At 64.6% G+C, this 53570-nt stretch carries 67 protein-coding genes and 4 tRNA genes (1 of these 71 running past the window's edge); 57 read left to right on the top strand and 14 right to left on the bottom strand.

The window, feature by feature from the left end; all coding sequences use genetic code 11:
- From lon to tig, 4 genes are all read right to left on the bottom strand, one after another.
- Positions 1-1778, bottom strand: partial view of an endopeptidase La gene (lon, locus tag WDC87_RS10550; RefSeq protein WP_072168264.1) — the 5' portion only. 673 nt of this gene lie to the left of the window's left edge; 1778 of the gene's 2451 nt are visible here — the first part of the coding sequence; its start codon is at positions 1776-1778; its stop codon lies beyond the left edge, outside the window.
- Positions 1779-1921: 143 nt separating this feature from the next.
- Positions 1922-3211, bottom strand: coding sequence for an ATP-dependent Clp protease ATP-binding subunit ClpX (clpX, locus tag WDC87_RS10545; protein WP_004154600.1), 1290 nt, complete (start codon positions 3209-3211; stop codon positions 1922-1924).
- Positions 3212-3337: 126 nt separating this feature from the next.
- Positions 3338-3964, bottom strand: coding sequence for an ATP-dependent Clp endopeptidase proteolytic subunit ClpP (gene clpP / locus WDC87_RS10540; RefSeq protein WP_004146318.1), 627 nt, complete (start codon positions 3962-3964; stop codon positions 3338-3340).
- A gap of 76 nt (positions 3965-4040) precedes the next feature.
- Positions 4041-5336 (bottom strand): trigger factor, encoded by a 1296-nt coding sequence (gene tig / locus WDC87_RS10535; RefSeq protein ID WP_069138945.1) that lies wholly within the window; start codon positions 5334-5336, stop codon positions 4041-4043.
- A gap of 562 nt (positions 5337-5898) precedes the next feature.
- Here tig and WDC87_RS10530 point away from each other — a divergent pair.
- The 21 genes from WDC87_RS10530 to WDC87_RS10430 all read left to right on the top strand — a co-directional run bounded on the left by WDC87_RS10530 (position 5899) and on the right by WDC87_RS10430 (position 18119).
- Positions 5899-8334, top strand: coding sequence for a DNA-directed RNA polymerase (locus tag WDC87_RS10530; RefSeq protein WP_005412423.1), 2436 nt, complete (start codon positions 5899-5901; stop codon positions 8332-8334).
- Between the two features lie 44 nt (positions 8335-8378).
- Entirely contained in the window at positions 8379-8522 is a 144-nt protein-coding gene (locus WDC87_RS10525; RefSeq protein ID WP_005412422.1) for a hypothetical protein, read from the top strand.
- Positions 8515-8799 (top strand): hypothetical protein, encoded by a 285-nt coding sequence (locus WDC87_RS10520; RefSeq protein WP_005412421.1) that lies wholly within the window; start codon positions 8515-8517, stop codon positions 8797-8799. Before WDC87_RS10525 ends, WDC87_RS10520 begins: the two co-directional genes overlap by 8 nt.
- A complete protein-coding gene (locus tag WDC87_RS10515) occupies positions 8799-8957 on the top strand; it encodes a hypothetical protein (RefSeq protein ID WP_154267700.1) in 159 nt (52 codons plus the stop codon). Before WDC87_RS10520 ends, WDC87_RS10515 begins: the two co-directional genes overlap by 1 nt.
- A complete protein-coding gene (locus WDC87_RS10510; protein ID WP_004154595.1) occupies positions 8957-9622 on the top strand; it encodes a hypothetical protein in 666 nt (221 codons plus the stop codon). Before WDC87_RS10515 ends, WDC87_RS10510 begins: the two co-directional genes overlap by 1 nt.
- Positions 9606-10043 (top strand): RusA family crossover junction endodeoxyribonuclease, encoded by a 438-nt coding sequence (locus WDC87_RS10505; RefSeq protein ID WP_157178715.1) that lies wholly within the window; start codon positions 9606-9608, stop codon positions 10041-10043. The genes WDC87_RS10510 and WDC87_RS10505 overlap by 17 nt, the downstream gene beginning before the upstream one ends.
- On the top strand, positions 10044-10406 hold the full coding sequence (locus WDC87_RS10500; protein WP_004154593.1) for an N-acetylmuramoyl-L-alanine amidase: 363 nt from the start codon (positions 10044-10046) through the stop codon (positions 10404-10406).
- A gap of 11 nt (positions 10407-10417) precedes the next feature.
- Positions 10418-10804 carry a helix-turn-helix domain-containing protein gene (locus WDC87_RS10495; protein WP_004154592.1) on the top strand — a complete coding sequence of 129 codons (387 nt, stop codon included), beginning with the start codon at positions 10418-10420 and terminating at the stop codon, positions 10802-10804.
- A complete protein-coding gene (locus WDC87_RS10490; RefSeq protein WP_004154591.1) occupies positions 10801-10980 on the top strand; it encodes a hypothetical protein in 180 nt (59 codons plus the stop codon). Before WDC87_RS10495 ends, WDC87_RS10490 begins: the two co-directional genes overlap by 4 nt.
- A 151-nt stretch (positions 10981-11131) precedes the next feature.
- The gene (locus WDC87_RS10485) at positions 11132-12598 is read left to right on the top strand and encodes a toprim domain-containing protein (RefSeq protein WP_005412418.1); all 1467 of its coding nucleotides are present in this window, start codon (positions 11132-11134) and stop codon (positions 12596-12598) included.
- 165 nt (positions 12599-12763) lie between these two features.
- On the top strand, positions 12764-13012 hold the full coding sequence (locus tag WDC87_RS10480) for a hypothetical protein (RefSeq protein ID WP_005412417.1): 249 nt from the start codon (positions 12764-12766) through the stop codon (positions 13010-13012).
- Between the two features lie 10 nt (positions 13013-13022).
- On the top strand, positions 13023-13673 hold the full coding sequence (locus WDC87_RS10475; protein WP_005412416.1) for a hypothetical protein: 651 nt from the start codon (positions 13023-13025) through the stop codon (positions 13671-13673).
- A 12-nt stretch (positions 13674-13685) separates the two neighbouring features.
- Positions 13686-15560: a DNA polymerase gene (locus WDC87_RS10470; protein WP_049417451.1), complete on the top strand. Its 1875-nt coding sequence runs from the start codon at positions 13686-13688 to the stop codon at positions 15558-15560.
- A complete protein-coding gene (locus tag WDC87_RS10465; protein ID WP_050483582.1) occupies positions 15542-15880 on the top strand; it encodes a hypothetical protein in 339 nt (112 codons plus the stop codon). Before WDC87_RS10470 ends, WDC87_RS10465 begins: the two co-directional genes overlap by 19 nt.
- Entirely contained in the window at positions 15877-16242 is a 366-nt protein-coding gene (locus WDC87_RS10460) for a hypothetical protein (RefSeq protein ID WP_005412414.1), read from the top strand. Before WDC87_RS10465 ends, WDC87_RS10460 begins: the two co-directional genes overlap by 4 nt.
- A 28-nt stretch (positions 16243-16270) precedes the next feature.
- Entirely contained in the window at positions 16271-16396 is a 126-nt protein-coding gene (locus tag WDC87_RS10455) for a hypothetical protein (protein WP_005412413.1), read from the top strand.
- Positions 16393-16641, top strand: coding sequence for a hypothetical protein (locus tag WDC87_RS10450; protein WP_005412412.1), 249 nt, complete (start codon positions 16393-16395; stop codon positions 16639-16641). The genes WDC87_RS10455 and WDC87_RS10450 overlap by 4 nt, the downstream gene beginning before the upstream one ends.
- On the top strand, positions 16638-16949 hold the full coding sequence (locus WDC87_RS10445; protein WP_005412411.1) for a hypothetical protein: 312 nt from the start codon (positions 16638-16640) through the stop codon (positions 16947-16949). Before WDC87_RS10450 ends, WDC87_RS10445 begins: the two co-directional genes overlap by 4 nt.
- Positions 16946-17095 carry a hypothetical protein gene (locus WDC87_RS10440; RefSeq protein WP_005412410.1) on the top strand — a complete coding sequence of 50 codons (150 nt, stop codon included), beginning with the start codon at positions 16946-16948 and terminating at the stop codon, positions 17093-17095. Before WDC87_RS10445 ends, WDC87_RS10440 begins: the two co-directional genes overlap by 4 nt.
- Entirely contained in the window at positions 17092-17925 is an 834-nt protein-coding gene (locus tag WDC87_RS10435; protein ID WP_004154583.1) for a hypothetical protein, read from the top strand. Before WDC87_RS10440 ends, WDC87_RS10435 begins: the two co-directional genes overlap by 4 nt.
- Positions 17913-18119, top strand: coding sequence for a hypothetical protein (locus tag WDC87_RS10430; protein ID WP_005412408.1), 207 nt, complete (start codon positions 17913-17915; stop codon positions 18117-18119). The genes WDC87_RS10435 and WDC87_RS10430 overlap by 13 nt, the downstream gene beginning before the upstream one ends.
- 25 nt (positions 18120-18144) lie before the next feature.
- Here the strand turns inward: WDC87_RS10430 and WDC87_RS10425 are convergent, their stop codons facing one another.
- Positions 18145-18453 carry a hypothetical protein gene (locus WDC87_RS10425; protein WP_032961816.1) on the bottom strand — a complete coding sequence of 103 codons (309 nt, stop codon included), beginning with the start codon at positions 18451-18453 and terminating at the stop codon, positions 18145-18147.
- A gap of 68 nt (positions 18454-18521) precedes the next feature.
- Between WDC87_RS10425 and WDC87_RS10420 the strand changes: the two genes are divergently transcribed.
- The 23 genes from WDC87_RS10420 to WDC87_RS10310 all read left to right on the top strand — a co-directional run bounded on the left by WDC87_RS10420 (position 18522) and on the right by WDC87_RS10310 (position 41585).
- On the top strand, positions 18522-19058 hold the full coding sequence (locus WDC87_RS10420) for an adenylate kinase (RefSeq protein WP_004154581.1): 537 nt from the start codon (positions 18522-18524) through the stop codon (positions 19056-19058).
- Positions 19059-19122: 64 nt separating this feature from the next.
- Complete coding sequence (locus WDC87_RS10415) at positions 19123-19302, top strand: hypothetical protein (RefSeq protein WP_005412407.1); 180 nt, start codon at positions 19123-19125, stop codon at positions 19300-19302.
- A gap of 20 nt (positions 19303-19322) precedes the next feature.
- Entirely contained in the window at positions 19323-19475 is a 153-nt protein-coding gene (locus tag WDC87_RS10410) for a hypothetical protein (RefSeq protein WP_005412406.1), read from the top strand.
- On the top strand, positions 19468-21024 hold the full coding sequence (locus WDC87_RS10405) for a portal protein (protein ID WP_005412405.1): 1557 nt from the start codon (positions 19468-19470) through the stop codon (positions 21022-21024). The genes WDC87_RS10410 and WDC87_RS10405 overlap by 8 nt, the downstream gene beginning before the upstream one ends.
- A gap of 16 nt (positions 21025-21040) precedes the next feature.
- The gene (locus WDC87_RS10400; RefSeq protein WP_004154577.1) at positions 21041-21184 is read left to right on the top strand and encodes a hypothetical protein; all 144 of its coding nucleotides are present in this window, start codon (positions 21041-21043) and stop codon (positions 21182-21184) included.
- Positions 21184-21969 carry a capsid assembly protein, putative gene (locus WDC87_RS10395; protein WP_005412404.1) on the top strand — a complete coding sequence of 262 codons (786 nt, stop codon included), beginning with the start codon at positions 21184-21186 and terminating at the stop codon, positions 21967-21969. Before WDC87_RS10400 ends, WDC87_RS10395 begins: the two co-directional genes overlap by 1 nt.
- Before the next feature lie 26 nt (positions 21970-21995).
- On the top strand, positions 21996-22949 hold the full coding sequence (locus WDC87_RS10390; protein ID WP_005412403.1) for a phage capsid protein: 954 nt from the start codon (positions 21996-21998) through the stop codon (positions 22947-22949).
- Positions 22950-23048: 99 nt separating this feature from the next.
- A complete protein-coding gene (locus WDC87_RS10385; protein WP_005412402.1) occupies positions 23049-23639 on the top strand; it encodes a hypothetical protein in 591 nt (196 codons plus the stop codon).
- A complete protein-coding gene (locus WDC87_RS10380; protein WP_005412401.1) occupies positions 23639-25771 on the top strand; it encodes a hypothetical protein in 2133 nt (710 codons plus the stop codon). The genes WDC87_RS10385 and WDC87_RS10380 overlap by 1 nt, the downstream gene beginning before the upstream one ends.
- Positions 25768-26241 (top strand): hypothetical protein, encoded by a 474-nt coding sequence (locus WDC87_RS10375; protein ID WP_005412400.1) that lies wholly within the window; start codon positions 25768-25770, stop codon positions 26239-26241. The genes WDC87_RS10380 and WDC87_RS10375 overlap by 4 nt, the downstream gene beginning before the upstream one ends.
- 32 nt (positions 26242-26273) lie before the next feature.
- Entirely contained in the window at positions 26274-26672 is a 399-nt protein-coding gene (locus WDC87_RS10370) for a hypothetical protein (protein WP_032961812.1), read from the top strand.
- Positions 26673-26675: 3 nt separating this feature from the next.
- Positions 26676-28850, top strand: coding sequence for a hypothetical protein (locus tag WDC87_RS10365; RefSeq protein WP_032961810.1), 2175 nt, complete (start codon positions 26676-26678; stop codon positions 28848-28850).
- A 6-nt stretch (positions 28851-28856) separates the two neighbouring features.
- Positions 28857-32021, top strand: coding sequence for a hypothetical protein (locus WDC87_RS10360; protein ID WP_005412397.1), 3165 nt, complete (start codon positions 28857-28859; stop codon positions 32019-32021).
- A gap of 39 nt (positions 32022-32060) precedes the next feature.
- Positions 32061-34598: a phage tail fiber protein gene (locus WDC87_RS10355; RefSeq protein WP_005412396.1), complete on the top strand. Its 2538-nt coding sequence runs from the start codon at positions 32061-32063 to the stop codon at positions 34596-34598.
- 25 nt (positions 34599-34623) lie between these two features.
- On the top strand, positions 34624-37428 hold the full coding sequence (locus WDC87_RS10350) for a tail fiber domain-containing protein (protein ID WP_005412395.1): 2805 nt from the start codon (positions 34624-34626) through the stop codon (positions 37426-37428).
- Entirely contained in the window at positions 37428-37913 is a 486-nt protein-coding gene (locus tag WDC87_RS10345; protein WP_126411773.1) for a hypothetical protein, read from the top strand. Before WDC87_RS10350 ends, WDC87_RS10345 begins: the two co-directional genes overlap by 1 nt.
- A 26-nt stretch (positions 37914-37939) precedes the next feature.
- Positions 37940-38209, top strand: coding sequence for a hypothetical protein (locus tag WDC87_RS10340; protein ID WP_005412393.1), 270 nt, complete (start codon positions 37940-37942; stop codon positions 38207-38209).
- Positions 38210-38226: 17 nt separating this feature from the next.
- Positions 38227-38451 carry a hypothetical protein gene (locus WDC87_RS10335; RefSeq protein ID WP_005412392.1) on the top strand — a complete coding sequence of 75 codons (225 nt, stop codon included), beginning with the start codon at positions 38227-38229 and terminating at the stop codon, positions 38449-38451.
- An 8-nt stretch (positions 38452-38459) separates the two neighbouring features.
- Complete coding sequence (terL, locus tag WDC87_RS10330; protein WP_032961836.1) at positions 38460-40124, top strand: phage terminase large subunit; 1665 nt, start codon at positions 38460-38462, stop codon at positions 40122-40124.
- Between the two features lie 8 nt (positions 40125-40132).
- Positions 40133-40324 (top strand): LPXTG cell wall anchor domain-containing protein, encoded by a 192-nt coding sequence (locus tag WDC87_RS10325; RefSeq protein WP_005412390.1) that lies wholly within the window; start codon positions 40133-40135, stop codon positions 40322-40324.
- A complete protein-coding gene (locus WDC87_RS10320) occupies positions 40321-40818 on the top strand; it encodes a hypothetical protein (protein ID WP_065426719.1) in 498 nt (165 codons plus the stop codon). Before WDC87_RS10325 ends, WDC87_RS10320 begins: the two co-directional genes overlap by 4 nt.
- Positions 40819-40827: 9 nt before the next feature.
- Entirely contained in the window at positions 40828-41136 is a 309-nt protein-coding gene (locus WDC87_RS10315; protein WP_005412388.1) for a hypothetical protein, read from the top strand.
- Positions 41133-41585, top strand: a complete 453-nt coding sequence (locus WDC87_RS10310; protein ID WP_005412387.1) for a hypothetical protein — start codon at positions 41133-41135, stop codon at positions 41583-41585. Before WDC87_RS10315 ends, WDC87_RS10310 begins: the two co-directional genes overlap by 4 nt.
- A gap of 21 nt (positions 41586-41606) precedes the next feature.
- Here WDC87_RS10310 and WDC87_RS10305 read toward each other — a convergent pair whose 3' ends face one another.
- From WDC87_RS10305 to WDC87_RS10295, 3 genes are all read right to left on the bottom strand, one after another.
- Complete coding sequence (locus WDC87_RS10305) at positions 41607-41993, bottom strand: response regulator (protein ID WP_005409127.1); 387 nt, start codon at positions 41991-41993, stop codon at positions 41607-41609.
- Positions 41994-42096: 103 nt separating this feature from the next.
- Entirely contained in the window at positions 42097-42429 is a 333-nt protein-coding gene (locus WDC87_RS10300; protein ID WP_032961798.1) for a hypothetical protein, read from the bottom strand.
- A gap of 215 nt (positions 42430-42644) precedes the next feature.
- Entirely contained in the window at positions 42645-42974 is a 330-nt protein-coding gene (locus tag WDC87_RS10295; RefSeq protein ID WP_032961796.1) for a hypothetical protein, read from the bottom strand.
- A 1075-nt stretch (positions 42975-44049) separates the two neighbouring features.
- On the opposite strand from WDC87_RS10295, the gene WDC87_RS10290 reads away from it, so the two are divergent.
- The 11 genes from WDC87_RS10290 (at position 44050) to WDC87_RS10240 (ending at position 49857) form a co-directional block, all read left to right on the top strand.
- On the top strand, positions 44050-44211 hold the full coding sequence (locus WDC87_RS10290; protein ID WP_154267699.1) for a hypothetical protein: 162 nt from the start codon (positions 44050-44052) through the stop codon (positions 44209-44211).
- A 68-nt stretch (positions 44212-44279) separates the two neighbouring features.
- Positions 44280-44450 (top strand): hypothetical protein, encoded by a 171-nt coding sequence (locus WDC87_RS10285; protein WP_004154558.1) that lies wholly within the window; start codon positions 44280-44282, stop codon positions 44448-44450.
- A 64-nt stretch (positions 44451-44514) separates the two neighbouring features.
- On the top strand, positions 44515-45114 hold the full coding sequence (locus tag WDC87_RS10280) for a hypothetical protein (protein ID WP_076739530.1): 600 nt from the start codon (positions 44515-44517) through the stop codon (positions 45112-45114).
- 52 nt (positions 45115-45166) lie between these two features.
- A complete protein-coding gene (locus WDC87_RS10275) occupies positions 45167-45490 on the top strand; it encodes a hypothetical protein (protein ID WP_005412384.1) in 324 nt (107 codons plus the stop codon).
- Positions 45490-45930: a hypothetical protein gene (locus WDC87_RS10270; RefSeq protein ID WP_005412383.1), complete on the top strand. Its 441-nt coding sequence runs from the start codon at positions 45490-45492 to the stop codon at positions 45928-45930. The genes WDC87_RS10275 and WDC87_RS10270 overlap by 1 nt, the downstream gene beginning before the upstream one ends.
- Entirely contained in the window at positions 45927-46109 is a 183-nt protein-coding gene (locus WDC87_RS10265) for a hypothetical protein (protein WP_032961794.1), read from the top strand. Before WDC87_RS10270 ends, WDC87_RS10265 begins: the two co-directional genes overlap by 4 nt.
- Positions 46106-46366 carry a hypothetical protein gene (locus WDC87_RS10260; protein ID WP_032961791.1) on the top strand — a complete coding sequence of 87 codons (261 nt, stop codon included), beginning with the start codon at positions 46106-46108 and terminating at the stop codon, positions 46364-46366. Before WDC87_RS10265 ends, WDC87_RS10260 begins: the two co-directional genes overlap by 4 nt.
- Positions 46367-46429: 63 nt before the next feature.
- On the top strand, positions 46430-47050 hold the full coding sequence (locus WDC87_RS10255; RefSeq protein ID WP_032961789.1) for an antirestriction protein ArdA: 621 nt from the start codon (positions 46430-46432) through the stop codon (positions 47048-47050).
- A 241-nt stretch (positions 47051-47291) separates the two neighbouring features.
- The gene (locus WDC87_RS10250) at positions 47292-47432 is read left to right on the top strand and encodes a hypothetical protein (RefSeq protein ID WP_005412379.1); all 141 of its coding nucleotides are present in this window, start codon (positions 47292-47294) and stop codon (positions 47430-47432) included.
- Between the two features lie 739 nt (positions 47433-48171).
- Positions 48172-48546, top strand: coding sequence for a hypothetical protein (locus WDC87_RS10245; RefSeq protein ID WP_005412378.1), 375 nt, complete (start codon positions 48172-48174; stop codon positions 48544-48546).
- A gap of 66 nt (positions 48547-48612) precedes the next feature.
- On the top strand, positions 48613-49857 hold the full coding sequence (locus WDC87_RS10240) for a site-specific integrase (protein ID WP_049417433.1): 1245 nt from the start codon (positions 48613-48615) through the stop codon (positions 49855-49857).
- A 59-nt stretch (positions 49858-49916) separates the two neighbouring features.
- On the opposite strand, the gene WDC87_RS10235 is transcribed toward WDC87_RS10240, so the two are convergent.
- The 6 genes from WDC87_RS10235 to WDC87_RS10210 all read right to left on the bottom strand — a co-directional run bounded on the left by WDC87_RS10235 (position 49917) and on the right by WDC87_RS10210 (position 51828).
- Positions 49917-50003, bottom strand: a tRNA-Leu gene (locus tag WDC87_RS10235).
- 136 nt (positions 50004-50139) lie between these two features.
- Positions 50140-50508, bottom strand: a complete 369-nt coding sequence (locus WDC87_RS10230; protein WP_072168265.1) for a hypothetical protein — start codon at positions 50506-50508, stop codon at positions 50140-50142.
- A 421-nt stretch (positions 50509-50929) separates the two neighbouring features.
- Positions 50930-51005: transfer RNA gene (locus WDC87_RS10225), tRNA-Lys, on the bottom strand.
- A gap of 198 nt (positions 51006-51203) precedes the next feature.
- Positions 51204-51279 (bottom strand) — tRNA-Lys (locus WDC87_RS10220).
- A gap of 79 nt (positions 51280-51358) precedes the next feature.
- Positions 51359-51435, bottom strand: a tRNA-His gene (locus WDC87_RS10215).
- Positions 51436-51603: 168 nt separating this feature from the next.
- On the bottom strand, positions 51604-51828 hold the full coding sequence (locus tag WDC87_RS10210) for a hypothetical protein (RefSeq protein ID WP_072168266.1): 225 nt from the start codon (positions 51826-51828) through the stop codon (positions 51604-51606).
- 434 nt (positions 51829-52262) lie between these two features.
- Here WDC87_RS10210 and WDC87_RS10205 point away from each other — a divergent pair, with 434 nt between their 5' ends.
- Together WDC87_RS10205 and WDC87_RS10200 are read left to right on the top strand one after the other, a co-directional pair.
- Entirely contained in the window at positions 52263-53183 is a 921-nt protein-coding gene (locus WDC87_RS10205; RefSeq protein WP_031748294.1) for a hypothetical protein, read from the top strand.
- A gap of 74 nt (positions 53184-53257) precedes the next feature.
- Positions 53258-53570: hypothetical protein (locus WDC87_RS10200; protein ID WP_336331298.1), on the top strand; the 313-nt coding region annotated here is incomplete at its 3' end.

Raw genomic sequence — 53570 nt, 5'->3', positions numbered from 1 at the left:
CCCAGGTACTTGTCCAGGTTCTTGCTGGACACATTGACCAGCGCCTTGGGCTTCTTCGCACCCTTCTTCGCCTTCACCGGCTGCGGGCCGGCCAGCGCGATCTCCTTCACCACCTTGCGGCAGATCTTGGCGATCTCGCGTTCCAGGTTGCGCACGCCCGATTCGCGCGTGTAGTAGCGCACGATGTCCTGGATGGCGTCACTGCCGATTTCCAGCTCTTCCGGCTGCAGGCCGTTGGCCTTGACCTGCTTCGGCACCAGGTAGCGGGTCGCGATGTTGAGCTTCTCATCCTCGGTGTAGCCGGGGATGCGGATCACTTCCATGCGGTCCAGCAGCGGGCCGGGAATGTTGAGCGAGTTCGAGGTGGCCACGAACATCACTTCGGACAGGTCCAGGTCCACTTCCAGGTAGTGGTCGTTGAATGCGTTGTTCTGCTCCGGATCGAGCACTTCCAGCAGCGCCGAAGACGGATCGCCACGGAAGTCCATCGACATCTTGTCGATCTCGTCGAGCACGAACAGCGGGTTCTTGCTGCCGACCTTGTTGAGGTTCTGCACGATGCGGCCCGGCATGGAACCGACGTAGGTACGGCGGTGGCCACGGATTTCGGCCTCGTCGCGCACGCCGCCCAGCGACATGCGCACGAACTTGCGGTTGGTGGCCTTGGCAATCGACTGGCCCAGCGAGGTCTTGCCCACGCCCGGCGGCCCGACCAGGCACAGGATCGGGCCCTTCATCTGCTTCACGCGCGACTGCACCGCCAGGTATTCAAGAATGCGCTCCTTGACCTTCTCCAGGCCGTAGTGGTCGGCATCGAGCGTATCCTGCGCGACCTTCAGGTCCTTGCGCACCTTGCTGCGCTTCTTCCACGGCACGCCCAGCAGCCACTCCAGGTAGTTGCGCACGACGGCGGCTTCGGCCGACATCGGCGACATCTGCTTGAGCTTGTTCAGTTCATTGCGCGCCTTGGCTTCAACCGCCTTCGGCATGCCGGCCTCGGCAATCTTGCGGGCCAGTTCTTCCAGCTCGCCCGGCGCGTCGTCCAGGTCACCCAGTTCCTTCTGGATGGCCTTCATCTGTTCGTTGAGGTAATACTCGCGCTGGCTCTTCTCCATCTGCGACTTCACGCGGCCGCGGATGCGCTTCTCCATCTGCTGCACGTCGATCTCGCCGTCGACCAGCCCGACCAGCATCTCCAGGCGGTCACCGACGGCCAGCGTTTCCAGCAGACGCTGCTTATCGGCCAGGCGCACGCTGATGTGCGCAGCGATGGTGTCGGCCAGGCGCGCCGGCTCATCGATGCCCGACAGCGTCTGCAGCAGCTCCGGCGGCAGCTTGCGGTTGGTCTTCACGTACTGCTCGAACAGCGACATCAGCGAGCGGGCAATCGCCTCGACCTCGCGCGCCTCGCGCTCGTCGGTGGCGTCGATCTCCACGGCCTGGCCATGCAGCGAGCCGTCGCGCTCGTCGACGTGGGTGACCTGCACGCGCGACAGGCCTTCAACCAGCACCTTGATGGTGCCGTCGGGCAGCTTCAGCAGCTGCAGCACCTGCGCCAGCGTACCGACCTGGTAGAGGTCGGCCGCATGCGGGTCGTCGGTTTCGGCCGACTTCTGCGCCAGCAGCAGGATGCGCTTGTCCGCCTCCATTGCCTGTTCGAGCGCGTGCATGGACTTGTCACGGCCGACGAACAGCGGGATGACCATGTGCGGGAACACCACTACGTCGCGCAGCGGCAGGACCGGCAGGTCGAGGGTTTCACTTGGGGAACGGGCCATGGGGGCTCCAGGGAAGGGGGAAAACCGCCTCCGGGAGGGCATCTTCCGGAGACAAAAAAAGCCGATGGCCCCGTTATGGGGCCATCGGCTTTCAGATGCAAGGCATTCCTTGAAAATCCTTTCCAATCAACAACCTGGAAGGATCACTCGGCGCCTGCGGCCTTCTGTTCAGGGGCCGCCGGGGTCTGGTAGATCAGGTACGGCTCGGACTTGTGCTCGATCACCGATTCGTCCACGACCACCTTGCTGACGTTCTCCTGCGACGGCAGGTCGTACATGGTGTCCAGCAGGACGGATTCGACGATGGTGCGCAGGCCACGGGCGCCGGTCTTGCGCTTGAGCGCCTTCCTGGCGATGGCCGACAACGCGTCCGGACGGAACTCCAGCTCCACGTTTTCCATCTCGAACAGCTTCTTGAACTGCTTGGTGATGGCGTTCTTCGGCTCGGTCAGGATCTTGATCAGGGCCGGCTCGTCCAGCTCCTCCAGGGTCGCGACCACCGGCAGGCGGCCGACGAACTCGGGAATCAGGCCGAACTTGATCAGGTCTTCCGGCTCGACTTCCGCCAGCACCTTGCCCACTTCCTGCTTGCGCTCGCTGCTCTTCACCTTGGCACCGAAGCCGATGCTGCCGACGTCGGTGGAACGCGCCTGGATCACCTTGTCCAGCCCGGCGAACGCGCCGCCGCAGATGAACAGGATGTTCTTGGTGTCCACCTGCAGGAATTCCTGCTGCGGGTGCTTGCGGCCGCCCTGCGGCGGAACGCTGGCCACGGTGCCTTCGATCAGCTTCAGCAGGGCCTGCTGCACGCCTTCGCCGGACACATCGCGGGTAATCGACGGGTTCTCGCTCTTGCGCGAGATCTTGTCGATTTCATCGATGTAGACGATGCCCTGCTGCGCCTTCTCGACGTCGTAGTCGCACTTCTGCAGCAGCTTCTGGATGATGTTCTCCACGTCCTCGCCCACGTAACCGGCTTCGGTCAGCGTGGTGGCGTCGGCCATGGTGAACGGCACGTTGAGCAGGCGGGCCAGGGTCTCGGCCAGCAGCGTCTTGCCCGAACCGGTCGGGCCGACCAGCAGGATGTTCGACTTCGCCAGTTCGACGTCGTCGTTCTTCTGCCGGCTCTCGATGCGCTTGTAGTGGTTGTACACGGCCACTGCCAGCGTGCGCTTGGCACGGTTCTGGCCGATCACGTACTGGTCGAGGACCTCGAGGATCTCGCGCGGCTTGGGCAGCGAACTGCGCGCCGACTGCGCCTTTTCCTCAAGTTCCTCACGGATGATGTCGTTGCACAGCTCCACGCACTCATCGCAGATGAACACGCTCGGACCCGCAATCAGCTTGCGCACTTCATGCTGGCTCTTGCCGCAGAAAGAGCAGTAGAGGATCTTGCCGGTGTCCGTGGAACGACCTTGGCGGTCTTCGCTCATGCTTCGCTTACCCAGTTACCCCACCCGCTGAACGGGGGTTCGATTCGAGAATAGCACAGGGCCGAGGGGACACCAGTCCCACCCGACCCTGCAGGAACGAGGCCTCCCTGGCCCCGTGAAGGCCGGTCAACCGGCCTGGATCGACTCATCCGGACGACGCTCCAGGACCTGGTCGACCAGACCGTAGGCCTGCGCCTCGAAGGCGCTCTTGAAGTTGTCGCGCTCGGTGTCACGGGCGATCGTCTCCAGCGACTGGCCGGTGTGCTTGGCCAGCACCTCGTTCAGGCGCGAACGCAGGGTCAGGATCTCGCGCGCGTGGATGTCGATGTCGGTGGCCTGGCCCTGGTAGCCACCCAGCGGCTGATGGATCATCACGCGCGAGTTCGGCAGCGCATAGCGCTTGCCGGCTTCGCCCGCGGCCAGCAGCAGGGCGCCCATCGAGGCGGCCTGGCCGATGCAGGTGGTGCTCACATTCGGCTTGATGTACTGCATGGTGTCGTAGATCGCCATGCCGGCGGTGACCACGCCACCCGGCGAGTTGATGTAGATGTTGATGTCCTTTTCCGGGTTTTCCGATTCCAGGAACAGCAACTGCGCCACCACCACGTTGGCCATGTGATCGTCGATCGGGCCCACGAGGAAGATCAGGCGCTCCTTCAACAGGCGCGAATAGATGTCGTAGGCACGCTCGCCGCGGCTGGTCTGCTCGACCACCATCGGAACCAGGTTCAGGGCTTTGGTTCGGTTGTCCATTACGTGAGGTACCTATCTTGGGGGGCAACAACCCCGCGCCGGCAAAGGCGCGGGGCATCCGGTGATCCGCCCGGGCTTACTGGCGGATCGCGTCCTGGAACGACAGCTTCTCTTCGGTGTGCTGGGCACGCTCGGCGATCCAGTCGATCACCTGCTCTTCCATCACACGGTTCTGCAGGCCAGACATCAACTGGGGGTCGTTGCGGTACATCTCAATGACCTGCTCCGGCTCTTCGTAGGTCGAAGCGATCAGACGCATCGTTTCATTCAGGCGCTTGGCTTCCAGGCGCAGGTCGTTGATGCGGGCCACTTCACCGACCAGCAGGCCGACCAGCACGCGCTTGGCGGCAGCGTCCTTGAAGCCTTCGTGGGCATCGGCCGGGATCTCGCCGACGTTCTGGCCGTTGCGGCGCAGCTGCTCGACCTGCTGGGCCAGCATGGCGCGGGCTTCGTTCTCGACCAGGCGCGGCGGCATTTCCACCGACGAGTAGGCCGCGATCAGCTGCTCGCCCACTTCACGGCGCAGGCGGTTCATCAACGCACCCTTCAGCTCGCGCTCCAGGTTGGCGCGGATGTCGCTGCGGAACTGCTCCACATCGCCGCCCTTCACGCCGAAGCTCTTGATGAAGGCTTCGTCGACCGCCGGCACGACCGGCTCGGAGACCTCGGTGACCTTGACGGTGACCTGCACGGTCTTGCCGGCCAGCACCGGCACGCGCCAGTCAGCCGGGAACTCGACGTCGAGGGTCTTCTCTTCGCCCTTGGCCAGGCCGACCAGGCCCTTCTCGATGGTGTCGAACATCATGCCCTGGCCGAGCACGATCGAACCCTTCTCGGTGCCCTCGGCCGGCAGGCGCTCTTCCCCGGCCTGCGACCAGGTTTCCACCGCGACCAGGTCACCGTCCTGCGCGCCACGGCTGACCGGGGCCCAGGTACGACGCTGGTTCTGCAGGTTCTCGATCATCTGGTCGATGTCGGCGTCGGTGATCTCGGCGGTATGGCGCACGACGGTCAGCTTGCTGACGTCGATGTCGCCGAAGTCCGGCACCACTTCCACGGTGGCCACGAAGGAGAACTCACCCTCGTCGCCCTTGTCGATGCGCGGGCTGCCGACGATGCGCAGGTCGTGCTCGCGCACGGCCGCATCGAAGGTTTCGCGCAGCAGGCCGTCCAGCGCCTCGCCACGGACCTGCGCGCCGAAGCGCTGCTCGATCACCTTGGCCGGCACCTTGCCCGGGCGGAAGCCCTTGATGCGGGTGGTACGGGCGATTTCGCCGAGGCGGCCGGCGATGTGGCTCTGCAGACGCTCTTCCGGCAGCGAGAAGCTCAGGCGGCGTTCCAGGTTGCCGGTGGATTCGATCGAAGCTTGCATGTTGACTCCTGCCACCGGTGGCCCAGGCCCCCGGCTCGATGATTGGGATGAAACGGTTGTAAGGACGCGACGTCTGGGACGCGCCTGCTTGCCGCAGCCCTTTAGTTTCGCCCAATTCGGCGTGCACTGCCAGCGCGTGCCGGTCAAGGGGGCGCAGATGGCCCGATCAGGGCGGGGACAGGCCGGCACTGGTGCGAAAGGGGGGACTCGAACCCCCACGCCTTGCGGCACTGGAACCTAAATCCCGAAGCCCCTGCCGATTAGTGCTGACCACTCAACTACTTACAGCGTTCCAGTCTATCAGGTGACGCTTCGGGTGACATATAGGTGACGCCGGGTGCCGCGACAGGTGACACCAGGTGACGCCGAATAAAGTGGTCATCTTCGGCGGACCTCCTCCTAGGACAACCATTCAGAACTACTCATTGCTGTTCACCACCGAGGACTACTACAGTTCCACATAGGTCCACCCAGGACCAACAACCGAACCACTCAGGACCGTACCGGGCAGCCCCCGGTGCGGTCCTCCCGTTTTGACTTTTGCATCCCCCGAGGGCAAACGATGACGACTTGGCAAGAGAACGACCTGCACGCCGCCCAGCTCGAACTGGAGAAGGAAAGCACCAGCCTGGGCATTGCCCGCTACGAGAAGATCAGGGAGCAGCGCCAGGAGGCCGAGACCGGCCCCGGCCGCAAGCTGGTCATGGAGAGCATCGACGCCACCGCCGCCGCGATCATGGCGTTCGTGGCCGAAGCCGACACCGGCAAGCCGGGCAAGCGCCACGCCGCCCTCAAATTCATCCGCCACCTGAACCCCCACGCCCTCGCCTATCTGACCAGCTTCACCTGCGTCAACGCGCTGGTCGCCGATCACCGCAAGGCGGTGTCCGTGGCGATCACCCTGGGCCACGAGGTCGCCAACGAGATCAACTTCTCCCTGCTCCGCGAGAAGCACCCCGGCCTGTACCGGGTCGTCCAGGAGCAGCTCAAGAAGTCCACCTCGGCCCGGCACTCCACCGCCGTCATGCGGCACGTCATCGCCGACGCCGAGTTCGCCCCCGAGGACGACAAGCGCCTCTACCTGTCCGACAAGGACGCGCTGCTGGTGGGCATGAAGCTCATCGAGCTGTTCGTCGAGGCGACCGGGCTGGTCGAGCTGGTCACCGTCGCCGAGCGCGGCAAGCGCCACCTGCTCATCGCCGGGAATCAGAAGGTGCTCGACTGGCTGACCAAGGCCCACGACAGCGCCGCCCTGTACCAGCCGGTGCTGATGCCGATGGTCGTCCCGCCCCGTCCGTGGACCACGCCCCGCGACGGCGGCTACCTGACCGACATCGGCGGCCGGGCTGACCTCGTGCGTACCCGCAACCGCGCCTACAAGCGCGAGCTGGCGCTGGTCGATATGCCCAACGTCTACCAGGCCCTCAACGCCATCCAGGCAACCGCCTGGAAGGTGAACGTGCCCGTCCTAGAGGTCATGCGCGAGCTGTGGAACGCAGGCGGCGGTGTCGCCGGGCTGCCGGAGCGTGAACTGATGGACCTGCCGAGCCGCCCTGCCCTGCTGGAGACCGACCCGGACTACTTCAAGGAGCACCACGCCGACGAGTTCAAGGAATGGAAGCGCGACCGCGCCAAGGTCTACGAGGCCAACGCGCGCAGCGTGTCCACCCGCCTCGCCGCCGCGCAGAAGATCGCCTTGGCGGAGAAGTTCGCCGAGTACCCCGCGATCTACTTCCCTCACAACCTCGACTTCCGCGGCCGGTGCTACCCCCTGCCCCCGACGCTGACCCCGCAGGGTGATGATGCGGCCAAGGGCCTGCTGACGTTCGCCCAAGGCGTGCCGCTCGGCGAGGACGGTGCCTACTGGCTCGCCATCCACGTCGCCAACTGCTTCGGCGTGGACAAGGTGTCGTTCGAGGAGCGCGTGGCCTGGGTGCGCGAGCACGAGGAGCAGATTCTCGACAGCGCCCTCGATCCGCTGGACGGCCAACGCTTCTGGATGGACGCCGACAGCCCGTTCTGCGCGCTGGCAGCGTGCTTCGAGTGGCTCGGCTACAGCCTCAACGGCCGCGATCACGTCTCCCACCTGCCCATCGCGCTCGACGGCTCCTGTAACGGCCTCCAGAACTTCTCGGCCATGCTCCGCGACTCCGTGGGCGGTGCAGCCACCAACCTGATCCCGCAGCCGAAGCCCGCCGACATCTATTCGCGCGTGAAAGACGTGGCCCAGGAGAAGCTGCGCGCCCGTGCCGAGAGCGGCGACCCGCTGGCGATCAAGCTGGACGGCCAGCTCACCCGCGACATCGTGAAGCAGCCGGTGATGACGCTGCCCTACGGCGTCACGAAGTCGGGCATGCGCGCCCAGGTGCTCTCCAAGTTCAAGAAGCTGGGCATGGAGGACGATTGGGAGACCGCCGAGTACCTGGCGACCCTGCTGTGGGAGTGCATCGGCGAGGTCGTGATCGCAGCCCGCGCGGCGATGGACTGGCTGCGTGACGCCTCCAAGGTCGCCTCGTCGGCCGACCTGCCGGTGAGCTGGACGACCCCCGCTGGCTTCCCGGTCCTCCAGGAGTACCGCGAGGAGGAAGGCGTCCGCATCCGGCCGCACGTCGGAGGCCGCGAGGTGAATTTAGTGGTCAACATCGGCGGTACTAAGCTCGACCGTCGCAGGCAGACCCTCGGGATCAGTCCGAACTTCGTCCACTCCTGCGACGCCAGCCACATGATGCTGACCACCTGCCTCGCGGCAGAGAACGGCATCGAGTCGTTCGCCATGATCCACGACTCCTACGGTACGCACGCGGGCCAGGCAGCAATCCTCGCCGCCGCACTCCGGCAGGCGTTCGTCGATCAATACAGCGGCGACGTACTGGCCGACTTCCGACAGCAACTCGTCGAGCAGCTCCCGCCAGAAGCGGCAGAGAAACTCCCACCCCTCCCGCCGCATGGCGACCTGGACCTCAGCCTGGTGCTGGAGTCGCGCTATTTCTTTGCCTAGTCCATCCCCCTTTGGCAATTGATACCCCAAGCGAGAACATCAACATGAGCATCAACTACCAGCACGCACTGAACACCTACGTTGCCCAGGACCACTTCGGTGTGGTCCTCGGCATCTACAACCCGGCCGAACACGGCACGGTCGAGGAGTTCAAGCACCGCATGACGGAGCTGCACGCAGGTGCGTGATCGCGTCATCGACGGACTGCACTCACGTTCTGCCGAGAGCGCCGCACGCGGCGCTTTCGTAGTGATCGACAGCGTGCAGTCCCTCGGCCACCCGGCCGATCAGGTGATCGGCTTGGCGTGCGCCTTCAAGAACTTCTGCGAAGTGCTCGGCCTCGATCCGATGGAAGTGCTGCGGGTCGTCTCGCGCATGGAGCAGGACTGCCGCTACCGGCAGGTCAACACCCTCAACGCCGTGCGCCGCTACGCGGAGCGCGAGCTGAAACCGCACTACCCGTGATGCGTGACCCGATCACCGACGCCTTCATCGACGAGGCGCTCATCGGCTTCGACATCGACGAAGCCTTCGGCATTTCCGCCGACACCCCGTTGACCGCCGCCGCTGACCTGTGGCGCGCGGGCATCTATCTCCCGACCAACTACGAGACCGACAACTGATGGCAACCAAGAAGCGCGAACGATTCGTCTCCCCCAAGGGCACCGCCGTGTGGCCGCGCCTGAACGAACCGGACACCAAGTTCAAGCCGGAAGGCGAATACACCGTGAGCCTGGCGTTCGACCCGAACGACAAGGACTTCAAGGCGCTGGCGAAGAAGCTGGAAACCCGGCGCGACGAGCTGTTCCAGGAGTTCCTGAGCGAGAACCCGAAGAAGAAGAAGGGTGCCGAAGTGGCCCCGGTGTTCACCGAAGAAACCGACGAGAACGGCGATGACACCGGCCGCGTGCTGGTGAAGTTCAAGATGAAGGCCAGCGGCGTCAGCAAGCGCACCGGCAAGAAGTTCACCATGCGCCCGGACATCTTCGACGCCCGCGGCAAGAAGATCGACAACCCGCCGCAGATCGGCGGCGGCAGCGAACTCAAGGTCTCCTACGAGATCGGCGGCTCGTTCGTCGAATCGGCCAAGAAGTTCTACCTGACCTGCTACATGGTCGCCGTCCAGGTGATCGAGCTGGTCGAGTTCGGCCAGCGCAACGCCAAGGACTACGGCTTCGGCGAGGAGGACGGCTACGAGGCCGCCGACAGCGCGCCGTTCAGCGACAGCGATGACGACTCGGACGACGACAGCGACTCCGACGACGAGGGCGATGACGGCGACTACTGATCCGCTGTCGGTCATCGTGAACACCGCGAGGGGGGCCAAGCATTTGGCCTCCCTCACGTTCCCGTTTGACCCGGTGCCCGCCTCGCGCCCGAAGGTTTCGCGCTGGGGCGTCTACTACGGCAAGACCTACAAGACCTGGAAGGAAGCCGCAGAGAAGCATCTGCCAGCCGGTGATCTGGACCTGTCGCCGACCGATCCGGTTTTAGTGGTCATCATCGCGGTATGCAAACGCGCCAAGACCTCGAAGGCCGCGTTTCCCAAGGGCGACGTGGACAACCTCGCCAAGGGGCCGATGGACGTTGTGACCAAAGCCACCGGCTATTGGGCCGACGACAAGCAAGTCATGTGGCTGCTCTCCGGTAAGCGCTGGGCGCAGCCGGACGAAGAACCACGCACCGAAGTCCACCTCTACAAACTCTAAGTGCGCCTCAAACCTCTGGAATCGGTAGAGGCGCTGTTCGTCCTCGCCAGCATGACCCGCCCCGAGCAGGTCACGACCGGCGAAGAACTCGCACGCCTGCACCGCTCGCAGGGCTACTCGAAGATCGCCGTCCACTTCGTCATCGAACGTGACGGCTCGATCTACGACGGTCGCCCGCTGAATCAGCCCGGCGCTCTCGCCGGTAAGCACAACCAATCCGCATACCAAGTCTGCCTCCTGGGCGGCGTCAACGACGCCATGCAGCCCGAGGACAACTTCACCGAAGCCCAACACGCCGCGCTGCGACGCCTGCTCGCCGCCTACGGCAAGCCCGTCGTGTGGGCACCTGACTTCCCTCGATAGGAGAACCCAACGTGAAACCGCTGCCCCCGCAAACCCAGGTCGTCCTGGATCACCTGCGTCGCCACTCGCACCTGACCTCGTGGCAGGCCGAAGGCGTCTACCGCATCCGCCGCCTCGCCTCGCGCGTCGATGAGCTGCGCGCTGCTGGCTTCGAGATCGAAACGCAGACCTGCGAGGACGCCTCGGGGCAGCGGTACACGCGCTATCGCCTGTCGCGCCGTCAGCGCCGCAGCAAGGCTCCGCTCCTGGAAGCGCGCCGCGCTCCGAAGCAGTACCGCGTCGATGCGCTGCTCCAGCTGTATCGCAACTACTGCACCGACGAGCTGGGCCTCGACGCCAACGATGCGACCGAAGAAGTCGCCGCATTCACCAAGTTCCTGCTGGAGAAGAACGCATGACCAACACCGCTACCACCGTCATTCCGTCCGCGATGCGCCTGGCTTTCGAGCGCGCATGGGCGCGCGCCGACAAGCCGTTCCGCGGCCTGGGCCGCACCGTCAAGGGTGCGCTGAATCGTCGCCTCGGCATTTCCTACCGCAAGCGCATGTGGTCCGTGGAGCGTGCAAAGCGCTGACTCCGAATACCTCCACAAAGAGCCGTGCCCGAACTGCGGCAGCAAGGACAACCTTGCGCGCTACAGCGACGGGCACGGCTACTGCTTCGGCTGCGGTCACTACGAGCCAGCCGAAGGCGAGGAGGTCTCTCAACCCACCAGCAGGAAAACCATGAGCGACTTTGCGAAGGGTGAACCGCAAGCCCTGGCGAAGCGCGGTATCACTGAGGAAGCATGCCGTAAGTACGGCTACTGGATCGGCAAGGACAAGCACGGCAAGACCGTGCAGATCGCCAACTACAAGCGCGATGGCGGCATCGTCGCGCAGAAGCTCCGCTACCCCGACAAGAAGTTCTCATTCATCGGCGACTCGAAGGCGTGCGGGCTGTTCGGCCAGCACCTCTACGAACCGGGGCGACGCCTCGTCATCACCGAAGGCGAGATCGACGCGCTCTCCGTGGCGCAGGCACTCGGCCTCCGCTGGCCGGTGGTGTCCGTTCCGAACGGAGCGCAAGGCGCGGCCAAGTCCATCAAGCGCGAGCTGGAGTGGGTCAACGGCTTCGACGAGGTTGTGCTCATGTTCGACATGGACGAACCGGGCCAAGCCGCCGCGCAGGAAGTGGCGCTGCTGCTGACTCCCGGCAAGGCCAAGATCGCACAGCTCCCGGCGAAAGACCCGAACGAGCTGCTCCAGCGTGGCGATGCCGAGGCGATCACCCGCGCCATCTACGAAGCGCAGACCAAGCGCCCCGATGGAGTGGTGACGTTCGGCTCCCTCAAGGAGAAGGCACTCAAGCCGGTCTCGATGGGCATGCCTTGGCACGACCCGCGCCTCACCGCGCTGACCTACGGCAAGCGGTACGGCGAGGTCTACACCTTCGGCGCGGGCACCGGCATCGGCAAGACCGACTGGCTGATGGAGGAAGCAGCCTTCATCGCGCAGGAAACCGGCGACCGCGTTGGCCTGTTCTTCCTGGAGCAGCAGCCGGTCGAGACGGCGAAGCGCATGGCAGGCAAGGTTGCTGGCCGCCGCTTCCACGTCCCCGATGGGAGCTGGACGCAGGAGGAGCTGGAAGCCGCGTTCGAGATTCTCGACAAGGGCCAGGTGTTCATCTACGACCACTTCGGCTCGTCCGAGTGGGACGTGATCGAAGCCAAGATGGCCCACATGGTCGTCGCCGAGGGCGTCAAGCACATCGTCCTCGACAACCTCACGTCGTTTGCGGCCGGTGCCGAGGACGAGCGGAAGATGCTGGAGGACACGATGGCGAAGATCGCGCAGTTCGCGCAGCGCCACCTCATCTGCATCTACCTGGTCTCGCACCTCGCCACGCCGGAAGGCAAGCCACACGAGGAAGGCGGGCGCGTGATGCTCCGCCACTTCAAGGGCAGCCGCGCGATTGGCTTCTGGACGCACTTCGCGTTCGGCCTGGAGCGCAACACGCAGGCCGAGAACGAGGCCGAGCGCAACTGCACGACCTTCCGCGTCCTAAAGGATCGCTTCACCGGCCAGTCGAACGGCCAGGTTCTCTACTACAGCTACGACCACGCATCCGGCCGCCTGCTCAATGCAGATGCTCCGGGCGAATACGGCGACTTCGCCGACGAGTCATCCGATGTATCCACCTCCGACTACTGACGGCCGCTCGGTCGTCGGCTTCATCCCAGCTGATGCGCCGCTCTCCTTCGCTGAGAGCCTCGTTCTCCCCTACCAACTCCCGCGCTCCGACCAAGCCTGCCGTGTCATGTACGGCAAGCCTGGGCGGCGCGTGGTCATCCACATCAAAGCCGAGGAACTACCCCAATGAAAGAGATCGTCGCCATCGCAATCGACCTGCTGACCGCTCCGTTCCGCAAGGACACCGTGACCGACGTGGTGAAGGTGCTGGAGGGCCAGGTGGACAAGCTGTTCAAGATCAGCGCCGACCGCATCGCCACCGCATCGACGCTGCGCGACAAGGCCGATGTCCTGCACTCGCAGGCCGACGAGCACGAGGAAGAAGCCGAGCGCGCCCTGCGCGTCGCCGAGCGCTTCACCAACCTGATCCGCTAAGGGACCAACCATGACTGCCGAGCAACACGCTCGGTCCCTGTTCGACGTGTTGCCGGCCGAAGTCCGCCACCTGGTGATCCTGGGTGGCGGAAGCCTGCGCGCGTTCTACGACGGGACCGAAATCAAGGACATCGACTGCTTCTTCGTGTCACTGGCGAGCTACACCTACGTGGCCGCGTACCTGAGCGGCCGTAACGACTGGACCAGCGAGGCCGCTCCGAACGGCATCCGCAACTTCCGCTCGCCCGAGGGTCACCTCGTGAGCCTGATCGGCTTCGAGTTCGGTACGCCGCACGAGCACTGCGCCCGGTTCGATCTGCGGTGCTGCGCCCACGTCGCCATCTACGAACCCAGCACCGACGAGGTGGTGGTCGTATCCCTCGAAGGCGCGGTTGCCGACGCATCGGAGAAGCTGCTGTTCGTGCTGAACAACAACGGCACCGAGCGCACCATCCGCCGCATCACGCACTACGTCGAGGATTACGGCTACACGCTGCATCCCGACCAGCCCGAGCAGGACGAACTGTTCGAGGACGACGACTTCCCCGGCCACGCGCCGCAGGGCGTCCACACGCCGCCGAAGGCCCCCGAGCCGGAGTACATCCTCCGCGCCCGCCGCCGCGTCCGCGCAATCCCCGTAACCAACCACGGCTACCCGTAAGGAGGACCGCCGTTGATCCTCGTATTCGACTGCGAGACCAATGGCCTCCTCGACGAACTTGACACGATCCACTGCATTTCCCTCCAAGAGGTAGATGAGACCGGCGCACCGCGCGGTCCCATCCTGTCCGCCAACGATCACGGCACGGGCGAAATGACAGTCCGTCAGGCCGTCGAGAGGCTCAAGAAGGCCAAGCGCGTTGTCGGCCACAACATCGCCGGATTCGACATTCCGGCTATCGCCAAGGTGTTCCCGGACTTCAAGGTCCAGGCGTACTTCGACACGTTGCTGATGTCCACGCTGGTCTACCCGGACCTCAAGGACCGCGACTTCAAGGCCCGCAAGAAGCAGGGAGCGAACCCGGTGTTGCCGGGCAAGCTGATCGGCCGCCACGCCCTCGAAGCGTGGGGCTACCGCCTCGGTCGCTGGAAAGGCGACTACGCGGCGCAGATGGCCGCACGCGGCCTCGATCCCTGGGCACAGTGGTCTCAGGAAATGGACGACTACTGCGACCAGGACGTTGCGGTCACGCAAGCGCTGTTCGCGTTGCTGATGAGCAAGGGCCTCCCTACCGAGGCCATCGAGCTGGAGCAGGCCGTCGCGCCGATCCTCTCGCGTCAGCAGCGCTACGGCTACCTGTTCGATCAGGAGAAGGCGCGTGAGCTGGAGTGCATCCTCGTGTCCCGGCGCACTGCGCTGGAGGCCGAGCTGCGCAAGGTCATTCCGCCGTGGAAGGTGGTGAAGCGCAAGTTCGTACCGAAGCGCGACGACAAGCGCCGCGGTTACGTCAAGGGCGTGGAGGTCACGACCTACAAGGACGTGGTGTTCAACCCGGCAAGCCGCCAGCACATTGCTGACCGCTTGACTGCAATGTACGGCTGGCAGCCCCAGGAGTTCACCGAGAAGGGCCAGCCGAAGATCGACGAAGAAGTCCTGGGCGCGCTCAAGTTCCCGATCATCCCGCTCCTGCTGGAGCACTTCATCGTCAACAAGCGCCTCGGCCAGCTCGCCGAAGGCGACGAGGCGTGGCTCAAGGCCATCAAGAAGGACGGCCGCATCCACGGCAGCGTGAATCAGAACGCAGCGGTGACCGGCCGCATGACGCACTCGAAGCCGAACATCGCTCAGGTGCCGAAGGTCCAGCACTCGAAGGAGAAGGGAATCCTCAAGGGCCAGGAAGGCGGCTACGGATTCGAGTGCCGCTCGTTGTTCTGCGTCCCAACAGGGAAGCTCCAGGTCGGCGCGGACGCCTCGGGATTGGAGCTGCGCTGCCTGGCGCACTTCATGGCAAAGCACGACGGCGGCGAGTACGCCAAGGTCATCCTCGAAGGCGACATCCACTCCGTCAACCAATCGGCGGCAGGACTGCCAACCCGCGACAACGCCAAGACCTTCATCTACGCCTTCCTCTATGGGGCAGGCGACGCGAAGCTCGGCTCCATCGTTGGCAAGGGTCGCCAGGCCGGGGCGAAGCTCCGCTCGAAGTTCCTGGCCGGGCTGCCTGCGCTGGAGAAGCTGGTACGCGGGGTCAAGAAGCGCGCGGCCGAGAAGGGATACCTGATCGGTCTCGACGGCCGGAAGCTGCACATCCGCAGCGACCACGCCGCGCTCAATACCCTGCTCCAGTCGGCCGGTGCGCTGGTGATGAAGAAAGCCCTGGTGATCCTCGACGCCGACCTGCAAGCCGCAGGGTTGGTGCCGGGCGTCCACTACGAGTTCCTCGCCAACGTCCATGACGAGTGGCAAATCGAAGTGGACGAGGACAAGGCCGAGTTCGTGGGCAAGACCGCCCAGGCTGCCATCCGCAAGGCTGGCGATTACTTCGGCTTCCGCTGTCCGCTCGATGGCGAGTTCAAGATCGGAAGGAATTGGGCCGAGACGCACTGACCCGCGGCAAGCGGGACATTGCACTCGCCCTGGTGCGCCAAGCGAAACGCCGGGCAGCTAGGAAGGGACTGCCGTTCGACCTCACGTCGGACGACATCGTGGTCCCCGACTTCTGCCCGGCACTGGGCATCCCGCTGTACCGCGCTGTCGGGCGCAAGGCCCAAGGCCCCAACTCACCCACGCTCGACCGCATCGAACCTGACCTCGGCTACGTCCGGGGCAACGTGCGCGTGATCTCCGCACGCGCGAATCAGATCAAGTCCGACGCGACTCCCTCGGAGCTTCTGCGAGTCGCCTGTTACGTCCAAGAGAACCGATGAACCCAACCAACATCCTGCGCGCCCTCGCGGCGCTGCTGGTCGTTGCCGCGCTCGCGGCAGGCGGCTTCGCAGCCTGGAAGTACACCGCAATGGCCCAGCGCGTGACGGAGCTGGAGGAGTCGGCAAAGGAACTGGCCGACCTCAAGCAGACCGTCGAGACCCTCAACCGCGAAGCCGTGCGCCGCTCTGCCTTCGATGCAGCGCTGCGGAACGCCCGCGCCACCACCAACCGCTCTGTGGAGATTGCAGCAAATGCTGACCCGGAAACTGGCGATTACCTGTCTCGCCGCATTCCTGACGAGCTGCGCCGCGCACACCTCGAAAGTCGTGCCGGAGCAGTTCCTCCAGCCGACCGTCATTGAGGGCACGCACTCCTCACTCGACGCCGTGATGGCTGACCCGACCACCACCACCTACGACCTCTACCGCTTCGGCGGCAACGCCGAGGACGGCCTCCAGCGTTGCAACGCCGACAAGGCGAGCGCCCTGGAAGTCCTCAAGGAATCGAACCGATGAACGAGAACCGGCTTCGCGTGCATTTCATTGGCGGCCCCGCTGACGGCGATGTCCGCGTGATCGATCCGTGTACCACCTACCGCGTGGCTGTGCTCGAACACCAGCCCGAGGTTCATGCCTACAACGCCAAGTGCCCGTGCTGCACCGAGCGCATGCTGCGCCCCGTGGAGTGGAGCACCGCGACCTACTTCATCCGCCGCGTTAGCGAGAAGTGCTGGGTCGCCGTACACGAGAGCATGGTATGAAGCGCGCTCTCCTGATCCTGGCGCTGTGTGCTGGCCTCGCTGCGTGCGATATGAAGCCCTGGCCGCCGAGTGCGGACTATGGCTCGTGCCTGAAAGGGCACAGCGAGAACTCCTACATCATCATGTGGCAGTCGATGTGTACGGGGAACTCCTGCACGCAGATTCCGTACACCATCCCGACCACCGACTTCGTGTGCGACGAGCACGAGTACCCGCTCGGCGACGGCCCGGAGTACCAGGCCGGAATGAAGCGCTACGCCGCCGAGCTACAGGCGTGGTATGAGCGCTACCCGGAGAAGCGGCCATGACTTCCTACGTCACCTATCGGCCACCGCAGGCGGCCGGTTCCTGGGTCATTGGCGGCAACTTCTTCGTGCAGGTCCGGGAGCGTCCGAACTGGCTGCACCGCTGGTTCGCGCTGGCGTTCCTGGGATGGCAGTGGGTGGACGCATGAACAAGCGCGGCCCCCTGCTACTGATCGACGCCGATGTGCTGCGCTACCAGCTCGCGTTCTCGAACACCGCGAACATCGACTGGAACGGCGACGGCAACAAGGTCGAAGCGATCCAGCCCGAGCGCGCGAAGGCGAAGCTGGAGGACTACATCGACGAGATCGTCGAGAAGTTCGGCGCGCGTGATTACCTGCTGGCCCTGTCCTGCAAGAAGCACAACTTCCGCAAGGACATCGACCCAACCTACAAGCTCAACCGTGCCAGCAAGGACAAGCCTGCCCTGTGGTACGTGCTCGACGAGTTCGTCTACGACGAGTTCGGCGACAAGATCGTGGAGATCGAGAACCTGGAAGGTGACGACGTGCTGGGGCTGCTGGCCTCGCACCCGAATCCGAAGCGCGCGCCAGGCAGCCGCATCGTCGTGTCCATCGACAAGGACATGCAGACGATCCCCGGCATCCGTCTCTACAACCCCAACCGTCCCGACGTGGGCGTCCGGCCGATCTCGGCTCACGACGCTGACCTGTTCTGGATGAAGCAGGTGCTCACGGGCGACCAGGTGGATAACTACCCCGGCTTCCCCGGCATCGGCCACAAGGGCGCGGACGAGCTGCTCATGCCCATCCACGAGGCGTACCGCGATGCGTCCGTCGAGGAGCACCTCGGCGCGCTGTGGAACACCGTCGTCACCACCTACACCACCCGCATCCCCCGCGGCGGCACCGAGCCGCTGTCGAAGCACGATGCGATCCGCCAAGCACGCCTCGCGCGAATCCTGCGCTACGGCGACTACAACCCCAAGACCAAGGAAGTGAAGCTGTGGAAACCCTGATCCTGTTCATCACCATCGTCGCCGTGCTGGCCGTGCTGTTCGCCTTCGTCGCCTACGGCGCTGCCTGGCTGTGGTGGCGCAGCCTCAACACCCTCGAACGCACCCTGTACCGCTCGGCTGGCAGCGTCAAGCTGTGGCCGGCCGCTGTCGGCGTTGCTGGCGCGGCTTGGCTGATCGCCCGGTGTTTCGCCTGACGACAACCAAGCCACCTGATCCTGCTTACCGCAACTCGTCCACGTAGAACTGCTTCCAGTGTGCAATCTCTGACGGATTCCGACTTACGGGTTCTCGGCTATTGAAAACCCAAAGCTGGATCGCCTTCGGCGTAGTCAACGTTTCATACGTGCAGCTGAACTCAGTGAGCTTATCTGTGATGAGCTGCTTGGCCGCATCGTAGCGCTCTCGCTGAATTCCTTGTGCTTGCCCTGATGCCACGAGCGCATCCATCGCCTCCTGTAGGCCATAGAGCTTCTGTGCAAGCTCAGAGATTTCCGCTCCGTTTGTGTTACTCGGCGTAGAACTCGCCATACCTGTCTCCTTCCATAACGAACACGAATTGTACCCGGCTAAGGCCGGGTTTCTCTTTTGGAGTCCCCATGAAGATCATCGGAATCACCGGCCGCGCCCGCAGCGGCAAAGACACCCTGGCCGAGTTCCTGGTCAGCGACCACGGCTTCGTGAAGCTGTCCTTCGCGGCCCCGATCCGCGCCTTCGTGGCGGACATCACCGGCCTGCCGGTGTCCGCGATGGAGGACGGCCCGCTCAAGGAGGAGCCGCTCGACTGGCTCAACGGGCAGACCCCGCGCCGCCTGATGCAGACCGTGGGCACCGAGTGGGGCCGTGAAATGATCGACCGCGACCTGTGGGTCAAGGTGGTCGCGCAGAAGATCCGTCAGGCCCGCCGCGACGGCGCTGCTGGCGTCGTGGTGTCGGACGTTCGCTTCGACAACGAGGCGCAGTTCATCCGTGAGTGGGGCGGCCAGGTGGTCCAGGTGCTCCGCGACAGCGCGGCCCCGGTCTCGGCGCATGCCTCCGAGGCAGGCGTCCACGGCGACCTGATCGACACCGTGATCGACAACAACGGCCCGATCCACCGCCTGCGGATGGTCGCGGAATCGCTGGCCCGACTCTAAGGGTTTAGTGGTCATCATCGGGGGAAACGACAGTTTCCCCACCTATTCATAACCCAGGAGTTCTATGCAAATCCCTCTGCACTCCTACGACCTGATCGACCTCCTGGACGAACTGCACCCCGAAGTGATCTACGACCCCGCCAAGCCGAAGGAGGAGTTCCTGCTCCGGCAGGGCGAGCGCCGCCTGATCCTCCGGCTAAAGGCGCTGCGGAAGGTCGAGCAGATGGAGCACCGCGCCCGCTAATCATGTGCAGCAAGCCCAACATGCCGGACCAGCAGGAGAAAGACCCGATCCTGCTGACCCGCCAGGACACCCAGCCGACCGGCCACGCGGCCGATCAGCGGCGTAAGTCCAAGGTCCGACTGGACCTGAACAACGCAACGCAGTACCAAGGACTGACCATTCCGAATGGCTGACGCCAAGCAGACCTCGGCCGAGAAGCAGACGGCCGCGAAGCGCTACGGCGATCTCAAGTCCAACCGCAAAGAAGCCGAGACGCGCGCCAAGCGCTGCGCCAAGGTTACCCTGCCCCGCCTGTGGGTGGACGAGGGCGCGAAATCGCGTACCCCCGGTTCCGCCTACATCGACACCGGCCCGAAGTGCGTCAACGCCCTGGCCTCGAAGATCGTGCTGGCCTGGCTCCCGCCGAACGCCTCGGTGTTCAAGCTCGCGCCTGACCAGGCAGTCGCCGAGAACATCGCCGAGCAGGCTGGCGTGGAGACCTCCGAACTGGAGGCCGCGCTGGTGGACGTGGAGCGGGTCATCGTCAACGACCTGGAGACCAGCGGCGTCCGCCCGGTCCTCAGCGAGGCGGCCAAGCACGCCATCGTCCTCGGCAATTTCCTGCTCTACGACCCCGACGAGGGCAAGCCTAAGCTGTATCCGCTGACCTCCTACGTGACCGACCGCGACGGCCTGGGCAACGTGCTGGAGATCATCACGCTCGACAAGATCGCCCCGGCCATGCTGCCGGACTCGATCCGCGCGGCGGTGATGCAGAAGCTCGCCCAGGAACGCGACGAAAAGACCAAGAACGACGACGTGAACCTCTACACCTGGGTGCGTCGCTCGGAAGATGGCAAGGAGTGGGAAGTGGTCCAGGAGGTCGAGGGCGTCGAAGTCCCCGAGACCGTGGGCACCTACCCCATCGACGCCTGCCCGTGGATTCCCCTGTGCGCGCCGCCGTCCCTCGTGGACGACTACGGCGAGGGCTTGGTCTACGACTACGTGGGCGCGTTCGAGTCGCTGGAGGCGCTGCGCAAGGCGATCCGTAAGGGTGCCGCCGCGCTGGCGAAGATCATCATGTTCCTCAAGCCGACCTCGACGATCCGCGAGCGCCAGCTCACCGAGGCCGAGTCCGGCGCGGTGCTGCGTGGCGAGGCCAGCGACGTGACCACGCTCCAGCTCCAGAAAGCCTACGACCTGAACTTCGTGCGTCAGGAGGCCGAAGGGCTGGCGAACTCGCTGGAGCTGATCTTCGGCGTGAAGTCCGCCGTGCAGCGCCCCGGCGAGCGCGTGACCGCCTACGAAATCCGGGTGCTCACCCAGGAACTCGACGACGCCCTCAGCGGCTTCATGGCGATGTCGGGCGAGCAGCTCTTGCTGCCGCTGATCCGCCGCCGCCTGCACAAGCTCCAGAAGCAGGGTCGCCTGCCCGAGCTGCCGCAGGAACTCATCAAGCCGCGCATCACCGTTGGCATCGCCGCCCTCGGCCGCGGCCACGACCTGAACAAGCTGATCGAGTTCGGTCAGGCAGTGGATGCGCTTGTCGGCGCAGAGGAGAAGGCGCGCCGCCTCAACAGTGGCGAGGCGATCTCCCGACTGGCCGCCGCTTCCGACATTTCCACCAAGGGCCTGATCCGCTCCGACGACGAGCTTGCTGCCGAGCAGCAGGACGCCTCGGCGCAGGAGGCGATGGTCCGTGCCGCTCCGAATATCGCCTCAGCGATGACCCAAACCCCGTAACCCCGAGAAGGACGCAATGTCGAACGAAACCACCGAGAAGCCCGCCAAGCCGACCAAGGAAGCCCCGAAGGCTCCGAGCGTCGAGCGTAAGGGCAAGGCCGAGATCACCCGCAAGACGAACGGCCTGGTCATCGTCAACTACAAGCCCGAGGACAAGTAATGTCGCAGCCGGGCAAGTCCGAAGTGACCGTCAGCCTTGACGGCATCAACGGCCAGCCGACCCCAGGTCAGCAGCCGCCGCAGAACTCCCAGGACACCCAGCAGCCCGCACCGGGCGCGCAGGGTGGCACCGATGGCGAGCGCCTGTTCGGCGGCAAGTACAAGACCGTGGAGGAGCTGGAAGCCGCCTACGCACAACTGAGCACGCCAGCCGACGACAAGGGTGGCAAGGGCGGCCCCGCGACCATCGACGACGCCACCGCGGATGACGCGCGTGACGCCTTGGCGCGGGCTGGCCTGAACCTGGACGACTTCGCCACCGAGTTCAACTCGAACGGCTCGCTGTCCGAGGAGAGCTACAAGAAGCTCCAGGACGCGGGCTATCCGAAGGAGCTGGTGGACGTGTACGTCGATGGCCTGCGCGCTCGCGTGCAGACCTACGAGAACGCCGTCTACTCGCCCGCAGGTGGCAAGGCCGGTTACGACGGCCTGGTCCAGTGGGCTAAGACCAACCTGAGCGCCGAGCAGAAGCGGGCGTTCAACGAAGCGGTGCAGTCCGGCGACGCCGGCCGCGCAGCGCTGGCAGTCCAGGGCCTCGTCGCCCTCCGTGGCGGCAACGGCCGCCTTCTGAATGGCAAGACCGCATCGAACGCCGATGCAGGCCCCAAGCCGTTCCAGTCGCAGGCGCAGGTCGTCGAAGCGATGCGCGATGTGCGCTACCACCGTGATCCGGCTTACCGCGCGGAAGTCTCCGCCCGCCTGGCCGTGTCGCCGCTGTTCAAGTAATCCACTCAACCTCAAGCAAGGACTAAATGTCGGACGCAATCCCCTCCCGCCTGGGTCAAGCCCAGGCCAACGGCGACGCCTGGGCGCTGTTCAAGCAGAACTACACTGCTGAAACCATCACCAGCTTCGTCGAGAACTACAAGCTGGACGGCCGCGTGTCGGTGCGCAACATCGAGAGCGGCAAGTCCGCCTCGTTCCCGAACGTCGGCACCATCGGCTCCGAGTACCATGTGCCGGGCACCGAGATCAAGGGCCTGGTGGTCGAGCACAACGAGACCATCATCACCCTCGATCCGATGCTGATCTCGCACGCCTTCATCGCCAACATCGACGAGGCGATGAACCACTACGACGTGCGTTCCGAGTACACCCGTCAGCAGGGTGCGGAGCTGGCGCTCAAGCGCATGCAGAACGAGCTGCGCTGCGCGATCCTGGCCGCTCGTACCACCGAAGGCAAGGTCGAAGGCCAGCCGGGTGGTGCCATCATCAAGGCCGCCACGATGGCCTCCGATCCGACCGTGCTGGCCGATGCGTTCCGCAACGCCCGCATGCTGTTCGACGAGAAGCTGCTGCCGGACAACCCGCAGGAGTTCACTGGCGCACTGGCCCCGGCTCAGTGGTATCTGCTGACCGAGAACAAGGACTTGATCGACCGCGACATCAACGCGGAATCGAACGGCTCCTACGGCCAGGCGATCATTTCCTCGGTCGCCCGCATCCCGCTGGTGAAGATCAACGCGATGCCGCGTGTCGATGAGTCGGCCCTGGCCTCGATCCCGGCCAAGTACCGCGGCAACTTCGCGGACACCGTGGGCGTGATCTTCCACCGCTCGGCGGTCGGCACCCTCAAGCTGCTGGACCTGTCCCTGGAGGACGTGTACCAGGGCGAGAAGCAGGGCACCCTGATGCTGGCGAAGTACGCGCTGGGTCACGGCATCCTGGCTCCGCGCGGTGCCATCGAGCTGTCGAAGGCCCCGTAAGCAATACCGCGCCGTTGGGCAAATCCCGCGGCGCTTCAATCTCTCTCCATCTACGGGGGACATCCACATGGGTGTCCCCCGTTTTTTTGCCCCGAATCCATGAACCTCGAACTCACTCCGACCACGGAACTCGAAGCCGTCAATGTGCTGCTCGGTGCTATCGGCGAAGCGCCGATCAGCGACCTCGAAGCGCTCGGCAACCTGTACGCCTCGCAGGCGCGCGACACCCTCCGCGCGGTGAGCCGCGAGGTCCAAACCGCTGGCTGGTGGTTCAACACCAGCGAGTCGTTCACCTTCACGCTCAACGCGGAAGGCAAGGTGCTGCCGCCGCAGTCGATCCTCAAGCTCGTCCCCGCACGCGGAAGCGAGCCGCTGGTGATCCGAGGCACGCGCCTCATCAACCCGCTCACCCTCGCCGACACGTTCTCGTCGGCCCCCACCGCCGACTTCGTGACCTGGTTCCTCGCCTACGAGGAGCTGCCCGAGTCGGCCCGCCGCTACATCGCCGTGCGCGCTGCGCGTCTGTTCCAGACGAGCGTGCTGGGTAGCGACCAGCTCTACGTGTTCACCGAGAAGCACGAGGAGGAGGCATACCTCATCTTCGCGCAGGAGCACGCCGACTTCACCTACGCCCGCGGCCACAACTTCCTCAGTGGCTCGACGGACGTGTCTGATATTTGGGACCGCTGATGCCGCTAATCACGGGGGACTATCCCTCGTTCCTGGGAGGCGAGTCGCAGCAGGACGATACCGTCCGCTCGCCGAACCAGCTCACCAAGGCGATCAACGCCTGGCTGCATGCCGCAATGGGCGCTGGCAAGCGCCCGCCCGCCGAGTTCGTTGCTGGCCTTGGCGTCACCCTCGATCACGACTGTGCCTTCCACTCCATCGTCCGCGATGAGAACGAGCGCTACATCGTCGCCGTGGGTCACCGCAGCATCCGCGTGTTCGACCACGAGACCGGCAAGGAATACACCGTCAACGCCACGGGCGACGCGCTCAACTACCTGGACACCCAGGGACAGCGTGCGTGGTCGTGCTTCGCGCTGGCGACGTTCTCCGACACCACCTTCATCGTCAACCGGCTGGTAGACGTGAAGCAGAGCGATGAGCTGTCGCCCGGTTCGCTGTACGGATCGGCGCAAACGATGTCCGACCTGCCGAAGCCCGGCGACAAAGGCTCGGCCGTTGTGCCGACCGGCGCGATCTACAACATCATCGGCTCGTCCGAATCGCAATTCGACGACTACTACGTCCAGAAGCAGTCCTCCTCGGTCTACCTGGAGGTCGCCCGGCCGGGCATCAAGCACCGCTTCGATGCCAAGACGATGCCGCACATCCTCAAGCGCATCCCCGATCCAGTGCATGCGGACGGCTTTTGGTTCTCCTTCGGTGGACCGGAGTGGACCGCGCGCCTCGCGGGTGACGAGCAAAGCAACCCGTTCCCGTCCATCGACGGCCAGCGCATCCGCGAGGTGTTCAAGCACCGGGACCGCCTAGGCTTCCTGGCCGGGGAGAACGTGCTGATGTCCGAGGTCTCCGATCCGTTCAACCTCTGGCGCACTTCGGTGACCCAGGTGCTCGACGCCGACCCCATCGACGTGAGCGTCAGCGGGTCTAACGGCGTCACCACGCTCTACCACGCAGTCCCGTTCCAGTCGGCCCTGTTCCTTGCCGCTGCGGGCGGCCAGTTCCTCCTGACCGCCGAGCCGTACCTGGCCGCCAAGAACGTCAAGAGCGATCCGGTCAACAGCTACAGCAGCTCGCCGTACATCCGGCCGAAGCTGATGGGCGAGTCGCTGTACTTCACCGAGGACAGCGGCGCATACGCCAGCGTGCGCGAATACTTCATCGACGACCTGTCGGTGACCGGCGACGCCGCCGACGTGACGGCGCATGTGCCCAAGCTGATGCCGGGCCGCATGCGAGCGATGGCGAGCGCAAGTGGTGCCGACTGCGTGTTCTTCGCTCCTGACGAGCCGACCGACGCGCAGCTCTACGTCTACTTCGTCCGCTGGATCGGCGACGAGAAGCAGCAGTCCGCATGGACGCGCTGGTCAATCTCCGGCGTCGGTCGCATCGTCCACATGCACGCCATCAACGACGTGCTGTACGCCGTCGCGGAAGCCCCAGGCGGCGGCTGCGAGCTGCTCAAGTTCCGCATGGTGCTCAACCAGCACGACACGGATGCCACGGGCGACTACAACTTCCTGCTCGACCGCATGCTGGTGGTGCAGCCCACCTATCAGCAGTTCGGCAACGAGACCTGGATCGACCTGCCCTACATCGTGCCCGATGGCATGACGGTCACCGTCCTCAAGACGGACGACTGGCAAGACCCCGGCGCGTACCTGGACATCACCAAGGCGCGCTGGGACAACGCCCGCACCCGCCTTGCGCTCCCCGGTAACCACACCGAGGGCCGCGTGGTCGTCGGCATGGACTACGAGCACCGCCTCACCCTGACCAAGCCCATCGTTCGCGGTGGGCAGAACCAGGCCGTGCTGGTGGGCCGCACGCAGGTGCGTGACATCGAGGTCGCCTACAAGGATGGCGCGTACTTCGAGCTGGAGGTCGAGCAGCACGGCAATGGCCGCGTCGAGACCTACGTGGCGTCGCACTCCGGTGCGTACACCGCGCGCGTCCTCAACGACTCGGTGTTCCGCACCAGCGCCCCGACGTTCCACTCCGGCTCTCGCCGGTTCCCCGTGCTGGGCGACGCCAACAGCGTCCGCATGCACCTCGTCAACCGCCTGCCGTTCCAGTGCTGGTTCCAGTCAGCACAGTGGCGCGGCATGTTCGTCTCCCGCAGCCGAGTATGACCCTGACCTATCGAAGCCCCACCGCCAGCGACATCCTCCACGTCGCCGAGAACATGCGGCAGGAGGACATCCTGGAGGTGGCGGCTTCGCATGGTCACACCCCGCTCCAGGCGCTCGCATTTGCAGTGACCGCGAGCGACCGCAGTTTCGCCGCGATGCACGACGGTTCCCCCGTGTGCATCTTCGGCTTCAGCCAGCACGCCGAGGGTATCGCCTCGGTTTGGCTGCTGGGCACCGACGCCCTGGTGGCTCCCACGTTCTGCCGCACGTTCCTCCGAGAAGCTCGGCGGATCAGCGACGAGTGGTCGGCCACCTTCGGCACCATCTTCAACTTCGTCGATGTCCACGCCGTCACCACGCGGCGATGGCTCGGCTGGCTTGGCTTCCGCGAGAGCGGCGTCGAGTCCGCCTACGGCTTCGCCAAGACACCCTTCGTCCGAGTAACCAAGACCCCATGTGCAACCCCGTAGCAGTCCAGGTCGGTATCGCCGCAGTCAGCGCGATGGCGACCATGTACGGCCAGGATCAGAACAACAAGGCCATCGAGGAAGCCGCGGAGCGTCAGCAGGAGCAGATCAACGACCAGGCCGCCGAGCGCACCCAACAGCGCATGGAGGAGGCCCGCGCACTGCGATCCGCGATGCGCGCCTCCGCAGCAGAAGCGGCAGTGTCCGGCAACTCGGTCGAGCTGCTGGCGAACGACATCATGGCCCAGGCTGGCCGTGACGTGGCCCTCATCGAGAAGAACCGCAGGAACGGAGTCGTCGAAAGCGGCTCCGAAGCACGCGCTCGTATCCGCACCGGCAATGCCGAGGCGCTGGGCGGCGTGATGCAGTCAGGCGCGAATGCCTACAGCAACATCCAAACCTACAAGCGCTATTCCATTCCCGGAGACGAGTAACCCGTGGCTCGCACGAAACCCCAAGAGATCATCCGCCGCGCGCAGGTGCCGCAGCGTCTCGCCGAGCGCCCCGTTCTGGCGGTGCAGGCTGACCAAGCGTCCTCCGCTGGTGCCGGTGTCCTCTCTCGCACCGCCGCTGCGGTGCTGACGCGCGTCTCGGATTCCGTCAACTCGCAGATGATCTCAAACAGCCGCGAGCAGTACAGCGCCGCGGCGACCCAACGTATGCAGGAGGACGCCGAGGGTACGCCCCGGCAGGCCGAGGACTTCGTTGCCCAGCAGTCGGAGTCATGGCGTCGCGGCTACCTCAAGGCAGACGGCATCATCCGCGTCCGCGACTGGCAGATCGAAGCGGCCAAAGAGATCGCCAAGGCCGAACCCGGCACCGACATCGAGCCGCTCATCAAGGAGCGGATGGCTGCGCTGACGCAGAACCCCGAGTTCCAAGACCCGCAGGTCCGCAAGGCCCTGATGCCGGTCGCCATGCGCGCCGCGCAGCAGGTCCGCCAGCAGTGGCAGGCCGACTCGATGCGGGAAATGCTGGTCCGGCAGAAGGAGTCGCTGACCGCGATCATCCGCGACGGCATCAAGGGCGGCACGTTCCTCACTTCCGAGGGCATGAACGGCCTGTACGCGATGCTGGACCAGGAGGAGTACGCCTATCTCAACAAGCGCGACGTGGACGAACTCTACGTCGAGGCCGCCAAGGAGGAGCTGGCCGCAGGCAACCGCGATCCTCAGTCGATCCTGGCGTTCCTGGAGCAGGACCGCGGCGACGGCCAGCCCGGCTTGATGAACACCGAGCACGGCGACGAGCTGCGCGCGGCGGCTGCCGCTGGTGCCCGCGTGATCGCACACCGCGAGGACGAGGCACGCAAGCAGGCGATGGCCGAGGCAGAGTGGACGCTCCAGGGCCTCGCGGATCGCGGCCAGCTCACCCACAAGACCATCGACACCTGGGCCAGTAAATTCGGCCTGAGCGGTGGCGACCTCCAGTCCTTCAAGCGATACTGGAACAACCAGCAGGAGCAGACGCTTCGCCGCTGGGAGCAGGAAGCGAAGGAGCGCGCCCGAGAGGAGCGCATCCGCAAGCTGGTAGCCGGGGGCAATCCCTACGAGATCAGCGACGCCGACCTCAAGAAGCAGGCCGGTAAGGAGTGGGAGGAAACCCCGCAGGCCGCACGCGGCCAGGTGCTCCAGAAGTGGGCACGGCAGGGCATCGTCATCCCCCAGCTCGAACGCATCCTCAAGCGCGCTGACCCGGCGTTCCAGGAGAACTTCCAGAACGCCGCGACGCTGTACGAACAGCTCCGCAAGGTCTCGCCCAAGTACGCCGATACGGTCGCTGGCGGCGAGGCTGCCGCAATGCTGGACCAGTACCTCTACGACACCCGGCGCAGCGGTCAGTCTCACCAGGAGGCCGCTCGCGTCCTGACGCAACCGAAGCGGGAAGTCGAGGAGGCCCGCTCGGTCATCAACGACACCTGGAAGTCCGGCATCAAGGACTACCTGGAGATCGACGGCAAGCCGCGTGACCCGCGTGAGCTGCACCGCATCCGCCAGGAAGCCGAGCGCATCGCCTCGCGTGGCGGAGTGTCCGGCGAAGCTGCCATCCGTGCAGCGGTCGGTCAGATCGACGCCCAGCGCACGACCGTCAACGGCCGCCGCGTGCCAAACATCGGCATGCCGCAGGGTGCCGAGCCAGCGGTAGACGAGCTGATCCAGACGGTCGCGCGCAAGCTCGGCCGCGACCCGGATGAGCTGTCGGCCCTGCCCAATCCCCGCAATCCGGGGCAGTGGCAGATCGTCGGCCCCGACAACTGGCTGATCCCTGACCCGGACACCGGCCGCGCCATCGGTTTCGACCCGCGTGCCATCGCGGCACAGCACCAGCGCTGGAAGGGAGACCTTGCGGAATCCCAGGCGCGTCGTCGGGTCGAGCAGCGCACCACCTGGGCGGACCAGTCCCGGAACATCCGCGACCTGCGCTCGCAGTCGGCGACCACGGAAGTCCCTGCGGCCATCGCCAAGCGCGACGCCAGCGCCGCCGAGGCTCCCGCCTTCGAGCTGCCCAAGTTCGACCTCACCAAGCCGCTGGTTCCCAACGCGGGCACCAAGCAAACCACCACCACCCCGGCAGTCCCCGAGGACTTCCTGGAGTACCTGACGAGGAAGTAAGACCGCATGTTTGAATCCCTACCCGGCGCAGACGAGAACATCGTCAAGCCGGCAACCCAGCAGCCCATCGTGCAAGCCGTGCGCGAGCGCAAGGAGCAGCGAGAGGCCGCGGAGCGCCGGAAGGATCAGACGACCGTATGGGACGGATGGGGCGCTGCCCAGGCAAAGGGCGGCATCGGCTTCATCGACCGCTTCATCACCGAGCTGGGCTACGAGCCGCAGCAGGGCTATCGCATTCCCGCAGACGCGCGCAAGCGCTGGGAGTCGATGGGCCTGCGCCCGGAGCAGTGGGAGCTGTTCGGCCGGGCCACGTCCGACGAGCACCTCTCCTATCTGGAATCCGTGGCCTTTATGAATCAGATGGCGGACGACGACCTGGCGCAGTTCGGCCTGGGCGGACAGATCGCCCTCGGCTTCACCGACCCGGTGGCAACCGGCCTCGATCTCGCCACGGGCGGCCTGGGGTACGCAGCCAAGGCCGGACGCCTCGCCAACGCGGTGCGTTCCGGTCTACAGGCTGCGGGCACCTCCGCGCTGATGTCGGCCGCAACCTCCACCTACGACCCCGAGCAGACGCTCGCGGATGGCGTGCAGAGCGCCGCCCTGTCGTTCGCGTTCGGTGGTGCCCTCGGCGCTCGCCGGGGTGCCCTGTTCGACGGCGAGGTGAAGCCTGACGTGGTGAAGCGGCTGGCCGGTGACGACTCGCTGTCCGCCGCCCGCGTGGCAGGCACCGCCGCCAACGACCTCACGCCAGGCGTCCTCCCGCTGCGCAACGAGAGCGCATTCGAGCAGGAGTTCACCGACAAGGCGCTGGTCAACGCGCACATCACGCCCCACTTCGCCACCGTCCGCCGCGACCTTGCTGCCCGCATGGGTAGCGCCAAGTCGCCGCTGGTGCGCGAGGCGGGCCGCCTGCTGTTCCGCGATGGCGTCGGCTACACCGATCGCTCCGTCGCGGTCCAGGAGTCCACCAGCGAGTTCGCCAAGCGCCACCTGGCCGTCATGGAGACGGAATGGCGGAGCGGAGTGAACGCCGCATGGGACGCCTACAAGCAACGGACAGGCACCCATTGGTGGAACTTCTCCGAGCGCGCAAAGTTCAACGAGGAGGTCGGCCGTGCCGTGCGCGGTGCGCCTGACGTATCACCGGAAGCCGCCAAGGCGGCCGGCAGCGTCGCCAAGGCGATGCGCGATGCGCTCAAGCTGGCGCAGGACAGCAACCTCGACGGCTTCGCCAACGTGGCGCAGAACGGCAGCTACCTGCCGCGCTACTGGAGTGGCAAGGGCTTCAAGCGCCTGTTCGGCGAGATGCAGCTTCACCAGGACGACGTGATCGAGCAGCTCATCAAGCCCGCCATGCGTCGCGCCTGGGAGGCCACCACCGACGAAGGCGACGAGATCGACGACGAGCTGCTCGGGGCGGTTGCACGCTCCTACCTCAAGCGCGCCCAAGCGAACTTCGAGGGCGACGGGATGGACCTGCTGGTCCGCCCGCTGGACAGCGATTCGGTCGAGGAGATCGGCAACATGCTGACCGAGGCGGGCGTCTCGCCCGTGCGGTCGCAAGAGCTACTGTCCAAGCTGGAGCGCAAGACCTACGAGTCGGGCAAGCTCGACCGCGCGAAGAAGCGCATCGACCTCGACGAGACCTACTCCACCACCATCCGCAACGAGGCTGGCGAGGACGTGCAGGTCTCGATGGCCGACCTGTTCGACAACGACGTGGACTCGGTGATGACCCGCTACATGCGCGAGATCACCGGCTGGTCGGCGCTGTCGTCGAAGGCTGGCATCAAGAACCGCGCACAGCTCGACCGCTTCGTGTCGAAGCTCAAGAGCGACGCCCGCAAGTCCGGCGACGACGTGAAGGACATCGAGCGCCTGATCGACATCGGCCTCAAGTCCACCTTCGGCCGCAGCACCGAACTCGATCCCGCCAGCCGAGGCGCACGCTACGCGCGGTTCCTGCGCAACTGGAACTTCGCCCGCGTGATGAACCAGGTCGGCTTCTCGCTGTTCGCCGAGCTTGGCCCGACCATCGCGCATGCCGGTCTCCGCAACTTCTGGAACTCCGTGGGTGCCGCCCGCGACTTCCTGGTGCGCGGCGCTGACGGCAAGCTGTCCTCGCAGGAGGCGCGCGTCATGGAGCGGCTGTTCGCACCCGGCACCGACTGGCTGCGCAACCCGCCGTTCCTGCGCCTGGACGAGGATGCGCTAGTGCCGCAGACGTTCAACGTCAAGCACGGCGAGAAGATCGACAACGCGATGAACATGGCGACGCACGTCACCTCGGTCGCATCCGGCATGGCCCCGATCAACACGATGCTCCAACGCATCGCCGGTCGCGCCACGCTGCTGCGGCTGCTGGACATGGCGAACGCCAAGAAGCTGTCGGACGCCGAAGTGGCCCGCCTGCGCACCTGGGGCCTCGACGAGAAGGCCCAGGCCGACGTGTTCGGCTACCTCAAAGGCAAGCGGCAGATCGAGCAGATCGACCCGGACAAGCTGCCGTTCCAGACGCGCGAGCGCATGGCGGCCTTCCTGTTCCGCGTGACGCGACACCAGGTTCTCGAAGGTGACGCCTCGGACAGCATCGAGCTGATGCACTCCACCACCGGCCGCATCGTCACGCAGTTCCGCAGCTTCATGGTCAACAGCTACACCCGCCACTTCCTGAACTCCGTCCACCACTACGACGACTGGCGCACCTACGCGATGGTCGTGCTGTCCACTTCGGCAGCAGGCATGGGCTGGGCGGCTCGCACGTACATCAACACTGCGGGCAACCCCGAACAGCGGAAGAAGCAGCTGACGCAGGAGAACTTCTACAAGAACGCTGTCGCGCAATCGAGCTGGTCGAACGTGATCCCCGCGGTCACCGACGCCGTGTGGGCGGACGCCTTGGGTAACGACCCGGTGTTCGCCAACAACCGCTCGACCGGCCTGGAGAACGGCGTGATGGGCATCCCGTCCATCGACCTGTTCAACAAGGTCTACGGCAGCACGCGGATGATCGGTTCGGCCATCCGCGACGATGAGGAGATCACCGAGAAGCAGATGCGCGACTTCTGGAAGATTTGGTGGTTCAACAACATGACGGGCGTCCGCAACATCGCGGATCAAGCCCTACAGCAGTTCCCTGACCGCAAGGACGGGACTGATCGACCGTAACCAGGAGGCCCTTCGGGGCCTCCACCTTTTTGAGGACGCATGATCGAACTATCGCGCGGCCTTTCCTTCGTGCTCTACACCTACGAGGGAGGCCCTACGCGGTTCACCGTGCCGTTCCCGTACATCGCCCGCGAACACATCCGGGCGTTCGTCGGTGAACCGGACGCGGCCCGCGCTGTCTCCGTGTCGTGGGTGGACGCCAGCACCATCGAGATTCCGTCGCAGGATGGCGTGCTCGACGCACCCTACACTGTGACCATCCGGCGATTCACGCCGATTGACGCCCTCCTGGTCAACTACAAGGAAGGCGCAAACCTCCCGGCGCGCGACTTGTCCAAGTCGTTCCGCCAACTGCTGTACGCACACCAGGAACTCGCCGAGTTCGGTGGTGGCAGCGGCCTCCCCGGTGGCGGCCCCGGTAACCCCGGTGGCGACCCGGACCTCAACGCAATCATCGAGCAGCTCCTCCGCTCGCCAGCACTGCAAGACCTGCTGACCCGCATCGACCTTATCGACGTGAACGCCGAGGCGATCCTGGAGGAAATCATGCGCTCGCACGAGTTCTTCGACGTGCAGCGCGACTATGGCGACAAGATCAGCACGGCCACCCACGAGATCGGACTGCTGACCGAAGGCAACAAGGTCATCGCGCAGCAGATCATCGACCTGTTCGCGCGGGTGGACTACGGCGAGCAAAGTAGCCAGGCACGATTCCTGGAGGTCAATCGCGCCATCGCTGACGAGCGCTCCGCGCGCGTCGAGGCGATCACCGAGCTGCAAGGCCAGGTGGTCGAGAACGGCAAGACGATCTCCGCAGCGCTCAACCAGCGCATCGACGAGGTGGAGAGCACCACCGAAGCGGCGCGTGCGGCCACCGAGCAGCGCCTCGGCGCAGAGATCGAGGACAGCGCGGCGCAGGTCCGCACCGCGGTCATGGCCGAGGTTGACGCAACCAAGGCCCGCGTGTCCGACGTTGAGACGGCAGTAGTCCGCCACGGCGAGAACATCGCTGGCCTGGCCGAGACCACCGAAGCCCTGACGGACGCCGAGGGTGCCAACACGGCATTCCGACAGCAGATGGCGGCCAGCTACGGCGCGAACGTGCCGCAGGGGATTGCCAATGAGATCGACGGCCAGGTGTCGGCGGTTTCGGCCGCCTTCGAGCAGCGCATCGACACCGAAGCGTCCGCGCGCGAAGCCCTGGCTTCCCAGGTATCCACGCTGGAGACCAGCACCGCGCCGACGATCTTCTCGGACGCGCAGCCCTCCCCGCCCGCTGGCGGCTTCAAGGTTCCGACCTTTTGGGTCAAGACCGTGCAGACCGGCGCGTACCTGACGCAGATTTGGGATGGCACCGGCTGGCGCAAGGCCGACCTGGATGTCACCTCTCCGACCGGCGCGCTGGTGCAGCAGCTCAACACCACCAAGATCACCGCCGAGCAGGCACAGGCCATCGCGGCCACGCAGGTCCAGGCGTTCAAGGACGGCGACTTCGCCACCATCCGGCAGGAGTTCAACGTGGTCGCCGGGCAGCACTCCGGCATGTACGGTCAGTGGCAGGCCAACTACTCGGTCAAGATCAACGCGGGCACCATCAACGGCGTCCCCGTGGTCGCCGGTATCGCCCTCTCCGCCAACCCGCAGACCGGCAGCGACTTCATCGTCACCGCGGATCGCTTCGCCTTCGTCCACCCGCAGTACACCTCGGGCGGCACCTTGGCGAGCATCAAGTATCCGTTCGTGATCGGCACTGTCGGCGGCCAGTCCACCGTGGGCATCCAGGGTGCGCTGGTGGTGGACGGGACGATCACTGCGGACAAGATCAGGGTGAACTCCCTGGCCGCGCTCACGGCAAACGCAGGCACGATCAACGGCGGCACGTTCAAGACCCACACCCTCGACGGCAACGGCAACATCGTCAACGCTGCCGAGTTCCGCGTGGAAATCTCCAACCTCGGCGACTGGCCCCTGTGGGTCGGCTCCGGCGCGAAGAACGCCAACAACGCGGTGTTCTACGTGGACCGCAACGGCGGCGCGTTCTTCCGAGGCCGCGTCAATGCTCCCAACATCGTTGGGCAGTTCCAGTCGGCGACCGGCGTGTGGTGGACCGGGGCAACGAGCCTCTGCTACCAGGCGGGCAACAACTTCATCCCGCTCGGCGATTGGGTGGCGATCCACGAGTTCTGGCTCGGCGCTCCGGTGCTGGCTGGCGAGGGTCATACGCCCTCCGTGTCGGTGACCGTCACCGCGAACACGCGCGTCTACGGGCTGCACGTCATCTTGGAGGAGCTGCGCGACTCTGTGTGGGTCGTCATCGCCTCGCACGAGCCGCCGATGTACCGCGCGTTGATTCAGCAGATGGGCGGCGACGGCAACACCTTCACTGCGTCCAACTTCTACACCTACGAGCAGTCGGTGACGCTCTCGGCGTCCGGCGCATGGACAGGCGGTGCCCGCGCATTCCGCGTGCGGTGCCGCGCATCCAGCCCGCCTCCGCAGGTCCACGGCTACGACGCCCCGGCCTACCCGAACTACCTCATCACGTCGATTGGCGGCTTCGCCTTCGGCATCCGATAACCCTCAGAGAGAACCCAAGCACCGCATGAGCACTACCCCCGGCTACGTCTCCAACGCCGAGCTGGCCTCGCGCCTCTCGACGCTGGTAGACCGCTGGAACCGGCGCGAGAATCAGATGATCGCGCTGCTGACTCAGGAGGAAGGCACCGTCGTCGTGACGGACGGCCTGGGCAACAACCACACCCTCCCCTCGTTCCCGCAGCTCCAGAAGGACGTGGCCGGGCTGACCGACGAGCTGACCGGCTCGGTCGTGCAGGTGCGCGACCTGGTGTCCGTGGCAACCGGCATGGCGAACGCCGCGCAGGCGTCCGCAGATGACGCCTCTGGCTTCGCCGACGCTGCCGAAGCATCCGCCGTGCGCGCTGCGGAATCCGCCGCGAGCATCGACGACGACGTGCAGGCCACCGCCGACGCGGCGACCTTCGCTGCTGCCAAGGCGGCCGAGGCTTCCGACAGCGCGACCGAGGCGGCAAGCTCCGCAGTGGACGCCGCCGCTTCGGCGACGGCCTCGGCCACCTCGGCGCTGGCTTCGGCTGGCTCCGCAAGCCAGGCGGGCACGTCGGCCACCGCAGCGGGTCAGGCGCGTTCCGACGCGCAAGCAGCGGCGACTGCTGCCGCCACGTCACGGGATCAGGCGCAGACCATCCTGGGCTATGCGACCGACGCGGCCGACCGCGCGGAAGCTGACGCCACCGCTGCCGCAGCATCGGCTGCCGCAGCCGCCGACAGCGCGACCGCCGCAGCGACCTCGGTCACTCAGGCGACCACCCAGGCCAACCGGGCGGAAGCCCAGGCGTCCGCCGCGGCGACCAAGGCTGGCGAGGCTGCTGGCTCGGCGACCACCGCAGCCGGTCATGCCTCCGCTGCGTCCGGCTCGGCGTCTGCCGCCTCGATCTCGGCGCAGACCGCATCGTCGGCCAAGGCCGCTGCCGAGGCTGCCCGCGACAAGGCTGGCCTGTACGCGAACGCGCCGCAGGGCACCGAGGTCTCGCCGGGCGAGTTCTCGGCGAAGCATTGGGCCGCCCAGGCGCAGGCTGCCGTCACTGGCTCGCTGGTCTACATGGGATCGTGGGATGCCGGCACTGGTGCGTTCCCGGCCAACCCGGTGAAGGGTCACTTCTACAAGGTGGTCGGCGAAGGCACTGTGGGCGACATCCACTGGCGAGTCGGCGACCAGGCGCTCTACGGCGCTACCTGGGAGAAGATCGACAACACCGATCAGGTCACCAGCGTCGCCGGTAAGCAGGGCGACGTGACCCTCGTGGCTGGCGACATCGGCGGCCTGGGCGCGCTGGCGACCCGCGACGACGTGGACTTCAACACCCACGTCACCGGGAAGCCGACGACCTACCCGCCGAGCACCCACACGCACACCAAGGCGCAGGTCGGCCTCGACAAGGTGGACAATACCGCCGACCTCGACAAGCCGATCAGCACCGCGACGCAGACGGCGCTCGACGGCAAGGCGGCGGCGACGCACACGCACACCATCGCCAACGTGACCGGCCTCCAGTCCGCGCTCGACGGCAAAGCGGCGGCGTCCCACTCGCACACCATCGCAAACGTAACCGGGCTGCAAGCGGCGCTCGACGGGAAGTCGGCAATCGGCCACACGCATACCGCCGCCGAGATCGCCAACGTCGTCAACGTGACCGACGATCAGTCCATCGGTGGCGTCAAGACGTTCGCCTCCGGGCAGATTCGTGTGCAGGGATTTGGCGGCGAGGCCACGTCCGGCGTCATGTACCTGGGGTCGCTGGATCGCTATGTGTACGTGCCGCCAGCTGCGAACTCGCTGGAGTTCCGATTCGGCGATGGCACGGGTGGCGTCGCGTCCCTCAACGCTGGCGGCACCGTCTGGACCTCGGCGAACTTCAACCCGGCAGGAAAGGCCGACGCCGGTCACACGCACACCATCGCAAACGTCAGCGGCCTCCAGTCCGCACTGGACGGCAAGGCGAGCCTGGGTGGCGCAACCTTCACCGGGCAGGTCACTCTGGCCTATGGCGCGCCGCTGCGGTTGACCGGCATGGGTGCAGCGGGAACCGCGTACATCCACGGAACGAACGGCGCTGGCGATGACGTTTGCTCGATCACCCGCGTGAACACGAACAGCTGGTACAACCTGTACTGGAACGGTGCTGCGAACATTGCGGGCCGCCTGACGGTCGGCGATCAGATTTACCTCAACGCTGGCTGGTTCCGCTCCCAGCAGTCCGGCACCGGCTGGTACTCGGAAGCGCACGGCGGCGGCATCTGGATGCAGGACAGCACCTGGGTTCGCACCTACGGCGGCAAGGGATTCCTTATCGCTGGCCCAGGCGGTAGCGGTGGCGACCTCCGTTTGGAGAGCTACTCGCCAACCATCACCTGTTACGACTCCGACAACGGGACCACGCACTGGCTCCATTGCAACGACAACAACCACGGCTTCCTCGCCAGCAACGCCTTCTCGTGGTGCGCCTACCGCGACGGCAGCAACAATTGGGTCGCCACGGGCAACATCGTCGCCTATGCGTCCGATGCGCGTCTAAAGAAGAACATCGTGGACGCCTCGGCCTCCAAGGTGGCCGACTTCTTCGACCGCTTCCGTGTACGCGAGTTCGATTGGGATGCCAAGGCAATCGCCGAGCTGAATCCCACGTTCCACCCGAGCGCGGATCACGAGGTCGGCGGCATCGCGCAGGAGGCCGAGGAGGTCTACTCGTTGATGGTCGCCACGCACGCAAACGGCATCAAGACGATCCAGTGGGAGAAGGCTATTCCCTTCCTTATCGCTGAGGTGCAGGCGCTGCGTAAGCGCGTCGCGGACCTTGGGGGAGGTGCCTGATGGCCCTCCCCGGCTCCGGCCCTATCTCCTGGGAAATGATCCGCGCCGAGTTTGGCGGCGGCTACCCGATCTACGCGGACCAGTATTACCGAGGACGTGGATTGGTGCCCGACGTTCCGGCCAACTACGGCGTCCCCACGAGCGGCCCGATCTACGCCTCGCAGTTCTACAACGCGGTCAAGGCGACGCCGTTCCAAGCATCGCTGTCGCCGAGCTACCTGATGGGTAACTGGCCTCAGTCCACCAACGGCACGGTCAGCGAGTCGTTCAGCGTTTATTGCTCGGGCGGCACCGGCAACTACTCCGTGGTCTCCCGCTCCGTCACAGGCGGCGCGTCGATCTCCGGCAGCGGCCTCGGTGGCACTGTGACCGCCTCTGGGCGGAACACCTCCCGCATGGGGCAGTTCACAGTCGTCGTCACCGATGGCGTCACGCAGATCACCCTGACCGGCAACTACGAGTACAGCTTCGGTCGTCCGCTCTAACGCATCCACCACCTACAAGAGACCTAATGCACGATGAAGTGAAGCTGGTCGGCGCTCTCGCGGGCGTCGGCCTCATCGTGGGCATCGCAAAGATGCTCACGTCGAACGATCCGATCACCTGGAAGCAGGCGCTCGGCCGCGCAATCCTCTCTGGCGCTACCGGCCTTGCCGCTGGTGCCATCGTCATTTTCATCCCCGGCGTCTCCTTCGTCGCCCAGGTCGCGCTCGCGTGCATCCTGGCGTCGCTCGGCACGTCCGCGCTGGAGACCGTACTGAACCGCGTCGTCAACAAGTGACCGCCCCCAAGGATGCCTTGGAGCGACTGCACGCCGCAGTCGCTGACAAGCTCGCCGACACCATCGACTCGATGGAGTCGGACGCGAAGGGCCTGGCCTCGATCCTCAACGTGGCCCGGCAGTTTCTCAAGGACAACGGCATCGACGTTGCGGCCACGCCGCCCGGCTCACCGCTGGGCAAGCTGGCCGACAAGGTGTCCGAGTTCCCGTTCGATCCCGCTGAGGATGGGCGGCTGAACTGATGGAGGGCATGACGAGCCTCCACGTTCGTCACCCTTTCGAGGACTTCCGCAACTTCGCCTGGTACGTCTGGAAGGAGCTGGGGCTACCAAGCCCCACTCCGATCCAGTACGACATCTGCGAGTTCCTGAAAACCGGCCCGCGCCGTCGCGTCATCATGGCGTACCGCGGCGTCGGCAAGTCCTGGGTGACGGCCGCCTACGTCTGCTGGCTCCTCTGGAAAGACCCCCAGCACAAGATCATGGTGGTCTCGGCATCGAAGGAACGCGCCGATGCGTTCTCGGTGTTCGTCAAGCGCCTGATCGAAACCCTGCCTGAGCTGCAACACCTGCGCCCGCGTCCCGACCAGCGCAACTCGAACCTGGCGTTCGATGTCGGTCCCGCGCAGCCCGATCAGTCGCCCTCGGTGAAGTCGGTCGGCATCAACGGCCAGCTCACCGGCTCCCGCGCCGACACCATCATCGCGGACGACATCGAAGTCCCAAAGAACTCCATGACCGTCGTGCAGCGCGAGAAGCTCGCCGAGCTGGTCAAGGAGTTCGACGCGGTGCTCAAGCCTGGCGGCGAGATCATCTACCTCGGCACTCCGCAGACCGAGGAGTCGCTCTACAACAAGCTGCCCGAGCGCGGCTACGTCATCCGCATCTGGCCTGCGCGCTACCCGAAGGACACCAAGCACCGTCAGGTGTACGGCGACCGCCTCGCGCCGATGATCGCCGATGCGTTCGACGCGAACCCCAAGCTCGCCTGGAAGAACTGCGAGAGCGTCCGCTTCTCCGATGAGGACTTGATGGAGCGCGAGGCGTCCTACGGACGCTCCGGCTTCATGCTCCAGTTCATGCTCGATGCGTCGCTGTCCGACGCCGAGAAGTACCCGCTCAAGCTGTCCGACCTGATCGTGATGGACGTGGACCGCGAGGTCGCTCCGATCCGCGTGGTCTACAGCAGCGGCCCGGAGTACATCGTCAGCGACATCCCGTCCGTGGGCTTCACTGGCGACCGCCTGTACCGGCCCATGTACCTCGCCTCGGAAATGGAGGAGTTCACCGGCAAGGTACTCGCCATCGACCCCTCGGGCCGAGGTGGCGACGAAACCGGCTACGCGGTCGTCGGCATGCTTCGCGGCATGCTCTACGCGCGCCGCGCTGGTGCGACCAAGGGCGGCTACGACGACGACACGCTGGAGACCCTGGCGCACATCGCGCGCGCCGAGAAGGTCTCCGCAGTCCTCATTGAGGCGAACTTCGGTGACGGCATGTTCGCCAAGATGCTCTCCGGCGTCCTGGCGCGCGTGTACCCGTGCTCCATCGAGGAGGTGAAGCACTACGGCACCTCGAAGGAGAACCGAATCATCGACGTGCTGGAGCCGGTGCTGAACCAGCACCGCCTGGTGGTCGATGCCTCGATCATCCGCGCCGATCAGAAGTCCGAACAGAAGTACCAGCTGTGCTACCAGCTGACGCGCATCACGCGCGACCGCGGCGCACTGCGCCACGACGACCGCCTCGAAGCGCTGGCGATGGCCGTGAAGTATTGGGCCGACCAGCTCTCCCGAGACGTGTCCAAGGAGGAGCAGCGCTACCTGGAGGAGCTGCTCGACCGCGAGTACGCCTCCTTCATCCAGTCCGTGACCGGCCGCATGCCGTCACCCGACAACTACCTCGACATCCTGTAGGAGACCCAATGTCCAACACGCTCGCTGCGTGGCTGATGGCGCTCGCCGCCGCTGGCCTGCTGTACCTGTTCCTGCGCCGCAAGAACGACGACGACAACGACGGCCCGAGCGCACCCGCGCCGGTAACGCCGTGCGACTGCAACCACGCTCCCTGCTGCCACACCCAGGGCGGCCAGTCGAACCCCTACGCGCCGGTATGACCGACGCAAAGCTGCCGAGCCTCGTGGAGGTCAGGGACAACCTGATCCCCGCGGCGGCCCGGCTGCTCCCCGGCGTGGCCTTCACTCCCGAAGCGAAGGTCATGCTGCTCGCCATTGGTCTCCAGGAATCTCGCTTCGAGCACCGCAGGCAGATCAAAGGCCCCGCACGCGGCTTCTGGCAGTTCGAGGCGGGCGGCGGCACCGCAGGTGTACTCCGTCACCCGGCGACCTCCGCACGCGCCTCACAGCTCGTCTCCGCGCGTCTGGAGCGTCCCTCGACCGCTGCGGTCAACGAGGCGCTCGCCTCCGACGACGTGCTCGCCTGTGCGTTCGCTCGCCTGCTGCTGTTCACCGATCCGCGTCCGCTGCCCGCCCTGGGTAACCCCCAGGCCGCATGGGACTACTACGTCCGCAACTGGCGGCCGGGCAAGCCGCACCGTGACACCTGGGACGCGCTCTACGCGAAGGCCCTGGCAACCATCCGCAACACCTAACCGGAACCCATGAACTTCAAGACCATCTACAACCGCGCCAGCGAGCGCCTGGTGCGCGCCTACGAGCGCGCTAAGGGGTACGTAGCGCTACGCATTGCCCTCGCCTCGCAGTGGCTCCTGGAGCGCCTGCGCGAGACCTCCCGTCGCACCTACACCGGCTGGCTGTTCGTCGTCGTGTTCCTGGCGCTGCCCTACGTCGTCCTCGGCGGCCTGTGGGAGCACCTGCGGAATGCCGCGGAGCGCCTGTGGGATGACGTGAACGACATCGAGTGGGCTGCGTTCACCCCGAGCTACTGGCGGGAGCACATCAAGCAGTGACCACGCTGGCCTTTGACGGCCGGCTCGTTGCTATCGACTCGCAGGTCACCGCTGGTGATCTGCGGTACGAGGAGGAGAAGTTCTACCGCACCACCGACACCACCGGGCGCGACCTGGTGGTGTTCGGCGCGGGCACCACTTCCCACATCCAGCGAGCCGTGCGCGAGCTGTCGGAGGGATTCGACGAACTGACCAAGGGCGAGTACACGATCCTCGTGGTCGGCCTGCGGGACAACCCGGTGGCCTTCTACCACGACGGTCTCCCTCTCGACCTCCGGCGCGACTTCCTCGTCGCCGGTAGTGGTGGTGCGATTGCCCTGGCCGCCATGAAGGCAGGCCACAACGCGACCGAAGCAGTCCTCATGGCCTGCTCGACGGACCTCTACAGCGGTCCTCCGGTGCAGACCTACGACACGGTTACAAAGCGTTTCCTAAAACGCCGGACCTGAACTACTGGCGCATGGACGCGCCTAAACAGGAATGCCGATTTGGCGAGTCCTATCAAGGGCGCTCATGAGTTCTTTGATGCGGTACGGCTTCGGGAGAAAGGTCGCCCACTGGTGAGCGTCAGGGAGCTGCGGGTTCGGCACCCCGGACGCGAACATGTAGGGAATTCGGTGCGACAGCAGGTAATCGGCGACGGACATTGATGCTCCGTCCTGCGTCTGGATGTCTAAGATCGCCGCGTGAAATGCTTTCGCCTCTATGCGGTCGAATGCATCGGCAGCGGAGGCGACCACATCGACCTCGTAACCCTGCATCGCCAGGATTTCCTTCAACATCCCTGAGAGGTCAGGATCATCTTCCATGACCAACAACGAGCCGAGCCGACCCTGGCTGTATGCATCCGTAGCCATCGCGCGTTCTCCCACGCCTACGTTCCCCAAACGGTTCGTACCGTACACGACGGCCAGTTAAAAGACAGGAAACGACTCTACCTGAAAGTGAACAGTTCAGCTATCACGCCAATTCTTCATCCTTGAACCACCACATTACAGCCAAGACGACAAACCAAACGATCAGCGGGACGCCAATCGTGAATTCCACGAGTAGGCCTCTCATGTGCTCGTGCTGCGCGGCCTCAGTCAGTGCAGAATCCAGAATTGGCACCGCATCGGCCACCACGCTGTACGCGGTCGTGTCATCGTTTATGACCTCGCGGGTACGTTCGACCAGCTCCCGTGCTGCTCGAAGCTTCGCGTGCTGATATGCGGCGGGCACTCCAGCACAGACCAGCGAGAGGACAGTGACCAGCGCCGCCAAGCGAATGAGGAGGGTATTGAGCGATGCCATAGATGCTCGTTGTAATGTCTATGCCAACCGCTAAGTTTATTCGACCACGGAGCACTGGGAGGGCTTGACAAGGGTGCTATCATAGTAAGACCTAAGTATTACTCTAGCAGGACTATAGAGTTCTATTCATTGGTATTCACCATCAAGTAGAGCTACAGTTCTCCTATGCACTCCTGGGGTGTTCCTCTGTCCTCCTTGGGTGCCACTGCGGCGGACTAGACCTCCGTCCCATCCTTGATGACCCATAGCACCACGCCCGCACCAATCCAAGCGAGCGCCGGGATGCCCAAAGCGAGCTGGAGAAACAGGTTGCGGGAATTGCGGTTGCTGATGAGGTCATTCGTCGCGGCGTCAAACGTCCGCACCGCCTCATCAACCAACACCTGCGGCGAGGCGTCGTTCTCGATGATCTGCTCGTTCCAGGAACGCAACTCCTCAGCGCTCCTTACGCCGGTCTGAAAGTACGCGGCAGGGAGTCCTGCGAGCACTAAGGCCAGGACGGTGATCGCGGTAGCGGTTCTTATCGTGTATCGGCGGGCGTACATAACGTCTCCTCGAAGTGACAGAGGTGGTCGAAAGGTTTGCGGCAAATTTCCGAAGGAGTATCCAACTACTTGGAACGGCGCGATCACCCCCCGTAGGGGGTCGCCCCCTGTAGCGTAAGGCACGATGCGCCCCCTTCGCGTCACCTGCGGCGTCACCACCTCGGCTAACCTACTGATTCCAAAGGTGAACCACCGGATTAGGTATCCAGTGCCTAGGCAATCCCATGCGATACCTGGGCAACCTGCGGACATCCGCGCTCAAACGTTCGCGCCCCTGTCTGTCCCTATCTGTCTTTTTGCCCTGACCGCCACGCGCCCACCTCGGCACCACCTCGGCACACCTGCCGACCACCTCGGCACACCCTGCCCGGCCTATGCCCACCTGCCGCCCACCACGGCCAGCCAATGCGCCACCACGGCCCACGCAAGGCCCGCCACGGGCACCCCTACCGCCCCGCCTATAGAAGCTCCCCACGCGCGCGCTAGGCGCTCCCTGCGACCATCCAAAATCGTTGCCATCGGGGTATTGACAGCCATGCGGGGATTGATCTAATCTATACCCGTCGCCAGCAACACGGCGGCAGCGGAAAAGGCGGCGACAGACGTGCGACCGATGGATCGACAGCACCTAGAGCTTATCCCGCCAGCACTGAGGACTAGCCCCAAAGGCCCCTAAGCGCACCGCAGGTAACGTCCGGCTCAACCATCCCCCTGCCGGGAGTGATTGACAAACCGGGAGCAAAAGGGCATAATGCCCACCATCGAACAACGGCCGCAGGGTGCGGTCGGGACAGTAGGAAAGGGGCAGGCAGGAGCGCCGCCCACGGCAGAACGCGGGGAGCTGGGAACACTAGCCGCGCCGGGAAGTGTAAGGGCCGATGAAGGCCGCCACGGATACCGGGTCACCGCCAGAAAGAGCGGGGCCATCTGTACGGGATTCCTAGGCGAGCTGGAGGCGCTCCCGGAAGCTGGCGACGGTCAGATTCCATGCCTTACGAGCATGAGTCTGACCGCCAAAGCGCCCCTACCGTTGTGATGGGGCGTTTTGGTGGTCCGATTCACTGGAGAGCAACCCATGACGATGATCCCGTTTGATATGACCGCCCGCGACTACTACGTGGCCGGTTGCATCCGCCGCGGCATCCGCGAGCACCGCGCCCGACTCAACGAGCGGGAGCGCCAGGCACACAAGAACCGCACCCAAGTTGCGCCTTGTCCATCCCCCGTTGTCATCTGATCCCCTTTCGTCAACCCGGTTTTCCACACCCCGCCGACGTGTGACGGCGGGTCTTTTTTGGAGCTACCATGAGCACCAATGGACCACTGGAGGACTTGCAAGTGCGCAAGCTCACCGCTGAGATTCGCAAGATCAACCGCGAGAGCGACAAGCTGATGATGGAGACCCGGTGGTATCCGCTGGTGGTCGCCACGGCCTTTGTGGCTGGCATCGTCACGCTGACCAAGCTGTTCCTCTAACAGCGCCCTACCCCAATCCCCCGAAGCCGCCGCAAGGCGGCTTTTTTGTTGCCCGGAGAAAGCTATGAACAAAATTCCTTCCGCCCTGATCGCCGCCGCTCTGCATGTGGCCCCCAAGAATGACGTTCGCTTCTACTTGAATGGCGTGCTGATTGAGTCGCACGCCGATGGTGCGATCATCGTTGCTACAGACGGCCACCGCATGCTTGTGGTGCGTACCAGCCTGCCGTGGGACATTGGCAAGATCATCGTGCCGCGCAATGCGTGCGAGCTGGTCGCCAAGATGAAGGGCGATGTCTATTTCAGCGCCGTGGACGATGCCAGCCGGTTCAAGGCGGAGCGCGGAGGCCAGGCCATTGAGTTTGCTGCCGTTGATGGAACCTACCCGGACTGGCGTGCTGCGGTGTCCAAGCCGAACGAACTCAAGCTGTCCGGATTCGCGCCTGCCGTCCTCGAAGGCGTAGTGAAGGCGGCCGGTGTAATTTGCAAGGCATTCGGCGGCAAGGCCACTTCACTGATTCCGGTGACTGGCGGCGACGTGGCGGCCATGTTCGGTATTGGCGGCATCACCGATCCGAGCATCAGGTGCGCGTCTTTGATCGTCATGCCAATGCGCGACTCGTCATACCCGGAAGCCCTGTGCAGCGACGCGCTCCGCGCTTAACCCGAACCCATCAGCCGCCGCAAGGCGGCTTTTTTGTTGCCCGGAGAAAGCCATGAACCTCGACAACTACGCCCCCGAGAGCGCGAAGCGCATAGCCGTGGCGCTGGTGGATGCCGCCCTCGCCGCTGGTTACTCGCTCGGCGTCTACGACGGCGAAGAAACCACGGTGCGGCACAGCCGCGACCGGCAAGAAGTGTTGGAGGCCCTCGCCTCTACCGACCACGATCACCTGCGGTTCTACCGCCCGGACGCAACAAAGGCGGGGTTTGTGCTCCTGATTTGGGAGAACGGGGACGACGCCGCGAGCGACTGGAGCGACAACGACGAGACCAACGCGCTGGTGATGCCGGTGCTGCGCGGGCTGGGGGTGCTGTGATGGAACTGCGCACCTACGGAACCCGCAACGTGTTCCTGGCACAGCCGGGGCGCTATCACGAACAACTGGCGGCGACCGCGATGACGCCGCAGCAAGCCGAGGAGTTCGCCACCGTGGTCAACCGCGCAATCAGGGATACCGACTTCGACCCCATCGACCTCGCGCAGCTGGCGAGCGGGTGGACGTGGCCCGAGCCGATGAGCACCGCGCCGCTGGGCATTGAGGACTCCGAATTTCTTGTCGAGGTGGCGCGCATGCTGCACCGCCTCTGGCAGGAGGTCGGCGAGCAGTGGAGCGGCGTTTGGGCCTACGACATCGCCGACCCGCTGGGCGGGTGGCTGTCGAGGAACGGCATCAACCACGAGACCGCCGATGGCGTGGCCCGCGCCGAGCAGCAGGCCCGCGCATGGATCGCCGAGGGCATGGGAGCCGCGCGATGAGCTACCGCGAGGAGGACATCTTGTTCGAGACCGAAAAGGCATGGGTGCTGCGCAAGGGGCCGAACCATTTTGAGGTCTACAAAATCGGCCTCACCCACTCGACACGCCACGGCATTTTTCACAACATCCCCGGCGCACTGGATCGCGCCATCGAACACGCAAAGGGCCTGTCGCAATGAGCAATGACAACGAGCTGGCTGTACCTGCCGGTGACAAGCTGGTCACCCTGGGCGACCGATCGGTCTCCTACGGTCCCCGCCAAGAGTTCGACGGGAGCGTCGAGCCTTGCGCACCGATGGCCGCGCAGTTTTGGGGCGTCTACCGCTGGGCCGGTAAGGACCGCTGGTGGTGGATTGCCGACGTGGCCGACGAGGACACCGCCCGCGCAGTGGCCGCCGCCTACCTGCTGAACGTCAAGCCCGATTGGGCGCACTGACCGATAACCACCCCTGATCCCGAGGCCCGCCTAGTGCGGGCCTTCGCATTTCTGGAGCACACCATGCAAATCTACGTTGCCTGCCTTGCCTCATATAACGCTGGCGTCCTGCACGGCGAGTGGATCGACTTGGAGGGACGCGACGCCGACGACGTGCGCGATGAGATTGCCCGCATCCTGCGCGAGTCGCCGCACCCGAACGTGACCGTTGATTGCCCGGATTGCGGCGGTACTGGAACCACATACGTCCCCCGAGTATTCGGCGGGGCGGAATGCACGGCGTGTGGCGGAAGCGGCAAGGTCGCCAGCGCCGAGGAGTGGGCCGTCCACGACTACGACGACGTGTTCGGGGATACCTGGGGCGAGCACCCCGACCTGGACAAGCTGTGCGCATTGCAAGAGCGGCTGGACGAGTTGCACAACGACACCGAACGCGCTGCCTACACGGCCTTCTGCGACCACGAGGGCCTCGACGATGTGACCGTGGAGCAGTTCCACGAAGCCTACGTGGGCCAGTTCGATAGCTGGGCCGACTTTGCCGAGAACTATGTGGACGAATCGGGGCTTCTCCACGGCGTGCCCGACGCCCTCTCCCGCTACTTCGACTACGAGAGCTATGGCCGCGACATTCGGCTCAACGGTGACGCGTTTGAGGTGAGCGGCTTCTACTTCTGGAGCCGCTAACGCCGCTTCCGCAAGACCCTGCGCCAATACAGGTATGTGCGATGCGCCGGCACCGAGCTAGTCCACACCCATACGACTAGGTGAAGGGCCGTAATGGCGACTTCTACGCGGGGGTCAATCATCGAACGGTCCTTGGGGTCGGGAGTGGCGATCACGCCCTTCAGCCCTAATCATAAGGCCAATCTCGATATTTGGCACTCATTGTTCCATTTGTAGCACTTGCATAACAGGAGACTTACATATGCGTAACGCAGATTTCACCGCAAACTCGACCCTGGTGATCGTCAACGTGGCCCTCCGCGTCCACCAGTTCGGCCCGTTCTTGGTATTCGAGCGGGAGGTTTTGGTCCTGCATGAACGGACCTACGAGGTGCCCGAATGATTCGGACCATCAATTTCGACCATAACGAGAAGCGCGGCGCTCTCCGCGCGATGCTCGGCCTACTCAACGAGCGCGTCCAGTTCTCGGTCGTCCCCGAGGACTGTGGCTGGCGGGTGTCGTATCCGGTCCCACCCGCGGCCCCAACGGAGACCCCGCGGCCATGACTTCACTGCACCAGTCGGGATCAATCTCTCCCGTGGTACTTGATTCCTACGGACGCGCCATCATTGTGGCCTGTAGTCTGCCCGACGGCAGCGTCATGCTGTCGGGCTGCGCATCCGCAGACGACCAGGGGGGCGTTCTCAGTCTATGAGTACGGTGAGACGGACAATAGCCAGCGCGGTAGTCCGCGTAGGGCAAGGACTGTTTTTTGCATCCGTGGTCGGGGCCATTGTGACCCTGGCGGCGATGCTGGCACTACCGTTCTTAAAACACTGAAACGTAAGACCTTTTTGTGGAGCGCAGCCGGGGGTGGCGGCGCATTACAACGCCGTGAGCAGGGGACAGGACGGCCCCTTCGCAGGGCAGAAGTACCTGGACCTGTTCGTGAAAGCCTTTGGATATGAGATCGGAATCGACCCCTCCCCCACGCCTTGGCAGCGTGGTTTCTGGATGGACAAAATTGGCAAGAATGCCATCAACATTGGCTTGGGCCTTGTAATCCTTACATTGCGGCTCCAAGATAGACCCTGATGGTTTCCCAAGGGGGAACCATCCCCTTACGGAAAATGAGCGCACCATGAATCTCTCGCAGAAAGAACTGACGGCCATTCTCACAACCGCACTGTCAGCCTTCCGGGAAGAGATCGACGAGGACATCACCGCCACCCGCATCCTCACCCTACTCGCCGTTGTGGACGAGCCGGGCATTCAGCAGGTGGACCTTGAGCGCGTCCTCGGCGGACTCTCTCCCTCCGCAGTGAGCCGCAATGTGCTCGACCTGTCGTCTATCAAGCGTAACCGCGAGCCGGGGCCTGACTTCCTAGAGCAGCGCCCTGATCCCGCCTACCGCAAGCGCAACCTGATCTTCCCGACGACCAAGGCGCTGCACTGGCTGGCTTCGCTCGCAGAACGTGTCAACCGCAAGGTGACGGCGCGCGTCGCAGCCGCCTAACCCCCAACACCCCGTTGTGCCCCGAGGCCCGCCTAGTGCGGGCCTTTTTCATTTCTGGAGATACACATGGCCCTTCGCCTCAAAGGGACCGCGCCCAAGCCGGGTGCGCCCGATAAGCGCTACTACATGCTCGACGTGCAGGAGGGATACCGGCGCGTGCGCTTGTCCACCGGCACCCGCGACCGCGTGGCAGCCGAGCGCAAGGAGCAGGCGGTCCTCGACGCCCTGCGCGACGACCCCGAGATTGCAGAGGACGCGCTGCGGGAGCTGATTCGGGGCAAGTCCCGGTCGGTGCAGATGGCCGTGGCGAAGGCCAAGGTCCGCCAGCGCACCCTCAAGGACGCGATGGACGACGCGCTGGACGACCGCAACTTTTGGGGCAAGCTCCGGTCCATCGACACCGTGCGTACCAACTGCAAGGTGGTCCAGAGCTACCTGGGCGAGGAAACGCCCATCAACGACATCACGCAGGCCGCGGTCAACGACATGGCGCAGCGCATGCTCGCCGACAAGGCGGCTCCCGCCACCGTGAACCGCAAGATGCAGTGCCTCCTTGCCCTACTGAAACGCGAGAGGAAGGCCGGCCGGTTCTTGGGAGAGCTGCCCGAGTACAGCTTGGCCGACGAGAGGGACAACGCACGCACGTTCGTCCTGAACGTTGAGGACGAGGAATTGATCCTGGCGCGGCTGCTGGAGTGGGACACGCTCCCGAACGGCCCTGCCGGAGGGCACCCACGGGTGCGCGACGGGGCGGACTACCGCGACCTGTTCGTGTGCCTCGCCGACCTGGGCTGCCGCATGAGCCAGGCCATCGGCATCCGGTGGTCCGAAGTAGTCGATCAGGGCGGAAGGCTCCACGTCCGCTTCTGGCGGCACGCTACGCTCAAGAAGGGGCGTCCCCGCACCCTACCCTGCACCGCCCGTGTCGCCGAGGTTCTACAGCGGCGCAAGGACGCCCTGGCGGCCACATCGGACGGCCCCTTCACGATGCTCAATCGCACGCGCGCCGACCGGCTGTGGCAATGGGCCATCAAGGGGACACATCTCGCTTCCGAGAAGGAGTGCGTACCGCATGCGCTCCGCCATACGTGCGCCACTCGGCTGCTGCTGGCGACCGGCAACATCAAGCTCGTGCAGGAGTGGCTCGGACACCGCGACATCCAGACCACCTCAGCGGTCTACGCGAAGGTACTGGCCGAGCAATCGCTCCAAGGCATGTCTGCACTGGAGCAGTTCCGCCTCCCAGCCGCCTCGAACGGAACAGGTGACGTTCCGAGACAGGGATCAATTGCCAAAGCGGGAATCCAATAGGACAACTGACCGTCGCCAGCTTATTTTTCAATCACTTAGGCAATCTGTGCTCGGCCAGATGGTGCGAAAGGCGGGACTCGAACCCGCACGAGGTCACCCTCACTGGAACCTAAATCCAGGGCGTCTACCAATTCCGCCACTTTCGCGTGGCCGGCGCAGGTGTTCATTGTCGCAGGCGATGGCGGGAAGCGGAAGGCCTGCACAAAACTGAACATGGCAATGGTGCGCAGCCCGCGCGTTGAACCACCCCGGCGAGCGCAAGCTCATCCGGGGTGGCGGGGTTCACTGCTGCGGCCTGGCCTTGGCCGACGCCGTATCGGCACCCTGCCCGGCTGCAGGATCCACCTTGCGGATCTCCACGCCCCCGTCGCCGGTGCGCCGCAGGGCCGCCGGCTCCGGCGTGGCCTTGCGCACATCCACCGAACCATCCGCATTGCGCTGCACGTCCACCGCATCGGGCAGGGCCTCCCGCTCTGCCGGCTGAGCCGGCTGCATCTGCATGGCCTCACCGACCGGGCGCGCAGGAGCACTTTCAGTGCCAGCATCGCGTTCGACGGTCTGCGCGGGATTGTCGGCGGGCGCGCAGGCCGCCAGTGCCAGCAACGCGAAGGAAACCCACAGCGTGCGGTGCAATCGATTGATATGAGCCATCAACATCTTCCTTCGTGCATGCGCCGTCGGCGCGGAAGATCCATTGGGTGCGATGCAGGATGCGATGCGGTGAGATGCAGCGCACAGCATTGATAACACTGATGACGCGTATGACCCTGATTTCAGCATTGCTTCAGTCGATCCACGCCATGCGCGGATGAAATGCCCCCCCCCCAGCGAACAGGCAAGAAAAAAGCCACTTGGCGAACCAAGTGGGAAGCTGCCGCGCATTCGCGCCGCAGCCCCACGCTTTGCGCGGCAAAGCGCGGGCCCCACTTCATCAGCCGCCACATCCCCGCGGCTTCGCCGCGCCCCCTTGACTCAAGGGGGCTCCACTCCAGCCAGCACCGCTGGCATCTGCAGATGCCCCTCAGCGAACAGGCAAGAAAAAAGCCACTTGGCGAACCAAGTGGCTTTCGTCTGGTGGGCTGTCAAGGATTCGAACCTTGGACCTATTGATTAAGAGTCAACTGCTCTACCAACTGAGCTAACAGCCCGAAATCGGGGCGCGAATTATGACCCGATCCGCTCGGTGGGTGCAAGCACTTTTTTCAACGTGGTTGAAACCAGCACTGCGAGCCCCGCTCCTGCTGCAGATCCACGCCGAACGGGTTCTGCAACGCGTGATCCATCGGAACGATGGGAGTCACACCCATAAGAAAAAAGCCACCTGGCGTACCAGGTGGCTTCTGTCTTGGTGGGCCGTCAAGGATTCGAACCTTGGACCTATTGATTAAGAGTCAACTGCTCTACCAACTGAGCTAACGGCCCGTGAAACTCAGACACACATTGTAGCGTGCTTTCTGTTTATTGCAATACCGTTTCGGCTGCGCCGATGCGGTTGAATCAGTGGGGTGGCTGAGGGGATTCGAACCCCCGACCACCGGAATCACAATCCGGTACTCTAACCAACTGAGCTACAGCCACCACTGAAACTTTCGCTCCATCGCCGATGAGGCTGGCGCTGGAACTTGATGCTTCGCTACCGGGCGGAACCAGAAGTCCGTCCCCCGAAGCGAGTCCGGCATTTTCCGGTAGTCGCGAAGGAATTGCAAGCACTTCTTCACATTGATGTGCAGGGGCCGGAACAGGACATCAGAGCTGCTCCGCCGAGACCACGCGCGCGATGTCTGCATGCTCATCCAAGAATGACAGCGTCACCTCACCTTTGGGCGTGACCTGCAACTGCAGGTGCAGCTGGCCCGCCCCGTCGATCAGCTGAAGCATCGCATTGCGCGACTGCGGCCTGCCAGGAAGCACACGACGGGTAATCGCTTGCACAGTCTGCGCGTGCAAGCGCTCATCTTCAGCCGAGAACATCGGCCGCAGCTGTCCTTCGGCACCATCGTTTCGATCACGTCGAACGGCGCGTTGCGCTGGGCTGTCGCCCCATCAGCAGGCCAGTCAACACCAGCAAGGCGAGACCACCGCAATACAGAGTGAGCCGCTATTGGTGCCTGCGCAGCCGATGCACTTCGGCCATCACCCGCTCTACCTCTCCCGCGCCTTTCGAAACTGCACCTCATGCCGATCGCCGGAAGGTGCGTGCCACCTGTACCGATGGTCAGGCGCAGGCAACAGCTCGACATCGTCGGGCCCACTCCCGAAAGCGTGAATAATAAGTGAACGAATCATGAATGAATCTCAAACAGAAATGGGGGAGATCCATTCATACAACGTTAGCTGCAGGACATGGAACGCGAGGCGCGCGTTTGCAACCATGCCGGTTCCTGCAATGAAGGTGAGAGCAATAGATGAGCAAGCGGCTAATCGGATTCGTCGCGCTAGCAGCCGTGCTGGCAGTGGCAGCCGTTGCAATGTCCAGCTACCGGCAGCAGGCGGCTGTCGATGTGACGGCAGAGGAATCCTGGAAGAGTGGCAGCCTCGATGAAAGGCCCGACCAGGGAAGGCCGCTTCCTGCGTCAGGTGCGGCGGCCGCGCAGAGGCTTGAGCGGGACAACAAGATCCCGCCAGGCTCGTACAAGGCGGTGGGACCCAAAGCCTACGAGATCGTAAGAGGCAATGAGTTCCGGCCTCCCGGTGACGCGCTCGCCCACGTCAAGCAACTGATGCTGCGCTCCGAATCCGGAGATGCCACAGCAACCTACGAAATCTATCGAACCATCGAGCAGTGCCAGACCTTCATCTCGGATCGCGCTGACAAGCTGGCGGATTCAGCCACCACGGTCGGGTCCGGCAACTGGTTCCTGGAGCGATCGGAACGAATCCTCGGAGAGTGCGAGTCGCTGGCCCTGGATCGGGACATCTATCACGCCGACTGGCTTTCGAAGGCCGCCGCCATGGGCTCGCAGGAAGCGATGCGCGCTTACTCGCGATCGCCGGAGAAAGTCATCGGTTCGCTTGATGACGCAATCCGTGATCCCGCGGCGCTCGAGGCGTGGAAGGACACCGCCACCGGATATCTGCGCGAGCTGGAATCACAAGGGAACGTCAATGTCATCAGCGACATGGCGATGGCCTACACCTATGGCGGCATCGTTCCTGCCGATCCCGTTGCCGCCCTGGCGTACACCCGCGTCCTCAACCGGCTGGACCCACGTTTTGCCACCACCAATGACATTGCCAACCATGAGAAAAACCTGAGCAGTCAGGAGAAAGAGAAAGCCCGCATTTCATCGAATGAAATCTTCAAGAACTGTTGCATCCCACGATAAGGACCTATTGTGAAAGCTAGACTGATTGGGATTATCCTTCGCTTGGTAGAAACTCCATTCCCGCCATTGCAGGCGTGCTGCTGTTCATGGCGAGCGGGAGCGTTCAAGCGAAAAAGCTTCCTGGCGTCATCAACTGCACCGCCGGATGCACGCTGACAACCCCGTATCCCGATCCGGTGACCAACCAGCAGCTTTCCCAAGAGGTCCAGAAGCTCAATGACGGCCGGACCACCGTCTGGACAGCCCAGACGCGAGTTCAGACCGGCGATGTCCTGACCGTCTGCAACGGTATTTCCTGCGTCAACTACACGTGGCGAGGCGCAGGCTTCGACTCCGGCGAAGTGATTTCGACCGTGCTCCCGCCCAACTCCCGCGGTGGTGGTGGCG

This window comes from Stenotrophomonas maltophilia group sp. Smal12, assembly GCF_037079935.1.
In the GTDB taxonomy this organism is placed as follows: Bacteria; Pseudomonadota; Gammaproteobacteria; order Xanthomonadales; family Xanthomonadaceae; genus Stenotrophomonas; species Stenotrophomonas sepilia.
The sequence above is the reverse complement of the archived record's forward strand: the minus strand, read 5'-3'. Positions and strand labels throughout refer to the sequence as shown.

What these genes read in the sequence shown, in the direction of transcription:
- WDC87_RS10285 (WP_004154558.1), top strand. Translation starts at nt 44,280, where the DNA reads ATGAGCACCAATGGACCACTGGAGGACTTGCAAGTGCGCAAGCTCACC.
- WDC87_RS10370 (WP_032961812.1), top strand. Translation starts at nt 26,274, where the DNA reads ATGGCGACCATGTACGGCCAGGATCAGAACAACAAGGCCATCGAGGAA.
- WDC87_RS10240 (WP_049417433.1), top strand. Translation starts at nt 48,613, where the DNA reads ATGGCCCTTCGCCTCAAAGGGACCGCGCCCAAGCCGGGTGCGCCCGAT.
- WDC87_RS10510 (WP_004154595.1), top strand. Translation starts at nt 8,957, where the DNA reads ATGGCAACCAAGAAGCGCGAACGATTCGTCTCCCCCAAGGGCACCGCC.
- WDC87_RS10390 (WP_005412403.1), top strand. Translation starts at nt 21,996, where the DNA reads ATGTCGGACGCAATCCCCTCCCGCCTGGGTCAAGCCCAGGCCAACGGC.
- WDC87_RS10320 (WP_065426719.1), top strand. Translation starts at nt 40,321, where the DNA reads ATGACCGACGCAAAGCTGCCGAGCCTCGTGGAGGTCAGGGACAACCTG.
- WDC87_RS10245 (WP_005412378.1), top strand. Translation starts at nt 48,172, where the DNA reads ATGAATCTCTCGCAGAAAGAACTGACGGCCATTCTCACAACCGCACTG.
- WDC87_RS10340 (WP_005412393.1), top strand. Translation starts at nt 37,940, where the DNA reads ATGCACGATGAAGTGAAGCTGGTCGGCGCTCTCGCGGGCGTCGGCCTC.
- WDC87_RS10305 (WP_005409127.1), bottom strand. Translation starts at nt 41,993, where the DNA reads ATGGCTACGGATGCATACAGCCAGGGTCGGCTCGGCTCGTTGTTGGTC.
- WDC87_RS10445 (WP_005412411.1), top strand. Translation starts at nt 16,638, where the DNA reads ATGAAGCGCGCTCTCCTGATCCTGGCGCTGTGTGCTGGCCTCGCTGCG.
- clpX (WP_004154600.1), bottom strand. Translation starts at nt 3,211, where the DNA reads ATGAGCGAAGACCGCCAAGGTCGTTCCACGGACACCGGCAAGATCCTC.
- WDC87_RS10455 (WP_005412413.1), top strand. Translation starts at nt 16,271, where the DNA reads ATGGCTGACCCGACCACCACCACCTACGACCTCTACCGCTTCGGCGGC.
- WDC87_RS10435 (WP_004154583.1), top strand. Translation starts at nt 17,092, where the DNA reads ATGAACAAGCGCGGCCCCCTGCTACTGATCGACGCCGATGTGCTGCGC.
- tig (WP_069138945.1), bottom strand. Translation starts at nt 5,336, where the DNA reads ATGCAAGCTTCGATCGAATCCACCGGCAACCTGGAACGCCGCCTGAGC.
- WDC87_RS10480 (WP_005412417.1), top strand. Translation starts at nt 12,764, where the DNA reads ATGAAAGAGATCGTCGCCATCGCAATCGACCTGCTGACCGCTCCGTTC.
- WDC87_RS10345 (WP_126411773.1), top strand. Translation starts at nt 37,428, where the DNA reads ATGGCCCTCCCCGGCTCCGGCCCTATCTCCTGGGAAATGATCCGCGCC.
- WDC87_RS10505 (WP_157178715.1), top strand. Translation starts at nt 9,606, where the DNA reads ATGACGGCGACTACTGATCCGCTGTCGGTCATCGTGAACACCGCGAGG.
- WDC87_RS10295 (WP_032961796.1), bottom strand. Translation starts at nt 42,974, where the DNA reads ATGTACGCCCGCCGATACACGATAAGAACCGCTACCGCGATCACCGTC.
- WDC87_RS10425 (WP_032961816.1), bottom strand. Translation starts at nt 18,453, where the DNA reads ATGGCGAGTTCTACGCCGAGTAACACAAACGGAGCGGAAATCTCTGAG.
- WDC87_RS10475 (WP_005412416.1), top strand. Translation starts at nt 13,023, where the DNA reads ATGACTGCCGAGCAACACGCTCGGTCCCTGTTCGACGTGTTGCCGGCC.
- WDC87_RS10420 (WP_004154581.1), top strand. Translation starts at nt 18,522, where the DNA reads ATGAAGATCATCGGAATCACCGGCCGCGCCCGCAGCGGCAAAGACACC.
- WDC87_RS10525 (WP_005412422.1), top strand. Translation starts at nt 8,379, where the DNA reads ATGAGCATCAACTACCAGCACGCACTGAACACCTACGTTGCCCAGGAC.
- WDC87_RS10300 (WP_032961798.1), bottom strand. Translation starts at nt 42,429, where the DNA reads ATGGCATCGCTCAATACCCTCCTCATTCGCTTGGCGGCGCTGGTCACT.
- WDC87_RS10260 (WP_032961791.1), top strand. Translation starts at nt 46,106, where the DNA reads ATGAGCAATGACAACGAGCTGGCTGTACCTGCCGGTGACAAGCTGGTC.
- WDC87_RS10360 (WP_005412397.1), top strand. Translation starts at nt 28,857, where the DNA reads ATGTTTGAATCCCTACCCGGCGCAGACGAGAACATCGTCAAGCCGGCA.
- terL (WP_032961836.1), top strand. Translation starts at nt 38,460, where the DNA reads ATGACGAGCCTCCACGTTCGTCACCCTTTCGAGGACTTCCGCAACTTC.
- WDC87_RS10440 (WP_005412410.1), top strand. Translation starts at nt 16,946, where the DNA reads ATGACTTCCTACGTCACCTATCGGCCACCGCAGGCGGCCGGTTCCTGG.
- WDC87_RS10485 (WP_005412418.1), top strand. Translation starts at nt 11,132, where the DNA reads ATGAGCGACTTTGCGAAGGGTGAACCGCAAGCCCTGGCGAAGCGCGGT.
- WDC87_RS10325 (WP_005412390.1), top strand. Translation starts at nt 40,133, where the DNA reads ATGTCCAACACGCTCGCTGCGTGGCTGATGGCGCTCGCCGCCGCTGGC.
- WDC87_RS10380 (WP_005412401.1), top strand. Translation starts at nt 23,639, where the DNA reads ATGCCGCTAATCACGGGGGACTATCCCTCGTTCCTGGGAGGCGAGTCG.
- WDC87_RS10410 (WP_005412406.1), top strand. Translation starts at nt 19,323, where the DNA reads ATGCCGGACCAGCAGGAGAAAGACCCGATCCTGCTGACCCGCCAGGAC.
- WDC87_RS10350 (WP_005412395.1), top strand. Translation starts at nt 34,624, where the DNA reads ATGAGCACTACCCCCGGCTACGTCTCCAACGCCGAGCTGGCCTCGCGC.
- WDC87_RS10280 (WP_076739530.1), top strand. Translation starts at nt 44,515, where the DNA reads ATGAACAAAATTCCTTCCGCCCTGATCGCCGCCGCTCTGCATGTGGCC.
- WDC87_RS10250 (WP_005412379.1), top strand. Translation starts at nt 47,292, where the DNA reads ATGCGTAACGCAGATTTCACCGCAAACTCGACCCTGGTGATCGTCAAC.
- WDC87_RS10290 (WP_154267699.1), top strand. Translation starts at nt 44,050, where the DNA reads ATGACGATGATCCCGTTTGATATGACCGCCCGCGACTACTACGTGGCC.
- WDC87_RS10275 (WP_005412384.1), top strand. Translation starts at nt 45,167, where the DNA reads ATGAACCTCGACAACTACGCCCCCGAGAGCGCGAAGCGCATAGCCGTG.
- WDC87_RS10490 (WP_004154591.1), top strand. Translation starts at nt 10,801, where the DNA reads ATGACCAACACCGCTACCACCGTCATTCCGTCCGCGATGCGCCTGGCT.
- WDC87_RS10205 (WP_031748294.1), top strand. Translation starts at nt 52,263, where the DNA reads ATGAGCAAGCGGCTAATCGGATTCGTCGCGCTAGCAGCCGTGCTGGCA.
- WDC87_RS10315 (WP_005412388.1), top strand. Translation starts at nt 40,828, where the DNA reads ATGAACTTCAAGACCATCTACAACCGCGCCAGCGAGCGCCTGGTGCGC.
- WDC87_RS10415 (WP_005412407.1), top strand. Translation starts at nt 19,123, where the DNA reads ATGCAAATCCCTCTGCACTCCTACGACCTGATCGACCTCCTGGACGAA.
- WDC87_RS10400 (WP_004154577.1), top strand. Translation starts at nt 21,041, where the DNA reads ATGTCGAACGAAACCACCGAGAAGCCCGCCAAGCCGACCAAGGAAGCC.
- WDC87_RS10395 (WP_005412404.1), top strand. Translation starts at nt 21,184, where the DNA reads ATGTCGCAGCCGGGCAAGTCCGAAGTGACCGTCAGCCTTGACGGCATC.
- WDC87_RS10255 (WP_032961789.1), top strand. Translation starts at nt 46,430, where the DNA reads ATGCAAATCTACGTTGCCTGCCTTGCCTCATATAACGCTGGCGTCCTG.
- WDC87_RS10230 (WP_072168265.1), bottom strand. Translation starts at nt 50,508, where the DNA reads ATGGCTCATATCAATCGATTGCACCGCACGCTGTGGGTTTCCTTCGCG.
- WDC87_RS10210 (WP_072168266.1), bottom strand. Translation starts at nt 51,828, where the DNA reads ATGTTCTCGGCTGAAGATGAGCGCTTGCACGCGCAGACTGTGCAAGCG.
- WDC87_RS10265 (WP_032961794.1), top strand. Translation starts at nt 45,927, where the DNA reads ATGAGCTACCGCGAGGAGGACATCTTGTTCGAGACCGAAAAGGCATGG.
- WDC87_RS10515 (WP_154267700.1), top strand. Translation starts at nt 8,799, where the DNA reads ATGCGTGACCCGATCACCGACGCCTTCATCGACGAGGCGCTCATCGGC.
- clpP (WP_004146318.1), bottom strand. Translation starts at nt 3,964, where the DNA reads ATGGACAACCGAACCAAAGCCCTGAACCTGGTTCCGATGGTGGTCGAG.
- WDC87_RS10530 (WP_005412423.1), top strand. Translation starts at nt 5,899, where the DNA reads ATGACGACTTGGCAAGAGAACGACCTGCACGCCGCCCAGCTCGAACTG.
- WDC87_RS10450 (WP_005412412.1), top strand. Translation starts at nt 16,393, where the DNA reads ATGAACGAGAACCGGCTTCGCGTGCATTTCATTGGCGGCCCCGCTGAC.
- WDC87_RS10375 (WP_005412400.1), top strand. Translation starts at nt 25,768, where the DNA reads ATGACCCTGACCTATCGAAGCCCCACCGCCAGCGACATCCTCCACGTC.
- WDC87_RS10460 (WP_005412414.1), top strand. Translation starts at nt 15,877, where the DNA reads ATGAACCCAACCAACATCCTGCGCGCCCTCGCGGCGCTGCTGGTCGTT.
- WDC87_RS10355 (WP_005412396.1), top strand. Translation starts at nt 32,061, where the DNA reads ATGATCGAACTATCGCGCGGCCTTTCCTTCGTGCTCTACACCTACGAG.
- WDC87_RS10270 (WP_005412383.1), top strand. Translation starts at nt 45,490, where the DNA reads ATGGAACTGCGCACCTACGGAACCCGCAACGTGTTCCTGGCACAGCCG.
- WDC87_RS10405 (WP_005412405.1), top strand. Translation starts at nt 19,468, where the DNA reads ATGGCTGACGCCAAGCAGACCTCGGCCGAGAAGCAGACGGCCGCGAAG.
- WDC87_RS10385 (WP_005412402.1), top strand. Translation starts at nt 23,049, where the DNA reads ATGAACCTCGAACTCACTCCGACCACGGAACTCGAAGCCGTCAATGTG.